Here is a 57,671-nt window from a genome sequence, read left to right on the forward strand (position 1 = left end):
AGTAATAATGCAGAATAGAGGACTCGTTAAATTTTTTGCAATTTTATTTGCATTGGTAAGTATTTACCAACTATCATTCACATTTGTCGCCAATCGCGTTAAGAGTGATGCAAAAGCTTTTGCTAACGGAGATGAGAAAAAAGAAGTAAAGTATCTCGATTCAATCGGGAAAGAAGAAGTCTATAATCTTGGCTTCACAAAATTTACTTACAAAGAAGTTTCTGATAAGCAGATTAACAAAGGGCTTGACCTTGAAGGTGGTATCAATGTGATTTTGCAAATTTCTGTAAAAGACGTTTTGAAAACGCTGGCTAACAACACAAAAAATCCAGTTTTCAACAAAGCTTTAGAAAATGCCGATAAGAACCAAGAAGGTAATCAAGATTACATCGATGCATTCTTTATCGCATTTGACCAAGAGTCTAAAGGAGCAGTGAAATTAGCTGATCCTGAAGTTTTTGCACACCGTAATTTAGAAGAAGTTACTTTCAATATGACTGATGCTCAGGTAAAAACGATCATCAAGAGAAAAGTAAAAGAATCTGTAGAAAGTGCTTTTAGAGTATTGACAGAGCGTATCGATAAATTTGGAGTAGTACAGCCAAACATTCAAATGCTTGGTGAGTCAGGTAGAATCTTGGTAGAGCTTCCAGGAGCAAAAGATGTTGATCGTATCAAAAAATTATTGCAAAGTACAGCTCAGTTAGAGTTCTGGGAAACTTACAAAGTAGAGGAGATGAGCAATTTCTTGATGGCTTCAAACGAAGTCCTAAAGAAAACAGAAAAAGCTATCGATACAAAAGAAACGCCAAAGACGGCTAATGATACTATCGGTAACCTATTGACTGATGCTTCAAAAGATTCAACTGCTGTAAAAGGTGGTAATCCTTGGATTGACAAAATGGTTGCTTTCGGAAACGGTCCTATCTTAGGTTATTTCTCTCCAAAAGATACCGCTAAGATCAATGGATATTTGAAAATGCCAGAAGTAAAATCACTTCTTGTAGGAGAGCAGCGTTATGCAAAATTTGTATGGAGCAAGCCTCAATCTATAAATGTTCTTAATCAACAAATTGTTGACCCAACTAAAGCGGCTAACTCTAAAAAGATAGAAGCATTAGAATTATATGCACTAAAAGGAAACAGACAAAACACACCTGCAATGAGCGGTGGCGTTGTGACTGATGCTAGTGACAAATTTGACCAGATGGGTAAACCGTCTGTAGAAATGGTGATGAACAGCAAAGGTGCCAAAGATTGGGAAGCTTTAACTGGAAAAGCCTATACTGAAAAAGGATTCATCGCAATCGTTTTGGATGATGTAGTATATTCTGCGCCAGGTGTAACAAGCGGTGCTATTACAGGTGGTATTTCTCAAATCACAGGAAACTTTGATATCTCTGAAACAAAAGATTTAGCAAACATTCTTAGAGCTGGTAAATTGCCTGCTTCTGCAGATATCGTTCAGTTCGATGCAGTAGGTCCGTCTTTAGGTCAAGAAGCAATCGACAATGGTATTACTTCAGCTTTAGTTGGATTACTATTGGTTTCTCTTTGGATGATTATCTATTATGGAAAATCAGGTTGGTATGCTAACATTGCTTTGGCAGTTAACTTACTTTTCTTATTTGGTATCCTAGCTAGTATTGGTGCTATCTTGACATTGCCAGGTATCGCAGGTATCGTATTGACAATGGGTACAGCGGTCGACGCCAACATCATTATATACGAAAGAGCAAAAGAAGAATTGCGAATGGGCAAGACACTAGAAGAAGCCGTAAAAGTTTCTTTCAGCTGGAGAGGTGCGATGTCGTCTATTACAGATGCAAACGTAACTCACGTATTAACTGGAGCGGTATTGTTCATTTTCGGAACAGGACCGATCAAAGGTTTCGCAACTACTTTGTTGATCGGTATCTTTACTTCTCTATTTACATCAATCTTCATTACAAGAATCTTGTTAGAGTGGAGTATTGCTAGAAAAAATAACCTGACATTCGTAACATCAATGTCTAAAAACTGGTTTACGAACTTCAACTACGACTTCTTGGGTAAAAAGAAATTTACGTATATCTTCTCAAGCTGTGTAGTTATCGTGAGTGTGGCTTCGTTATTCATTAACGGATTGGATGAAGGTGTTGACTTCAAAGGAGGACGTACTTTTCAAGTTAGATTTGAAAAACCAGTTGAAGCTTCTGAAGTAGCTGATGAGCTTACTAAAGTATTCGACGGTGTAGTTCAGGCGAAAGTATTAGGTGATAAAGAACAATTGAAAATTGTTACCAAATACAAAATTGATGTTGCAAGCTCTGAAGCCGATGTTGAAGTAAACAAAATGTTATTTGACAACCTTAAGAAATACTACGGACCAAATTTAACGTATGAAAAATTCGTTAATGCTTATGACGGAAAGACTGTAGGTATTATGTCTTCTTCAAAAGTCGGACCAGCAGTAGCAAAAGATATCAAAACTAACTCTTTTTGGGCTGTTTTAGGAGCAATGGGAATCGTTTTCCTTTACTTGATGATAAGCTTTAGAAAATGGCAATATAGTTTAGGTGCGATTGCAGCTGTTGCTCATGACGTTATCTTCGTTTTAGGAATTTACTCATTATGTTATAAATTCATGCCATTCCACATGGAAATGGACCAGCATTTCATCGCGGCAATCCTGACTGTAATTGGATACTCAATGAATGATACCGTAATCGTATTTGATAGAATTCGTGAGTACCTAGCTGGTAAAACAAAAGGAAGTTTCAACGAAATCGTAAACAGATCTGTTAATACTACAATGTCAAGAACATTAAACACTTCGTTGACAATGATTATGGTATTGTTGATCATGTTTATCTTCGGTGGTGAATCTATCCGCGGATTTATATTCGCGATGCTTGTAGGTATCATCGTAGGAACGTACTCATCATTGTTTATTGCAACACCAGTTCTTTGTGATACCATCTCTGATGCAGAACACAAAAGAATTGAAGACATGCATAACAATGCAGATAATAACAAAATATAAATAAAAGATATTTTCATATAAAAAGGCTCGATTTATCGAGCCTTTTTTTGTAGTTATAATTTAATGAGGCAGTCTAGTTCTTTTTCGGATTGCTACGAGTGCGTATAAGCTCGCTAGCTTGCCCAATTAGTTGTTGGGTTACTCTTTCTAATGATAAAAAGAAGCGCCTTAAAAGCACATTTAGTAATTTAAAGATTGTACTTTTGTTATTATTGATAGTAAGATAGAATTACTATAAACATAAAAGAGGGCATTATAGCCCTCTTTTATGTTTTGTACAATGAATTTTTTATAAAGAATTCACCTTCTTTTCTGCGCTAAAGATGAAATACAAGCCTGCAATTATGAAAGGAATACTCAACCATTGTCCTGTGGAGAAAAGCCCTAAGGATTCTTCTATACCACCTTGGCTCTCTTTTACATACTCGACGACAAAACGTACAGTCCATAAAAGAACTAAGAACACTCCAAAAAGATATCCTAATTTTTCTCTAGCTTGAGTTTTCCAATATGCAAAATATAAGATGATGAAAACGATGATATAACCTACGGCTTCATATAATTGTGCAGGATGTTTTGGCGTTACCTGTTGAAGAATCGCGGCGTATTCTGGATTCGTAGCAATCTGATGGTAAGCGTCGTTCGCATTATTTGTCTTGGTTTCGATCATGGCCACATCCGGCTTGATACTGTCGCGTATGAATTTGATTCCCATAGGAGAGTCCGTCTTATTTCCTACAATTTCAGAATTGAAAAAATTACCTAACCTTACGAAGATTGCGCCGCAAGATACCGGAATTACAATTCTGTCCAAAATCCACAATAGCGGACGTTTGATTATATTTTTACTATAAAAATACATGGTAATGATAATGGCAATAGCAGCTCCGTGACTCGCTAATCCAGAAAAGCCAGTAAACTCAAAATGCGGTTTTGTCTTGAAAGGCAAGAAAACGCTCCAGAAATCTTCGCGGAAAAGCTCCGATTGGTAGAAAATTACATGTCCGAGGCGTGCTCCTAATAATGTTGCGAAAAAAGTATAGATAAAAAGCGTGTCCAATTTTTCAATGGATTCACCTTCGCGCAAATATATTTTTTTCATTAAATACCATCCTAGTACAAAAGCGATTACAAACATTAGGCTGTAATATCTAATTACAAAAAAACCTAAATCGATACCTTCTGATGGATTCCAAACCATGTTTAGAGCTGTAGTCATATTTTTATATTCTTAATTTATCTGTAAAAATAAAGATTTGTTTTAATAGGATTCAAAAAAAGGCGTTAATGTTTGTGCCCGCACGTTTTTTCGGGAACGGGATCGTAGCCTTTTCCGCCCCACGGATTGCAACTTAAAATTCTTTTGATTCCGAGATAGCCGCCCTTAAATAAACCGTGTATTTGCAATGCTTCTAGCGTATATTGCGAACAGGTTGGTTCGTAACGGCATGCCGAAGGCAAAAAAGGGGAGATGCCGGCTTGATAAAACCGAATCAGGAGGACAAAAGGGGCGATAAGTATTTTTTTTAAGCCCAAGATGAATACTGTTTAAAAAAAATGATGAAACTTGTCAGCTTCATCATCGTTTGTTAGTTTATTGAGAACGTTGTTCCTTCTTTACCATCTTTGAGATTGATTCCAAGAGCGGTCAGCTGGTCTCGGATAGTATCGGACAGCGCAAAATCTTTGTTGGCGCGTGCTTCATTTCGCATTCCGATAAGCATGTTCACAACACTGTCTAATTTATCATTATTTTCAAGAGACTTTTCATTGGTCAGGCCTAAAACATCAAACAAGAAACTTTCCATAGCTTTCGTTAGCAGACTCAAGTCTTCTGCAGTAAGTGTCTCTTTGTTTTCTTTTAATAAATTGATATAGCGGACAGCTTCAAAAAGCTGAGCAATTAAAATAGGAGTATTGAAATCGTCATTCATGGCGTCATAACATGCTGCAATCCATGCCTGGATATCGATTGTAGAGCTTTGCGAAGGAATGATTTCGTTTATAGTATCATAAGCCTCCATTAATCTCACGAATCCTTTTTCAGAAGCTGCTATAGCATCATCAGTAAAATCAAGATTGCTTCTATAATGAGCCTGTAACATAAAAAAGCGAGCTACAGAAGGAGAATACTTTTTGCTTAAAAAAGGACTTCCACCAGCATAAATTTCTCGTGGCAATATATTGTTTCCAGTCGATTTTGCCATTTTTTTGCCATTTAGCGTAAGCATGTTGGCGTGCATCCAGTAATTTACAGGGGATTGACCAGTACAAGCTTCATTTTGAGCGATTTCGCATTCATGATGCGGAAACTTCAAGTCCATTCCGCCGCCGTGGATATCAAAATGATTCCCAAGATATTTTGTACTCATTGCAGTACATTCTAAATGCCAGCCAGGAAAACCGTCACTCCAAGGAGAAGGCCAGCGCATGATATGTTCTGGTTCGGCTCTTTTCCACAACGCAAAATCTTGAGGATTTCTTTTGTCGGACTGCCCGTCAAGCTCACGCGTATTGGCAATCATGTCTTCAAGATTTCGACCGCTTAATATTCCGTAATTATGGGTTTCGTTGTATTTTAAGACATCAAAATAAACCGAGCCATTCGATACATAACCGATTCCGTTATCAATAATTTTTTTGATAATTTCAATCTGCTCAATGATGTGTCCGGTAGCGGTTGGTTCGATGCTTGGAGGCAGGAAATTGAATTCCTTTAAGATTTCATGAAAATCGACAGTATAACGCTGTACGATTTCCATCGGCTCTAGCTTTTCGACACGAGCTTTTTTTGCAATCTTATCTTCGCCTTCGTCTTCATCATCAACTACGTGTCCGACGTCGGTAATGTTACGCACATAACGCACTTTGTAACCAAGATGCGACAAGTATCTAAAAACTACGTCAAATGACATGAAAGTCCTCACGTTTCCTAAGTGCACATTGCTATAGACAGTAGGTCCGCAAACATACATTCCGACATTGCCTTCGTGCAAGGGAATAAAAACTTCTTTTTCTCCAGAAAGAGAATTGTATATTTTTAGATTCTGAGTCTTATATAATGGCATACTTATGATTTTTGAAGCACTATGGCAGTTTAAAATTGAGTATCAAATTTAATATAATCTAGGAATTCTCTTCGGGTAGCCTCGTTTTTAAATTTACCACCAAATTCAGAAGTGATAGTGCTGCTTTCGATGTCTTTGATTCCTCTTGAATTCACGCAAAGATGTTTGGCGTCAATTACACAAGCTACGTCTTCGGTATTTAATACTTTTTGTAATTCCTGTACAATCTGCATAGTCAAACGTTCCTGAACTTGAGGGCGCTTTGCAAAATATTCAACAATGCGGTTCATTTTAGAAAGACCCACTACTTTTCCGTTTGAAATATAAGCAACATGAGCCCTGCCAATAATAGGAAGGAGGTGGTGCTCGCAAGTAGAATATAAAGTGATGTTTTTTTCTACCAACATCTCGCCGTATTTGTAGTTGTTTTCGAAAGTAGATGCGCTAGGTTTTTTTGCTGGATTCAATCCTCCAAAAATTTCTTTTACAAACATCTTTGCAACACGGTTTGGAGTGCCTTTTAGGCTATCGTCGGTAAGATCCATTCCTAAGGTGTTAAGAATGCTTTCAACGTCTTTTTTTATAAGCTCAATTTTTTGGTCGTCTGATATATCAAAGGCATCACTTCTTAAAGGATTTTTTGCATTTGTAGCAATATGATTATCTCCAATTTCGTCTAGAAAATCTTCATTATTTGTCATTGAAAATGATATGTTATTTTGGATATGTATTTAAGACTGCAAAGATAAATAATTAATGGCAAACAATTTCCATGGATGTTAAATTTAAAAATTTTCAAAATTTAAGATAATTATTTCTTAAATTTATGTAAATTTCGCTCCTCAAAATAATCTAAAAATGAAAAAGAATTATCTTTTATTATTCTTATTTACTTTATTGTTAACAAATAGTTATGGTCAAGATTTAGGCTGTGTCAGCGTAAATGCTATAACTCCACTGCCAAGTTGTAACCCTGGTGATTGTAGAACTATAGTCGCTTCGCCACCTCTTAACAGTATTCCAAAGCAGACTACAAGTTACGCTTTGGCGCAAACTCCTTTTGTATGGAGAAGCCCTGATAACGTAAATGATATCACGAGTATCACATCGGATGATAGATGGTCGGGTATAATACCACTTAGAGGAAAACAAACAGTGCCTTTTAACTTTTGTTTTTATGGTGAAAAATATAGCGAATGTTTGATAGGTGATAATGGGGCCGTGACCTTTAGTATTTTGGGACATCCGGATTCTCCAGGAGGATTGTATAGACCAAGTTTTTTAGTGCCTGCCGAAAGCGGTAGTGGATGGGCTTTTAATAATCCGATTCCTTCGGGTCCAGGTTATGGTCCTCCTTATAAAAATGCAATTATGATGTTGCAGGATTTGAATATTGCCAATGGGCCTATTGCAAGTACTACAATTAACTACTTTACAGTCGGAACCTATCCATGTAGAGCATTTGTTGCCAACTGGCAAGATGTGCCGCTTTTTGGAAGTTGTGGCGCTTCGGGATTGCAATCGTATCAAATAGTATTGTTTGAGTCTACGAATGTTATAGAGATTCACGTAAGAAGAAGAACTTCTTGTGCCGCTTGGAACGGAGGTAATGGTCTGCTTGGAATTCAAAATGCAGACGGCTCTTCAGCGTATTCTCCATCCAGCCCAAATAGAAATACAGGTACTTGGCAAGTACTGGATACACAATCAGAAGCTTGGAGATTTACTCCAAACGGCCCTGCTGTTCCAGTTACTTACGAATGGACTGAAGCTGGAAGCCCAGGAACTGTTATAGGAACTGGTCCAACTTTGACTGTTTGTCCAACTGTAACTACTTCCTATTGTGTCAAGGCTACTTTTGGTAGCTGTGATGCAGCCATTCCGCCAATTACTGCGACGGATTGCGCAACTGTGAGAGTTAACGAAGATGAAATAGGTTTTACTCCTAAAGATATCAAGCACTGTACTACAGATACGGATCCTCGACACTTTAATATCGGTATCAATACCGATGTTGTCTTAGGTACTTTTGTGCCCGGGCCACCTGATAATTTAAATCCGTATGATTTTGAAATCAATTATTATGACGATTTAACGAATGCCCAAAATGATCTTTCCCCTATAAATACAGACTTCTATGATCCGGCAAATACAGCAGCTCCTATATGGTACGACCTTGTAGCGCCGGCTACCGATAAGACGCTTTATATAAAAATCCTCGATATTATTTCAAATTGCTCTTATATAATTCCTTTTAAAGTTATTCTAAGAGATTGTGATGCACAGGAAATTGCACCGCTTATTATTTGTGATATAAATAATGATTTACAGGAAAATTTTGATTTAAATGATGAATTACCTGCCATCAATGCCGCTATTGCAGCAGAAACAGGTAATCCTCTTCCTTCGGATTATTCCATAACTTTCCATGAAAGTGAAGCTGATGCTGATGATGTTACAACAGCACTTACAGCAGCAGAGGTATTATCTCACCCTGGAGTACCAGGTGATATTATCTATGTTAGAGCAGAAAGTATTGCTGATCCTACAAACTACTTTGTCTATTTCTTTGACTTGGACTTAGTACCAACGCCTACTGCGACCATTTCTGGAACAACTCAGATTTGTGAAAATTCTACTGCAACCATTACGTTTACAGGAACTCCTGGTGCGACTATAGAATATACAGATGAAACAGGTGCCACTAGAACTATTGTATTAGTTGATGATGGTACTGGTACAAATACGGGTACAGCTTCTATTACAACTCCAGTTGCTGTCGCTGGCAACTCATATTCTTATACTTTGGTTAGCGGTTCTTTAACCACAAATGGTGTTACATGTACGCAACCATTGACCGGTACAGCTGTTGTGACTGTTGGAGGTTTACCTACCGCCCAGATCACGACTTCGGACACCCCGATCTGCGAGGGCATGGGCATGACGGTAGACGTCCAGGGTACACCTGGCGCCATCGTCACGTACACCGACCCTTCGGGGACGCAGCAGACGCTCACCCTTGACGCTGCTGGAGCAGGCACGATAGCCATCGCCGCCTCGCTAGCTCCGGGCACCTATACCTACACGCTGGTAAAGGCCTCCACGGCCAGCACGCCTCCGTGCGAGCAGAACGTCTCTGATTCGGTGACGATCACCGTAAGGGAGCTGCCTACGGCATCGATCCAGCAGATCGACGCCCAGGTATGCCTCGGCAGCCCGTCCAGGGTGAGGTTCACCGGACAGCCGAACGCTGAGGTGATCTATCTGCTTGACACCGCTGCGCAGCCTCTGATCACGCTCGATGCTGCCGGCGAATATATCCTTCTCGAGGTGCTTCCTTCGGCAGGGACCCATACCTACGATCTTATCGGGGTAAGATCTGCCGACGCTCCCTTCTGCACGCAGGCCCAGCCGGGCAGCGTAACGGTGGAGGTGACGGCAGCCCCTAGTGCGACTATCTCGACTGCGTCTCCTGTCATCTGCGAAGGCGGCAGCGCTACGGTCGACTTCTCGGGAACCCTTGATGCGGATGTTGCCTATACGGTAAACGGCGGTGCTCCCCAGACGATAAGGCTGTCTACGCCCAGCGCTGCGGACCCGGCCATCGGGGAGGCCTCCATCACCCAGGTGCTTTCGGCCGACACCAGGTATGCCCTTGTGAGCGTCGCCACTACGGGTGCGGTCCCATGCTCGGCAGCCCTCACTGGCTTCATAGACATCACCGTGACCCCGCTTCCTACGGGCACCATCGCGGCTACAGACGCGACGGTATGCGAGGGCACGGGCACGACCATCATATTCACGGGGCCTGCCGGAGGCACTGTAACCTATGCCATAGGCGCGGGGGCCGGCACTACGGCGACCCTTGATGCGGCAGGCACATATTCATTGCCTACAGGAAACCTTTCGGCAGGGCAGACCTACAGGCTGCTCGGGGTAAGCACGGGCGGAGCGGTGCCATGCTCGCGCACGCTGAACCTCCAGGCGACGGTATCGGTGAAGGCGCTGCCTACGGCCGTCATCACCGGCCCTGCGAACGTCTGCTCTAACAGGACGGCAGAGCTCGAGATCACGGGAACCCCTGGCGCTACGGTGAGCTTCACCTGGAACGCCGGAGCCGATACGGACACGGTGCTCCTTGACGGTGCGGGCTATGCCCTGTACACGACCCAGGCAATCACCGCGACGACGACCTTCAGCCTGGCCAGCGCCGTTTCCGGCGGAACCCCGTCCTGCACGGCAGCCCTTGCAGGAAGCGTCACGATCACCCCGATCGCAGCGCCCGTAATATTCAACCCGACGCCGCTCGAGGTGTGCGACGACAATACTGACGGCATCGCGGTGTTCGACCTTACGGACAAGGACCTGGAGATCACGGGCGGCCCTTCCACGCTGATAGTCACCTACCACGAGACGGAGCAGAACGCGATCGACAACGCCTTCCCTAAGCAGGGCTTCCCGTACTCGAACCTTGTGGACGCCTCTCCGGAGCAGGCGCCGTATATCATGTGGGTGAGGGTAGAAGAGCCTGGCGGAAGCCAGTGCCCGTCCTTCACGCAGCTTCGCCTGATCGTGAACCGCACGCCGCAGCCGACAGCCCCTGGCCCTATCGAGATCTGCGACGACGCCACGGCAGACGGCCTTGCGACCTTCCCTGACATAGGGATCAGGGAGCCTGACATGATCCTTGGTCTGAACCCTCTGGACACCTATACCTTTGCATACTATATCAACGAGGCCGACGCGAAGGCAGACATTCCTGCGAACCCGCCTATCGGCAGCGTCTTCAACTTCAACAATACGACGCCCTACTCCCAGATCATCTGGGTAAGGGTATCGACGCCTGAGGGATGCTTCAAGGCAGTCCCGCTGGAACTGAAAGTAAACCCGAACCCGGTAATCCCGGGACCTGGGCTGGTTCCAGAATATTCTGTATGCGACGATCCTAGCCAGGACGGATACGAGACCTTCGACCTTGAGGGCTACAAGCCGCGCATATCGGCCGCTCCGGGACTGGACATCCAGTACTATTTCGACGACGCGGCCCTGGCAGCAGGAACCCCGCTTCCGCTGTCCTACCAGAACCAGGTCATGACCGTTCAGACGATCATCGTCGGGGTGACCAACACGGCTACGGGCTGCTTCTCCAGGACGACCCTCACGTTGAGGGTGCAGCCGCTGCCGCTGATCAACATCCCGGCACAGATCCCTACGGCCTGCGATCCTGACGGGAACGCTACCGAGCAGTTCGACCTCGATGCGCTCATCCCTGAGATCACGGGCGGAGCACCCTACATAGTGACCTTCCACGAGACGGAGCAGAACGCGGAAGACGGCGTATTCCCATATACGAGCCCTTACAGCAACCTTGCTTCCGGAATCATCTGGATCCGCGCCACCGACCCGTCTACGGGATGCTACTCCGTAGCCCCGCTGCAGCTGATCGTGAATCCGGTCCCTGTGGTGCCGGCACAGATCGACGACCTTGTGGTGTGCGACACGAATGCCGACGGCACGACCAGGGTGGACCTTCAGGCCCATGCGGAGCAGGACCTTCTGGACGCGCAGCTTCCGGGGAACTATACCGTACGCTTCTATACCCTTGAGGCAGATGCGGAGGCAGGCCTCGGCGGAGCCATCGCTACCCCGGCAAGCTATCCGGCTACCAACGGCCAGACTATCTGGGTAAGGGTGACCAATACCGACACGGGATGCTACAACGTGGGAAGCTTCACGGTCGTGATCAACCCTGCGCTGTCCTTCGCCCCTGTAGAATACTCGCTCTGCGACGACGCGCTTCCGAATGACGGGTTTACCGTATTCGACCTGACCTCGCAGAACGGCAACCTTACGGGCGGCCTTCCGGGCTACTCCGTTGCCTTCTATACCCTTGCAGGGACGCTGATCGATCCGGCAGACGCCTATACGAACCAGAGCCCAGGGGCGCAGACCCTGAACGTGGTGATCACCAACGACGCCACTACCTGCGTGAGCAGGACGACCCTGACGATCCGCGTGGAGCCGCTTCCTAACCCTAGGACGGATCCTCAGGATATCGAGTCGTGCGACAACGGGACGCCTGGAGACGGGATCTCCGAAGGCATAGACCTGACGGTAAACGAAGGCTACATAAGAAACAATGCGAATCCTGCCAGCGTGGCATTCTACTATTACACGGACGAAGCCACGGCCATAGCAGACGGAAACCAGGGAACCACGTATCCTAACGCCATCCCTGACCCGACCGACTATGACGGCCCTGCAGGAACGATATACGTGCTGATGACCACCAACGCGAACAACCCTTCGGCAAGAAAATGCTACCAGGTAGTAAGGTTCGAGCTGATCGTTAACCCGCTGCCTGCCCTTGGCGACAACGGCGATATCGACGACTTCGTTGCCTGCGTGGGCGGATCGACCAACACCTTCGTGCTGAGCAGCCACAATATAGAGGTGATAGCCGACGGCCTTGACGTTGCCGACTATACCTTCACGTACTACCATACGCAGCCGGAAGCGGAAGCGGCAGTTCCGGGAACGGAGCTTCCTGACAGCTATCCTAACGCGACCAATCCCGAGACCGTATGGGTAAACGTTAGGAACAATACGACAGGCTGCTACAGCGTGGGCACCTTCGACCTTATCGTCGACGAGCCTGCAGTAGCCAACCCTGTTACGGATCCTGCGCTGATCACCAAGTGCGATACGGACGGCACCAACGACGGGCTTGCCGACTTCGACCTGACGGCCTTCGACGCGACGGTGCTGGGCACCCAGCCGGCAGGAGACTTTACGGTACACTATTATGACGACAGGGCAGAGGCGGAAGCCGACGGGGACCTGGGCATCACGTCCACGAACCCTAACGCGCTGACCGGCCTGAACCCGTACCATACGGCCACGGTGACCATCTATGCCCTTGTGATCAACAGGACGTCCACGACGGGCTGCCCTGCGATAGTGGCGATCCCGCTTACGGTGAACAGGCTGCCAGAGGTGACCCTTGAGGGAGGATTCTACTGCGTGGATCCGGTGACGCTGGACCCGCTGAATACCTTCACGCTCACTGCCGTTACGGACAATGGGGCGAATCCTGCGGACTACACCTACGTGTGGACCAGAGACGGCGGCGTGCTGCCCGATACGGGAAGCACCCTTGTGGTGGACGAGCAGGGAAGCTATACGGTGACTGCCACGAACATCGCCACGGGCTGCGTATCGGAGCCGTCTGACGCTGCGATCGTCACGGCGACCTCTGCGGCGATCATCACGGACGTTACGGTGACCAACGCCTTCACGGACAACGCGACCATCACGGTAGTGGTAGACCCGACGAGCCTTGGCGACTACGAGTACAAGCTTGACGAGGGCCCATGGCAGCAGGGGAACGTGTTCGCGCCGGTTTCTGCTGGCGACCACATCGTGTACGTGAGGGACAGGAACGACGGCGGATGCCAGGATTCCCAGCCGGTGCCGGTATCGGTGATCGACTACCCGAACTACTTCACGCCTAATGCGGACGGGTACAACGACACGTGGAACATCATCGGCCTTGCGGGCCAGCCAGAGGCGTCGATCTACATCTTCGACCGCTACGGCAAGCTCGTGAAGCAGATCAGCCCTGCGGGCTCTGGATGGGACGGGACGATGAACGGCCGCCCGCTTCCTTCGACCGACTACTGGTTCAAGGTCCTGTACCAGGAGAACGGGACGGGCAAGGAGTTCAAGGCGCACTTCTCGCTAAAGAGATAATTCATAAATAAAAGATAAATAATAAAAAAGGCTTCCAACACTTGGAAGCCTTTTTTTATTATTCTAAAGAGATACAGAAACCCTTCTTTATAAGAGATTAAATTTGTATAAGCATAAAAAAAGCTCCTCATTGAGGAGCTTTTTTTATTTGTTATATGTTTTGAGAGCGTCTTTGAGAATTTCTACAGATCGAATGAGGTCTTCTTTTTTGAGAACGTAAGCAATTCTTACTTCGTCTAAACCTACATTAGGTGTGGAATAAAAACCGGCAGCCGGAGCCACCATGACAGTCTCTCCATTTAGGTCATAAGATTCTAATAGCCATTGTGCAAAATCATCAGCATTTTTCACAGGAAGCTTTGCAATGCAGTAAAAAGCACCTTTTGGAGTAGCGACTTTTACACCTTCTATTTTTTGCAGTTCTGCAATTAAAGTATCACGTCTGTCTTTGTACTCTGTAATGACATCATCAAAATAGCTTTGAGGAGTATCAAGAGCTGCTTCGCTGGCAATTTGAGCAAAGGTAGGAGGACTTAGTCGGGCTTGTGCAAATTTCATAGCTGTTGCCATTACTTCTTTGTTTTTAGACACGATACATCCGATTCTTGCGCCACACATACTATATCTTTTTGATACAGAATCAATCATTATGGCGTTCTCTTCCAAGCCTGGTACGTTCATAATAGAAAAGTGCTCTTCTCCATCATAAATGAATTCTCTATAAACTTCATCGGCAATCAAAAACAAATCATGTTTTTTTACAATTTCTGCCAATTGGAGTATTTCTTCTTTTGAATATAAATACCCAGTAGGGTTTCCAGGATTGCAGATAAGAATTGCTTTCGTTTTAGGAGTAATTAATTTCTCAAAAGCTGCAATTGGAGGCAGTGCAAATCCTTCATCGATTGTAGAGATTACAGGAACTACTTTAACACCTGAAGCTGTTGAAAATCCATTATAATTAGCATAAAAAGGTTCTGGGATAATAATCTCATCGTCTTGGTCCATTGTGCTTCCCATTGCAAAAAGCAAAGCTTCTGATCCGCCTGTAGTGATTATGATATCAGCAACATTGATTGGAAGTCCATGGGTTTGGTAGTATTGTGAAAGCTTATTTCTGTAGCTTTCAAAACCAGCGGAATGGCTATATTCTAAAACGGTAATGTTTGTGTTTTTTACAGCATTTAGGGCAACTTCTGGTGTTTTAATATCAGGTTGGCCAATGTTTAAGTGATAGACCTTATGGCCTTTCTTTTTTGCTATTTCTGAATAGGGAACCAATTTTCTGATTGGCGATTCGGGCATGTGCTGCCCTTTGGTAGAAATTTTTGGCATGACTTTTTGTTTTGTTTGCAAATTTGCGACTTTTTTTTAAGAAATTCAGAAAAAAATGTACGCAAAGCAATAGAAATGATAGTGTTAATTCTCTAAAAATTACTACATTTATTGTAAATAAAAATGAATATGAGAATAAGGATATTTGTTTTTTTGCTATTGCTATCTCCATGCACTTTTTTTGGACAAAAAGGCTTTCAATGGCATTCAAATAAAAGCAAAATCGAAATTCCTTTTCAACATGTCTATAATTTAATTATCATTCCTGTAGAAATCAATAAAGCGAAACTGAACATGCTTTTAGATACGGGAGCAGATAATTCCATAATCTTCAGTCTTCCTGAAAATGATACACTTCGATTTTACAATTCTAAAAAAGTTAAAGTAAAAGGACTTGGCTCCGAAGAAGTGATTGAAGGATTACTCTCAGAAAACAATAAAATTAAAATTTCTGGATTTGAAGACAATAAGTTTCCGATGCTTATAGTCTTGGATCAGGATGTGAATTTCTCTGCAAGATTAGGCATTCCGGTTAATGGAATCTTAGGATACTCATTTTTTAAGGAATACCCAATTGAGATCAATTACCAAAAAAAGATAATGACGATCCATAGAAACAGAAAGTTTCTTGAGAAGAAAAAATTTAAAAAATACCACAAGTATCCTATTAGTATTATAAACAGCAGGCCTTATATTGATGTCCCAACAAAAATTGAAAAAGACACCATTAATTTAAAGCTTCTTATTGACATCGGCTTGGGTGATGGGTTGTGGCTGTTTGAGGACAAGCATATTAAAGCCGGTGCTGTTTTTTTTGAGGATATTCTGGGACGTGGATTAAATGGTCCGATTATGGGAAAAAGGTCGAGGGTAGAAGCTGTGAAAATAGCAGATTTTACTTTAAACGAAGCCTTAGTGTCTTATCCTCATGAAAGCTTTTTTCCCAGAGTTGGCATTGTCAATGGAAGAAATGGCTCAATTGGTGGCGAAATTCTCCATCGATTTAATATTGTAATTGATTATCAAGATCAGTTTTTATACCTAAAGAAAAATTCAAGATTCCTGAAGCCATTTAATTATAATATGAGCGGCATTGTAATTCAGCACAATGGAATTGAATATGTCAAAGAGCCACTAAAACTAGAAATAAAACCAGAATTTGGCAGTAAAGTAGATAAGGTGATAGATGATAACAGATTTAAATATCAATTCACTTTGAAGCCGGTCTTTGAAGTTTCATCTGTTAGAAAAGGCTCTCCTGCTGATTTGGCTGGAATATTGCCTGGCGATAAGATTTCCAAAATTAATAAGAGAAGCATTCACGAATATACCATCCAAAAAATAAACGACTTATTGCAATCGGAAGAAGGCAAATGGATTTATATAGATATCGAAAGAAAATCAACTCCTATAGCCTTCAAATTTCAGCTCAAAAAGATATTATAAAAAAAATCCCGCCAATTGGCAGGATTTTTTATTTATGAACTAGGGAGCGATTTCTTTTTCTCCATCAAATTTATTTCTTCTTTGACAATTACATTGCCTTTTATTCGCAAAGGAATTATACCGCTATCTTTATTTACAGCATTAGATTGCACTGTAATAGTTTTGCTGATAGGGCCTGGATTCATATTATATTGTACTTCAATCGTGCCTGTTTTTCCTGGCATGATCGGTTCTTTTGGTTTTGTTGGAACAGTACACCCGCATGATGATTTAACATCAGAAATAACTAGAGGTGAGTCTCCAATATTTTTAAATTCAAAAACTCTCAATCCTGAATCTTCACCTTTCGTAACAGTTCCGTAATCAATAGTCTCTTCTTTGAACTCGATTTTTGGTCCAGTTTGTGCCATAGCCGAAACGCCCAACATCATAACTGCAAATAAACTTAGTATTTTTTTCATCATAAAAATTTTAGTTAATCCTCGTAAAATTACTTAGTTTTAATTAAAGTGCAAATTATTAAATCTTAATTTTTTATACTGCACATACTTAATTACTTTTGTGCTTCAAGATATACAAAATCCATACCAAGTTTGTTTTTAGAATTTGAAGCGTATGATCAAGGCTTTTAGTTGTTATAACTTAATGCAAAAATCATTCAGAGAAAGTAAGTTTTGGTAAGATATAAACATAGAAAAAACGAAGACAAAAAATATGACAATTCCAGCACAATTCGATGCCAAATCAGTAGAGCAAAAATGGTACGGCTACTGGATGGAAAATAATTATTTTCATTCAGAACCCGATCACAGAACACCTTATACAATTACAATTCCGCCGCCAAACGTGACAGGTGTCTTGCACATGGGACACATGTTGAATAACACCATACAAGACGTTTTGATTCGCCGTGCGCGTTTAAAAGGATTCAATGCCTGCTGGGTTCCCGGAACAGACCATGCGTCGATTGCGACTGAAGCTAAAGTTGTAGCAAAATTAAAATCAGAAGGAATCAATAAAAACGATTTGTCCCGTGAAGAGTTTTTGGAACATGCTTGGGATTGGACGCATAAATATGGCGGAGTTATCCTTGACCAATTAAAAAAACTAGGAGCTTCATGCGATTGGGAAAGAACAAAATTTACGATGGATCCAGACATGTCGGCTTCTGTAATCAAGTCTTTTGTTGATTTGTACAACAAAGGCATGATTTACCGAGGCTATAGAATGGTCAATTGGGATCCGGAAGCAAAGACGACTTTGTCTGACGAAGAAGTTATTTTTGAAGAAAGACAAGGAAAACTATATTTTCTAAAGTATCAAATTGAAGGAAGCGCTGATTTCTTGACAGTGGCGACAACCCGTCCGGAAACTATTTTTGGAGATACGGCTATTTGTATCAATCCGAATGACGAACGTTTTTCGCATTTAAAAGGTAAAAAAGCCATCGTTCCAATTGCTGGAAGAGTAATTCCTATTATTGAGGATGAATATGTAGATGTTGAGTTTGGAACAGGTTGCTTAAAAGTTACGCCTGCTCATGATATGAATGACAAAACTTTAGGAGATAAACACAATCTTGAAGTAATCGATATTTTCAATGAAGACGCGACGTTAAATTCTTTCGGATTGCATTATGCCGGAAAAGACCGTTTTGTAGTTCGTGAGGAAATTGCCAAAGAGCTAGAAGAAAACGGAAGCTTGGCAAAAACCGAAACCCATCTTAACAAGGTAGGAACATCTGAAAGAACTAAGGCCGTAATCGAGCCTCGCTTGTCAGACCAATGGTTCTTGAAAATGGAGGAATTGGTAAAACCAGCCATCAAAGCCGTTCTTGAAACAGAAGAAATCAAGCTATATCCAAAGCGTTTTGATAATACGTACCGTCATTGGTTGGAAAATATCCGCGATTGGAATATCTCTCGTCAGCTTTGGTGGGGACACCGAATCCCTGCCTTTTTCTATGGCGATGGCAAAGAAGATTTCGTTGTGGCCGAAACCATCGAAGACGCAGTAGTTCTTGCCCAAAAAGCAACTGGAAAAACGGAGATAAAAGCTGAAGACTTGCGTCAAGATGTCGATGCTTTAGATACTTGGTTTTCAGCGTGGCTTTGGCCAATGGCCGTTTTCGGAGGTATTATCGAGCCTGAAAACAAAGATTTTAAATATTATTACCCAACAAATGACTTGGTTACAGGTCCGGACATCTTGTTTTTCTGGGTAGCCAGAATGATTATTGCGGGGTATGAATATACAGGCGAAAAACCATTTTCTAATGTTTATTTGACAGGCTTGGTTCGCGATAAGCAACGACGCAAAATGTCGAAGTCGTTAGGGAATTCTCCTGATCCGTTAGATTTGATTGATAAGTTTAGTGCTGACGGAGTTCGCGTGGGCTTGCTTTTGAGCGCTTCTGCAGGAAACGATATCATGTTCGATGAAGAACTGTGCAGTCAAGGAAAAGCGTTTACAAATAAAATATGGAACGCTTTCCGATTGATAAAAGGCTGGGAGGTAAGCGATACGATTCCACAACCAGAATCTTCAAAAGTAGCTATCGAATGGTTTGAAGCAAAATTGCAACAGACTTTAGCAGAAATTGAAGATCATTTTGAAAAATACAGAATTTCTGATGCCTTGATGGCCATATACAAATTGGTTTGGGACGATTTCTGCTCTTGGTTTCTTGAAATGATCAAGCCGGCTTACAAAGCTCCGATTGACAAAAAAACGTTTGACAAGGCAATCGAAATGCTGGAAAGCAACTTAAAGCTATTGCATCCGTTCATGCCTTTCTTGACCGAAGAAATTTGGCAGCATATAGCAGAAAGAACTCCAGAACAAGCTTTGATCATATCGACTTGGCCTGAACTTAAATCATTCGATGCTAAATTGATTGCTGATTTTGATTTTGCGGCAGAAGTTATTTCGGGTGTAAGAACTATCAGGAAAGAAAAGAACATTCCATTCAAGGATGCTATTGAATTGAAAGCCATCAATAATGATAATACGTCAGCTTATTTTGATGCTGTTATTACAAAACTGGGCAATATCAATTCTTTAGAATATGTTTCTGAAGCTGTAAATGGAGCCTTGACGTTCCGTGCAAAATCAAACGAATATTTTGTACCAATTAGTGGAGCGATCAATGTTGAAGAAGAAATTGCAAAACTTTCTGAAGAATTAAAATACAACCAAGGTTTCTTGAAATCGGTTCAGGCAAGATTGTCTAACGAGAAATTTGTCAACAATGCCCCTGAAAAGGTTCTAGAAATCGAGAGAAAGAAAGAAGCCGATGCCTTGTCAAAGATTGCTACAATCGAGCAAAGTTTGGCTAGCTTAAAATAATTTGCATACTGTACTAATAAAAAAGCCCCGAATGTTCGGGGCTTTTTCTTTTCTTATGATGTTACTTATTTAACAGCAGGAACTGGTGTTTTTGCAGCTTCGTATTTTTTAGCAACCGCATCCCAATTGATCAGGTTGAAAAAAGCCGTAATATAGTCTGGCCTTTTATTTTGGTATTTTAGATAATACGCATGTTCCCAAACATCCAATCCTAAAATAGGAGTTCCAGAAATTGACATATTAGGCATTAAAGGATTGTCTTGATTTGGCGTACTTCCAACTACAAGTTTCCCTGTTTTGTCAACTACTAGCCAAGCCCATCCTGAACCAAATTGTTTTGTTGCAGCTTCAGTCAGTTGTGTTTTGAAAGTCTCAAATGAACCGAAATCTTTATTGATTGCTTCTGCAAGAGCTCCAGTAGGCTCGCCACCTTTTTTAGGTGCCATGATTTCCCAATACAGATTGTGGTTATAATAACCGCCCGCATTATTACGAACTACCTTATTTTCCAAATCTAGTTTTGAAAGTATCTCTTCGATAGTCTGTTTTTCCAATTCTGTTCCAGCGATAGCCTTGTTCAGATTGTTTACATATCCGACATGGTGTTTAGAATAGTGGATTTCAACCGTCTTAGCGTCGATATGAGGCTCTAAAGCATCATAAGCATACGGAAGCTTCATCATTTTAAAAGCTCCTGGCTCAGCGGCTACATCGTCAGGATTGCCCATTGGCGCTTTTTCTTCTATTGTTGGAAGTGGTACTTGAACTTCATCTAGCTTTTTTTCTTTGTTGCAAGATTGCAGTACGAATGCCAACACTAGGCTTGAAATAAATAACTGTGTTTTTTTCATAAATTATTTTTTAATAAGTGAATTAATTGTTTCAATATAAAGTCGTTTAGCCTCATCGCTGGATAGATGGCTGATCTGCATCCAAGCATTTGTTTTAAAAGCATCTCTTAAATCTACGCTTGAAATTCTTTTTGACTTGGCAGTTCCTTGTGTTGCCTGTTTGTAATAGGCGTAAATCCGCAACATGACATCTTGCGGTAGAGCTTCTGTCATGTTTGAAGCTAATTCATAAGCTTCCTCGAATTGAGTATCTAAATCCTTTTCTGACATTAAGATCTTGATGCAATTACTGTTATACCTCCGACTGCTTTTTGATTAAGCTTTACGTTAATTTCTGTTCCTAAAGGCAAATATAAATCTACTCTTGATCCAAATTTTATAAATCCAGCATCTTCGCCTTGTACTACCTGCATTCCTTCGCTAGCATAATTGACAATTCTTCTTGCCAAAGCTCCGGCAATCTGACGGTATAAGATTTCCCCAAAAGTTGGGTTTTCAATGACAACTGTCGTTCTTTCGTTTTCTTCGCTTGCTTTTGGATGCCATGCTACAAGATATTTTCCTGGATGGTATTTGCTGAATTTTATGATTCCGCTCATTGCATAGCGTGTGACGTGCACGTTAATCGGCGACATAAAAATTGAAACCATAAGCCTTTTGTCTTTGAAATACTCGCTTTCATACACTTCTTCAATCACGACCACTTTTCCGTCTACAGGCGCAATTATCTGGCTTTCGTTAAGCTGCGTATATCTTTTAGGGTTTCTAAAGAACTGTAGTACTAATATAAGAAATAATAGCGAGATAATCTGAATCGTTTTTAGAAGCCAGAAATTTGCAATCCATGAATCGGTTAACAATACGATTGCAACGACTACTGCACAAGTAATCAGGATAATTTTCGCTCCTTCTTTATGAAATTTAAGCATAATTTAAAATTTGATAAAACAAAAAAATAAATGGTGATACAAATATAATACTATCTAGCCGATCTAGTATGCCTCCATGGCCAGGCATTATCTTTCCGCTGTCTTTGACGCCAGCAATTCTTTTGAATTTGGATTCAATCAAATCGCCTATGGTGCCAAAAATTCCCGAAATCAAAGCAAGGATAATCCATATATATACGGGCTGTCCTATAAAATAGAGAGCAATAAAAACACTAGAAATCACGGCAAAAATTAATCCTCCCAAAAAGCCTTCAATGGTTTTTTTAGGAGAGATTTTTTCATATAATTTTCTCTTTCCGATGGATTTTCCAACAATATAGGCGAAAGTATCGTTTGACCAGATAAGAATAAAAATTCCAATCAGGATTTTTGGATTGAAAACGGTCGATTCAAAAGGGATTTTCGTCAGGATGATAAAAGGAAGTACAATATAACCGATAAGATAGACATACTTGGATTGCTTGTCTACTTTTTGGCGCTTTTCGCTGAATAGAAATATAATAAGCTTGATAGAAACGAATAATGTCGCTGCAACCAATAGCCAGTCATTAGTAGTATTGAATGTATTGAAATAAGAAAATAAGACATAACCTCCGACGGCGAGAACTATAGGAATAGTTTTTTTTAGATTAACCAAGTCGCAAAATTCTGCAGTACAGACCACTAAGAATAATCCAAAAAGCAGAAGAAAACTGTCAAGGGAATAAAGCGTTGCCCCAATTAATAAAAGAATATAGACTAGGCCAGATAATGATCTCGTTAGGGTTTCACGCATTTTAAAGGTCTTCTAAAAGCAGGAGGTACAGATTCTTGGCAACACTTCCGTATTGCAGGAAATCTTCGTCCTTTGCTTTTTCGAAATATTTTATTGTGGTAATATTGGTAGGGTAGTCCTTTTCGTATTTTTTCTTGATTTCACGAAGCCCATCACTTTTGCTTTCCAAAATCTGACTTGTCGTTGCAAGGATTACGATGTTGGCTGGAAGTTCGTTTGGCTTGTATTGCTTGATCTGATTGGATGAGAATAGGACAGAGCCTTCATCAGCAATAAGATTCTCGCAGCTTGCCAGAAGAAATTTAGGATTGGTAGGTTTTATGTAATCAAGTTTGTTTTCTTCCAAAAGGCTGAAAAGCTTAGGTTCGAAACAAAGAGCTTCTGATTCAAACCAGTCGTTTTCTTCAAGAATATGTTCGAAGTGTTCTTTTGCTTCTTCAAGGTTTTCGCAATACAAGAATTTACCTCCGTTTTTTTTGAAGTTGAGCGTAAATAATTCATCCGCCGGAATAACAGTTTCAGGGTTGAATGGACTTAAGTTGCCATCTTTATCCTCGTCAGAAGATTCGCCAGCGCCAAAAAGTTTTTTAAAGAGACTCATAAATTGGTCAAATTCTTTGTTTGCAATTTCAAAACAATCAAAGATAAAAAAATCTTAATTCAAAACTGCTTTTGAATTAAGATTTTTGTAAAATTTCTTAAAAAATCAGATTTACTCTTCGAAGACTTCTTCAACTGCTTCACCAAAAGCACGTTTCCCGAAAATAGCTTCTAAGTCGTCTTTGAAAATAACTTCTTTTTCGATCAGAATATCGGCCAACTGGTTTAGTTTGTCCTTATTTTCCTCAAGAATCTTGATGGCTCTTTGGTATTGGCCTTCTATTAATTCTGAAATTTCCTTGTCGATTACCTTCGCAGTGTCTTCAGAATAAGGTTTTGAGAAGTTATATTCGCTTTGTCCAGAGGAATCGTAATAGGTGATGTTTCCTAATTTATCGTTCAAGCCATAAATCGTAACCATGGCTCTTGCTTGCTTGGTCACTTTTTCAAGATCGCTTAATGCTCCTGTCGAAATTCGGTTAAACGTTACCTTTTCTGCAGCACGTCCGCCCATAGTAGCACACATTTCATCCAGCATTTGGTCAGTTCTTACGATTTGTCTTTCTTCTGGAAGATACCATGCAGCACCTAAGCTTTGTCCTCTTGGAACAATCGTTACCTTAATAAGCGGAGCAGCGTGTTCTACCATCCAGCTAACAGTTGCGTGTCCGGCTTCGTGGATGGCGATGGCTCTTTTTTCTTCTGGCGTGATGATTTTGTTTTTCTTTTCAAGACCTCCAATGATTCTATCGACAGCGTCTAGGAAATCTTGCTTGTCTACTGCCTTTTTGTCTTTTCTAGCAGCAATCAAGGCCGCTTCGTTACAAACATTCGCAATATCAGCACCAGAAAATCCTGGAGTTTGTTTTGCTAAAAAGTCAGTATCTAATCCTTCTACTTTTTTCAAAGGAGCTAAATGTACTTCAAAAATTTCTTTACGTTCTCTGATGTCTGGCAAATCAACATAGATCTGTCTGTCAAAACGACCAGCTCTCATCAATGCTTTGTCTAAAACATCAGCTCTGTTAGTCGCGGCCAAAACGATTACGTTGGTATTCGTACCAAAGCCGTCCATTTCTGTAAGCAATTGGTTTAATGTGTTTTCGCGCTCGTCGTTTGAACCTGACATGTTGTTTTTTCCTCTTGCACGTCCCACAGCATCAATTTCATCGATGAAAATGATGGCAGGTGATTTCTCTTTGGCTTGCTTGAACAAATCTCTTACACGAGAAGCTCCAACACCTACGAACATTTCAACGAAATCAGAACCTGATAGTGAAAAGAAAGGTACTCTGGCTTCGCCGGCTACGGCTTTTGCCAATAATGTTTTTCCTGTTCCAGGAGGTCCAACCAAAAGGGCGCCTTTTGGAATCTTTCCTCCAAGATTAGTATATTTTTCTGGGTTTTTCAAGAATTCAACGATTTCTTGAACTTCTTCTTTTGCACCTTCAAGTCCAGCCACATCTTTGAATGTAACTTTCACATCGGTTTTTTCATCAAACAGTTTTGCTTTTGATTTTCCGATATTGAAAATCTGTCCGCCGCCGCCGCCGGCTGATCCGCCAGACATTCTTCTCATGATGAAAAGCCAGATTCCAACAATGATCAAGATTGGCAGAAGGGTTATGAATATTTCGCCCCAATTGCTTTTTGGCAAGAAGTTATAGTCTTTTAATTTTCCTTCTAATTGTGCTGTTTCAAGCTTTTTTTGGAATAGCTCGTCGTTACCGATATTGTCAAGAATATAGTGAGGGCCTGGGTTTGGCTTGTCAAAAATATCTTTGGTTACATTTTTATTTACGGGGTCGGCCAATCCAGTTTTGTTCAGGAAAATTTCAGCCTCGTTTTTATTGTAGACTACGACTTTTTCAATTTGCCCTTTTTCGAGCAGCTTGTTAAAATCAGATGCGGATGCTTTGCTTGTTTCTCCCCATTTTGAGCCGCCTGAAGCCCAGTTTAAGATAAGGAAAAACAAAATCAAGCCACCATAAATCCACCATGGACTTAACCTGAATTTTTTCGGATTAGGATTTGCATTGTTATCTTTAGCCATTGCTGTCTTTCTTTAGTATTTGTTTTGGATTGTAGTGATTTTAGCATCACCCCACAAGCTTTCTATGTTGTAGTACTCGCGGATGTGTTTCTGGAAAACGTGAACTACAATGTTTACATAATCCATCAACACCCATTCGCCGTTTTCAGTACCTTCAACGTGCCAAGGCTTGTCTTTTAATTCTTTGGAAACTGTTTTTTGAACCGAGTTAACGATGGAGTTAACTTGAGTATTTGAAGTACCGTTGCAGATTACAAAATAATCACAAACGGTGTTGTCGATTGCTCTTAAATCTAAAATATCAATATCATTACCTTTTACTTCTTCAATTCCTTTGATGATGTTGGCCAACAAATCATCATTGCTTATATTTTTTTTCGCCATTTAAATTTTATATGTTTTCGCAAAGTTATCATTTTTTGTCTTTATTTTTGAACCTTAACATAAGATTAAAAAGATAACTTCAATTATTTTCTATGAACATCATCAAACTCGATGCCATTAACTCAACCAACGATTATCTTAAAGGATTATTGCAACGACAATTTGTAGAGAACTTTACTATTGTTACTGCTGAAAATCAAACAGATGGTAAAGGGCAGATGGGTTCGAAATGGAGTGTTCAGGCTGGTAAAAACTTGACTTTTAGTGTTTTGGTTAAGGATTTGCTGTTAGAAGTCAACCATATTTTTCATCTGAATGTTGCTGTTGCAGTAAGCATAATCGAAGCCTTATCTTTTCTTGAAATTAAAGAACTCGCCATAAAATGGCCTAACGACATTTTGGCAGGAGGAAAAAAAATAGGTGGCATATTGATCGAGAACAGTTTGAAAAGTGACGGAGAGATATTTTCGATTATTGGTATTGGGATAAATGTAAACCAGCAGAACTTTGAAAATCTTCCGAAGGCTTCTTCTTTGTCTATTTTGCTAAAACGAGAGATCAATAAAGAAGCGGTGCTAATTTCGATTGTCGAATGCTTGACGCGCAATGTTTCTTTAATCCTAAATAAAAATACAGATTCGCTTTGGGAAAAATACCATTCCTGCCTTTATAAAAAAGGAATTCCGATGCCTTTTGAAAACTTGAAAGGAAATAAGTTCATGGGCATTATCAGCGGCGTCGACCAATCAGGAAAGTTGCAATTAGTTCTGGAAGACGATTTTGTAGAATCGTATGAAATAAAAGAAATCAAGATGCTGTATTAAAAAAGCCTTCCAGTTTGATTGCTGAAAGGCTCTAATGTATTTTAATCTTTTAGTTATAGCTTGTGCATATTTCCTGCCAAAGTCTCTATAAACTTGCTTATCGGGCCTTTTACCATCATGGCCATCATGGCATTGAATTCACCTTCAAAATGAAGCTGTACATCGCTTGAATCGTCTGATGTCGGAGTAATATTTCCAGTCAGAGTAAAAGGAAGCTTGTCGCTTGCAGCACCTAAAACTACTTTTGTAGGAGCTGTTTTGTCTTTCATCTTTAATTTGATTTCTGGCATTCCTTTTAATCCAAAAATAAAAGCATCTTCGCCCGTAACCTCAAATTTGGCAATATTGTCAGGCATCAATTTTTCGAAATTCTTTACGTCGGTCAATTGGTCAAATAAATATTGAGCCGACTTTTGTACGCTTACTTTTGGACTTTCTAAATTCATTTTTTAAGGATTAGCGGTTATTTTACTGAAGTACTGTCACTTTCTACATTCCAAGTCGAAGGGCTTTTGCTCCAAACTTTTAATGTTTCCTGTTCTTCTTCGGTGATGTATCTTTTAGCAACTGCTAATTCTAGCAGATTTTCGTAATTGCTTAAGGTAAGCAAGTCTATATTAGCTTTCTTGAAGTTTTCTGTAGCCACATCAAAACCATAGGTAAAGATAGCAACCATTCCTTTTACGTTTGCTCCAGCTTCTTTCAATGCTTCGACAGCCATAAGACTGCTGTTTCCAGTGCTGATTAAATCTTCAACCACGACAACATTTTGTCCTTTTTGCAAGAAACCTTCTATTTGGTTTTGTCTTCCATGTTTTTTAGGTTCCGGACGTACATATACGAATGGAAGTCCCATATATTCAGCGACAAGCATGCCGATTCCGATTGCTCCAGTTGCAACTCCTGCAATTACGTCAGGCTTTCCGAACTGCTTTTCTAGATTTTTAGAAAACTCTTCACGGATGTAATTTCTGATTGGTGGAAATGAGAGTGTTATCCTATTATCGCAGTAAATAGGAGATTTCCATCCAGAAGCCCATGTAAAAGGATTTTTTGGATTCAATTTAATTGCATTTATTTGTAAAAGCAATTCGGCTGTTTTTTGAGCGGTGTCTTTATTAAAAATCATACTACAAATGTATAAAGTTTTTGTCAACGATAAACCACTTTTTTTAACTAATCAGATAGTTAAAGAAACCGATTTTCAATTTTTTCTTTTAGAAAGCGTTGATATCCATCAGGTTATTGTGAAAATGTTCCAAAATAAAATTCAGAAGGCTTATTTATATCATCCTGATGAGAAGGAAATTATGAAAAAGCTGAAAGAAAAAATCCCCGTGAACAAAGCTGGCGGCGGATTGGTCTATAATAAAAAAGGCGAAGTGCTTTTTATTTTTAGAAATGGAAAATGGGACTTGCCGAAAGGAGGCATCGAAAAAGGAGAGGAGATCGAAGACACGGCTATTCGAGAAGTAGAAGAAGAAACCGGCGTATCGGGATTGTCAATCACAAAAAAACTACAAAAAACCTATCATGTTTTTATCCGAAATGGAAGATACAAACTGAAAATTACGCATTGGTTTGAAATGAAAACCGATTTTGAAGGAACGCCAATGCCGCAGGAAGACGAAGGAATCGAAAAGGTAGCTTGGCTCAATCCAGAGCAAGTCCAAGAAGCATTGAAAAACTCTTACGAAAATATCAAGCTGTTGTTTGAAACAGAAAAGCTCCTGAAATAGGAGCTTTTTTATTATTTCATAATCCTGAAAACAGGATATTCCATGTGTGACTTTTCGTAATAGTCAGAATGCCTGTAAATCCAATCCAATTGTGCTTCTCCTGAATCGGCAAATTTTGGATCTTCAGCCTTTTTCTTTTCGAACTCTGATTTCAATTTTGGATTTTTTTCCAATAACTGCTTCGCTAAATCTTCAAAAACATAGGCCGAAAAATATTCTTTTTGCTGTAAGATAGAATCGAAGAAATTCCAAACAAAATAAGAGTCATTAGCTTGCGGTTCCAATGTTTCCAGCAGATATTTCACGCCCGGCTGTTGTGTTTTTATTAGAAAATCTCCTTTCCTGAAAAGCACTTTTTTCTTCGTGCTTGTCATATTTACAGAATTATGCGGATAATGTCCTTCGTAAGCAGAACTGCTTGTCTTGAAATCCTTGATGCGATAGCTTTCTACTTCCAATTCAGTGTCTTTTTCCAAAGGCGTCATTTGGATATTGTTGATTTTTAAAAGCTCTATGACGTTCCACCATGATTTCGGAACAATGTACGCTTCAGGAATCAAGACTTCCAACGACGGCTTGTAGTCTCTATAATAAGGAATTGTTTTACTGAAAGGCTTGGTTTCGTCATAAAACAATCGTGGTTTTCCAGAAATATCGCTCGGCTTATAATCGCCTTCATAGCCTAAAAATGGAATGCTAGAAACTTTGTCCGCATCTAATTCCCATAACAAAATATAGTTCTGACCTGGACGATAATTTTGCAGGTTTTCTTTTCGCAAGTCCTTAATCTTTCTATAGTTTTTATCGGCATATTCGATTGATGAAATCATGTATTCGTAGGTTACCTTTACCCTCGAAGCATACTCTTTCAGCATGTGCGTTTCGGGCATAGAGCCTATGGTATTGAACATAGAAGCAAAACCGGTAGAGTATCTCGGATAATCCATAAAAGCCTCAAAACCATTGTCCGGCTTTTCATCGTGTATGTTGACATAAGGTACCGATTCTATTTTTTTCTTTTTCAAATCAGAAAGCAAAGAAGGAAGCATTTCAGATTCCCAAAACTTCCCGAGATTACCGCCAATTTTTTGAGGATGGGTTGCGATATACGTAAAAACATATTGATAATCGGCGCCGTTGCTTACATGATTGTCAATAAAAATATCAGGATTTACTTTGTGGAAAATCTGCGCAAAGCTTCTGGCATTTCTAGTGTCTGACTTCAAAAAATCTCGGTTTAAGTCATAATTTCTAGCATTTCCTCTGAATCCATAGCTTTCCGGTCCGTTTTGGTTCGCTCTTGAAAACGAATTTCGATTCAAGGCACCGCCGATATTATAAATTGGGATATTCACAATCACCACGTTTTTTGGGACTTTAATTTTTCCCAAAGCCAAATCCCTAAAAAGCATCATCGTTGCGTCAATGCCGTCGGGCTCTCCAGGATGTATTCCGTTATTGATTAACAAGACAGCTTTTTCTTTCTGAATCTTTTCAAAATCAAAATCTTTGTCAGGATTAAATGTTACGATATGCAGCGGCTCTCCAGAATCGGTAAGTCCCATTTCTTGCATCGAAACCGTCTCGAAGCTTTTATCCAGAAGCTGGAAATACGCAATTGTTTCTTCATAAGTTGCTGTCTGGTTTCCGTTTCCTTTTTCATAAGGAGTCAGGAAGTCTGTTTTATTTTGAGCATTTGCCATAATAGAAAGTAAGAAAATTGGAAGCAGGGATTTTATCATATTGATTTGAAAAACATCAAAATTACAAATTATGAATTACGAATTGCGAAAAATCAGCTCATCGTAATTCGTAATTTATAATTCACAATTAAAAATTACCTTTGCCGCATGAATAACAATCATCATTCCACCAACCTTCTTCTGAATTTAGGCATAGAAAGCCTTAACGAGATGCAGGTAGCAGCCCAAGAAGCTATTGTAGAAAATAATAATACTTTATTGCTATCGCCGACAGGATCTGGAAAGACCTTGGCTTTTTTATTGCCTGTTTTTGAAATCTTGCAACCGGAAATTCTTTCGGTACAATGCCTGATTATTGTACCGTCGAGAGAATTGGGTCTGCAGATTGAGCAGGTTTGGAAAAAAATGGGTACTGGTTACAAAGCTAATGTTTGCTATGGCGGACATTCTATTGATACTGAAATTAAAAATTTAAGCAATCCTCCCGCAGTTCTAATAGGCACTCCAGGAAGAATTGCGGACCATATCGATAGAGAAACTTTCAGGACGGACAAAATCCAGACATTAGTTTTGGATGAATTCGACAAGTCATTGCAATTGGGCTTTCATGAAGAAATGTCCTTCATTATCAACCGTCTTCCAAAACTGAACAAACGAGTTTTGGTTTCGGCGACATCCGATATTGAAATTCCAAAATATACAAGAGTTATAAATCCAGCCGTTTTAGATTTTATTCCAAGAAATGAGGAGAAGACCAATCTTTCTATGAAGATGGTGGTTTCTAAAGAAAAGGACAAGATCAACAGCCTTTTTCAGTTGATTTGTTCCTTGAAGTCTGAGTCGGCCTTGATTTTTTGTAACCATAGAGATGCTGCTGAGAGAATTAGCGATACCTTAAACGAAAAAGGGATTTATGCGACCTATTATCATGGCGGAATGGATCAAGAGGAAAGAGAACGCGCCCTTATTCAATTCCGAAATGGAAGCGTAAGTTATCTCGTTACGACCGATTTAGCGGCTAGGGGATTGGATATTCCAGAAATGAAACACGTAATTCATTATCATCTGCCTTCGAAAGAAGATGAATTTACGCATCGAAATGGCCGTACTGCTAGAATGTTAGCTTCAGGAACGGCATATATTATCGTTCACGAAAGCGAAAAAAAGCTAGACTATATTGATTATGATATGGAAGTTTTGAATGTAGAAAACTCGAATTCATTGCCAAAACCTCCAGAATTCCAGACGATTTATATTTCTGGCGGAAAGAAAAATAAACTGAATAAAATTGATATCGTCGGATTCTTTTCTCAAAAAGGGAAATTAGAAAAAGGCGATTTGGGATTGATAGAAGTAAAAGACTTTATTTCTTTTGCGGCCGTAAAATCTAAAAAAGTGAAGGATTTCTTGAAAAATATCAAGGATGAAAAGATGAAAGGCAAGAAATTTAAGATTGAAGTGGCGAGGAAGGTTGTGAAGAAAGAGGAGTAGTTTGGATTTCAGATTTCAGATTTCAGATTTCAGATTTCAGATTTCAGATTTCAGATTTCAGATTTCAGATTTCAGATTTCAGATTTCAGATTTCAGATTTCAGATTTCAGATTTCAGATTTCAGATTTCAGATTAAGAATGTTAAGTATCTCGTCTGAAATCTGAAATCTACGATCTAAAATTATATTTTCTTCACATATTGTGTAATGATAACAATCAGCTGGCCATCTACTTTTCCTTCGATGTATTCTGCGTTTTCATGATCCAATCGAATATTTCGGACTGCAGTTCCTTGTTTGGCAACCATGCTAGAACCTTTTACTTTCAGATCTTTGATCAGGACTACAGAATCTCCGGTTTGAAGAATTACTCCGTTACTGTCGCGGTGGACTAGCTTATTTTCGTCATCTTCACCTTCTCCTGTAGCTTTAGCCCAAGCTAAATCATCTTCTTCGAGATACATCTGGTCCAACAATTCTTGATTGCCCATACGGCTCAACATTCTCCAAGATACCACTTGAACAGGAAGATGTTCGCTCCACATGCTCTCGTTAAGGCATCTCCATAAATTCGGATCCATTTTTTCGGGATTTTCAATCTGGTCGATACAGGTTGCGCTGGCTAAAATGCTTTCGTTTAGACCGCCTTTTCGGGTTGGAAGCACTTGATATACTTTCAGGTTTTCAGTAACTCCAGAAAGCTCGCACTTTCCGCCACTGCGTTTTATTAGTTCTCTTTCTATACTCATTTTAAAGGATGTTATTTTTGGCGAAAGTACTGTTTAATAGTATGTCTTACAAATTTGGTAGTCTGTAACTATTTTGTCCTGACCGAATCGGGAACCAATAACTCATATTCCCCTCCATTTCGGATAACATCGCGAACGATACTTGAACTGATATAAGAAGTATTCGCAGCTGTCAGCAAGAAAACAGTCTCGATTTTAGAAAGCTTGCGGTTGGTGTGCGCGATAGCTTTTTCAAATTCAAAATCGGCTGGATTTCTCAGGCCTCTCAGAATAAATTTTGCTTTTACTTTTTTGCAGAAGTCAATTGTCAAGCCTTCGTACGAAACCACAGAAACCGTCGGGTCGTTCTCAAAACATTCTTCGATAAAACGCTTTCTTTCATCCAAAGAGAACATGTATTTTTTTTCGGCATTAACGCCGATGGCAACGATTATCTTGTCAAAAAGGGGAATGCTTCTTTTGATGATGTCATAATGCCCTAACGTTATCGGGTCAAATGATCCTGGGAATACGGCTATTTTCTCCATAATAATTTTCGTTTTAATGCCAATTCGATTTCATTATCCAATAAATCCGAAAAAGCAATTTTGGCATATTCTGCTTGTTGCGGGAAAATGCTTTGTCCTGACAACCCGGGATTGGTATTGATTTCGATAAAGTGCGGTACGTCATCCATTACTATAAAATCGGTTCTTGAAAAACCAGACATTCCTAGGGCTTCATATACCTTTGCGGCAGTTTCACGTACTTTTTGTTCCACTTCTGCAGACAATCTTGCTGGCGTAATTTCTTCTGATTTTCCTAAATATTTAGCTTCGTAGTCAAAAAAGTCGTTGTGGGAAACGATTTCGGTCAGGCCTAAAACCTTTGTTTCTCCTTTGTAATTGAGTACTCCGACAGAAACTTCGGTTCCTTTTAAATAAGATTCAATCAAAATATCGCTGTCTTCTGCAAAGGCAAAATCTAATGCCTTGTCGAAATCAGACAGGTCATTTACTTTGGAAACGCCCAAGCTGCTTCCGGATTGATTCGGTTTTACGAAAAAAGGCAAGCCTAATTCAGCTTTGATTTCTTCAGCCGTGATTTTGTCACCTTTAGAAAGATATATGGATTTTGCCTTTGGGATATTGAATTTTGAAAGGACAGACAAAGTATCTCTTTTGTTAAACGTCAGAGCCGATTGGTAAAAGTTGCACCCGGAATACGGAATTTCTATTAGCTCCCAATACGCCTGCATATGCCCGTCTTCGCCAGGCGTTCCGTGGATGGTATTGACGATAACATCAAATGTTGTTTTTGTCCCGTTTTTGGTGAAGGTAAAGTCGGATTTGTCGATCGGAAATTTCTCTCCATCGATAATTACGTCCCAGCCATCCAATAAAATATGGACTTCAAACGTTTTATATTTGTTTTTGTCGAGATTGTTTAGGATTAGCTGACCACTTCGAAGCGATATCACTGATTCGTCAGAATATCCGCCCATTACAACGGCTATGTTCATAGTAAGATTGCAGATTTTAGATTACAGATTTCAGACTTGTTTGTTGTTAGAAGTTTAGTCTGGAAACTTAAAACTGCTAACTAAAACGGCCGAAACCTCTCACAAAAATATCACTAATTATTGAAACTAAAAACCTTTAGTATTTTTATATCTTTGCACGAAATACATTTTATATGACTTTAGGAAAATATCTTACAAGCAAATCTTTTTTTAAACAACTTTTACTGGCTTTGGGAATTGTCGTCGTACTTGTTTTTATACTATTACAATGGCTCAGTTATACTACAGATCACGGCAATGAAATAACAGTTCCGGATTTGAAAAAGCTTACGGAACAGCAAGTAGAAGAGAAACTTGACGAGCTTAATTTAGAATATGTTTTGCTGGATACGGTAGACTTCAATAAAGATTTTCCAAAATATACTGTTGTGCAGCAAGATCCGCTGCCGGGAGCAAAAGTAAAAGACGGTAGGAAGATTTACATCAAAGTAAATTCAGCCGATTTCGGATTGGTTACTGTTCCTGATTTGATTGAAAAAACATTACGCCAGGCAGAACCATCGCTTTTAGCTTTAGGACTTGAGGTTGGCAAAAAAACATACAAGCCTTATTTAGGCAAGGACATGGTTTTGGAAATGCACTCTAACGGTAAAAAGATAAAACCGGGCGATAAGGTAAAAAAAGCATCCAAAATCGATTTAGTTCTTGGCGATGGAAAAGTAGGATTTGAAGAGTCTGAAGCAGATACGATTAAAAATAATACAGATACAGAACCGGCAGAATGATAGAGAATCCGATTGCAGACGAAACGCTAGATGACGAATTATTTGAACATTTTAGATTTGAAGCCTCAAAAGGGCAGTCGCCTTTGCGCGTTGACAAATTCTTGATGAATCTGGTCGAAAACGCTACCCGAAACAAGATACAGCAAGCAGCAACAGCAGGGAATATTTATGTAAACGATGTTCCTGTAAAATCCAATTATAAAGTAAAGGCTCTGGATGTCGTGCGAGTTTTGCTTTCGCATCCGCCTTTCGAAAACCTGATTCTCCCAGAAAACATTCCGTTGGATATTGTATATGAAGACGATGCGCTTTTGGTTATCAACAAGCCGGCTGGTTTAGTCGTTCATCCGGGACACGGGAATTATACGGGAACGTTGGTGAATGCCTTGGCCTTCCACTTCGAAAACTTGCCTTTAAACAGCAGTGAACGTCCGGGATTGGTTCACCGAATTGACAAGGACACTTCAGGATTGCTTGTCGTTGCCAAAACAGAGCAGGCGATGGCTTTCTTGGCCAAGCAGTTTGAAGAAAAAACATCCGAAAGAGAATATGTCGCTTTAGTTTGGGGCAATGTAGCGGAAGATGAGGGTACGGTTACGGGAGATATTGCTAGACATGCCAAAGATAGAATGCAGATGGCTGTCGTTCCTGATGGCGAAGGAAAACATGCCGTGACCCATTATAAAGTCTTGGAACGTTTTGGCTATGTGACTTTGGTGTCTTGCAAATTAGAAACAGGGAGGACACATCAGATCCGCGTGCATATGAAGCATATCGGACACACGCTTTTCAATGACGAACGCTATGGCGGTAACTTGATATTAAAAGGTACTACCTTCACAAAATACAAACAGTTTATTGACAACTGTTTCAAGGTGTTGCCAAGGCAGGCGCTGCATGCAAAAACGCTAGGCTTTTTACATCCGACAACAAAAGAGTTTATGAGTTTTAATACCGAACTTCCAGAAGATATGAAGGAGTGTATCGCGAAATGGAGAGTGTATTCTAATTCGCATACTGTTGAAGAAGAAGAAAATTAAAAGTTTAAAGAAACTACAATAGCAAAGGCAACGTTTTCGGCGTTGCCTTTTGTTTTTATAAGATGATTCAGTATTGCGGTGTAAATAAAATAAAAACGGTATACTTTTATCTTTCTATACAGATATGCACGCTAGCAGTAGCAAGAAATTAGCGTAAAAACCAAAACTTACGACAGAATCTGACTGATGTAGTATAACATGAGGCTGTTGTTGTTCTACGTGAATTTTTTGTTATACAACACTAACTAGGTGCTATACAGTATAAGTGCTATATAAAACTACACTAAACTAATGTTATACAGCATTTATTCTATGTTGTTTTGTGTTAGATTAATGTTACAAAACATTAAGTATACATAATACAACATAAGTGCTATGTCATGCTACACTTATTCATTGTTACATAACATTTTTAAAATGTAATATAGCATCAGCATTATAGAGCATTCATAAAATATCATGCAGCATTCGTGTAAAAAAAGGAGCGCTTGATTAAAATTTTCTATTTAGGGGCTTAGTGTCTTTTTGACGTAGAGTTATAGTAATCATTTAAAATTAATGCTAATTATTTAATTATATACTTAAATATTAGTAAATTAGATGTGTAATTATAAATTATATCATCATGGAAACGGTAAAAATTAAAAACCTAAACAAGTGGGCCAATTCGCATACTTCTTATCCCATAGATATTCTCAGGATTGCTTTAGGCGTTTTTTTATTCCTGAAAGGAGTGTCATTTATAAAAGACAGCCATAGGCTTATCGATTTGCTCTCTCCTTTGGGTAATTTTGACGGTGGTATGTTTGTCTAACACTATGTAGCTGCTGCACATATTATGGGCGGTGTTATGATTGTCTTTGGACTCTTGACGCGATGGGCAATCTGGGCACAACTGCCGATTTTGATTGGCGCCGTATTAATTAATTTCATCGGAACTTTGGTTGTATCCAACTTGATTGTATCTGTCATAACGCTTATCGTCTGCATTTTCTTTTTAATTTACGGCAGCGGCAAGCATTCGGCAGATTATTATTTTAAGATGGAGAAATAAAGAATATTAAATTTAGATTAAGAAAAGAGCAGCTAATAAGCCTGCTCTTTTTTTATTGGACGGATTATTTAATTATCTCTTAAGTTAAAATTAGCGTTGCTATGTATAAAATGTCGTAACTTGTAGATGTGAAAAGGACATAAGAATAATCTTGAAATTGCTATATCATGGAAACGAAAATTACTTTTGGGACGGAAGAGAAAGACCGATTTCAAAAACCGAGCTTTACGGAAGAATTAATCAGTAAAAAGGAAGAGCTGAAAAAAAGAATGAAAGACAAGAATCTGCAATTAAAGAATCTCTTGAAGACCAATCTCGAACTTTTGAAAAGCAATGATATCAATATGATGCTTTTCTAAGAGAACTTTATAAAGAATAAAAAAATAAGCCTCGCGTTAGCAAGGCTTATTTTTTTAGGCAGTCTCGTAATTTTCTTTTTTCGAATTGCGTTTTAATATCAGTGCGCTGATCAGCGTAACGACTAATCCAATAGGAAGTACTTCCCCATAGGTCATCACGATAATCAGCAATGGGTTTTTATACCATTCTTTATACGTTTCCATTGTAGCAGTCTGCGCTTTTATTTCGGTTGCGGTAGCACCGCTTTCTGCTGCCTGCTTTAGCATATGCGACGTATATTTTTCCATGAAATCTGGAATAAAGAAATAATATTCGACCAGCCATACCACTACATATATTGTAGAAGCAATAAGCGTAATAAGCAATCCGATCTTGAACGCTTTTCCGAAAGAAATCAATCCCGAATTGAATTTGTCGCGGTAATTTTTGATGCCTACAAATACAAAAGAAAAGGCAAGAAGCATTCCAAGATACCCCAAGACCATGCTTCCTTCAAAGTTGGCATTGTCATAACATAATATGGTAGAGACTACCATCATTGCCGTGACGATAAACCCTGCAATAAGACCATTTGTCAAAATTGTTTTTTTCATTTTTAAAAGTTTTTAGTTGATTTTACTACTGCAAAATTGAATGTTTTCAGGCGTATCGAAGTCATACTTAAGGATGATTTTAAATCAAATGGGCCGTTTTGCTACTTTAGTATGAACCTTTTAGGGTATAAGTCTTAGGCGTTTTGCTTTCTCTACGGCTTGCGTCCTACGATTGACATCAAGCTTTTCGAAAAGTTTTGAAGAATGCGTTTTTATGGTCGGCAATGAAACAAAAAGCTGCGAAGCTATTTCTTGGTTGCTGCAGCCTTGCGCGATCAATTCCAAGACCTCCATTTCTCGCTTGCTGAGGTTTAATTTCTCCAGCTGGCTTTTGTCTTGTATGAATTCTGCCGACTCAATATACACTTCTTTTTCAACGATTATGGTTTCTTTTTTGGGCTTCGTGAGTTTTTGCGCAAGCCAGATTCCAAGAACTGTAAAAACCACGGCAATCGATCCTACATATATTTCTAAAGAATGGTCTATGATGATAAAGCGAAGCTCGAGCCATTTTACCAAAAAAAGCAAGACGGCCAAAGAGACTCCGTAGAGGATGGGAGATTTATATTTTAAAAAAAATTGTCGCATGCATTATTTTATGCTTCAAAGATAGAAAATGTATTTTTAAAATGTTTTTAGTCCTGTTTACCCGATGATGCAGAATTTAGGAACTGACACAAAAAAAGTAAAAGCAGTTTTTTGTTTTTAATATGCTATTTTTGTTCAAAACAGCTGATGTATGATTAAAGTAGGAAGCTTATATGCTGGAGTTGGCGGCATCTGTCAAGGATTTATAAATGCCGGGGCAAAAATGGCTTGGGCTAATGAAATCGACAAAAAAGCCTGCGTGACGTATCGCGCCAACTTTGAGCACCCTATTTTTGAAGAAGATATCTGGAAGTTAAATCCTGAAGAATTAGAGAAAGTCGAGGTCTTAGCTGCTGGATTTCCGTGCCAGCCTTTTTCTCTTGCCGGCTATAGAAAGGGATTTGGTGACGAAAGAGGCAATCACTTTTACCGAATATTAGATTTTGTAGAAGCTTTAGGTCGGCCAAAAGTTATTTTTTTGGAAAATGTGAAAAACCTGAAAAGTCACGATAATGGCAAAACATATATCATTATTGAAGAAGCTATGAAAGCTAATGGCTATTCGTTTGCCGCAAAAGTATTGAATTCCAGAGAACATGGAAATCTGCCGCAAAACAGAGAGCGTATCTATATGGTCTGTTTTAGGAATGATGAGGACGGAACCAACAGGTATACCGAACATTTTGAATTTCCAAAAGCCATGAAATTGAAAAGAAAAGTTGTTGATATCGTAGACAACTCTGTTTCAGACTCTAAGTATTTTTATGGCGAAGACAAATATATGTTCGATAAATTACAGCAATCCATCCGCAGAAAAGACACAGTTTATCAATGGAGAAGGCAATACGTTCGGGAAAATAAAAGAGATGTATGCCCGACATTGACAGCCAACATGGGAACTGGCGGACATAACGTTCCACTGGTCTTGACCGACAAAGGCATCCGAAAGTTAACGCCAAAAGAATGTTTTGAATTCCAAGGCTTTCCAAAAGATTTTGTCTTGCCTGGTAAGATAAGTCATTCGCGTTTGTATAAACAAGCAGGTAACTCTGTTAGCGTTCCCGTTATTGAGCGTATAGCCGTTTCGATCTTAAAAGCTTTGAAAAAAGGGGATAAGAATAAAAAAACCGCTCCATTCGAAGCGGTTCAGAATTAATAATTGTATAGCTTATGCTAATTTAGCATTCAGGATAATTTCGGCATTTAAAAGTTGCGAAACCGGACAGTTTTCTTTAGCGTTTTTCGCTGCCTCTTGAAACTGTTCTTCCGTAATTCCGCTTACTGTAGCTGTCAGGTCTAACGTAATAGTGGTAATTTTTCCATCTTCAAAAGTGACTTTCGCAACCGTATCTAGGTTGTCTGGCGTAAAGCCAAGTTCTGATAAGACAAAGCTTAGCTTCATGGTAAAACATCCCGCATGAGCCGCTCCAATCAATTCTTCTGGATTGGTACCGACTCCGTCTGCAAAACGAGTCTTGAACGATAATTGTGCTTTATCTAAGGTAGTGCTTTGTGTAGAAATGGTTCCTTTTCCTTCCATTCCGGTGCCTTGCCAGTTGGCGCTTGCTTGTCTTGTGAATTTCATGTGTATTGTTTTTTAGGTTTGTTATTGAGCATAAAGTTAGAGAAAAATACTTTTTGGAAACCTTAAACCATGTTATGATTTTCTAAAGCCGAAAGGATTTCGTTTTTAAGCAGGCCGCTTCCGCCGCCATAATGCTGCACGATGCTGCAATTTGGGTTCGTTGTTGCAAAAAAGGCCCGCAATTTTTCTTCGCTTTCGGGCTCTATTCCGCAACCCAGCAGTACAATATGAAAATTGATGCTTTGGAATAATTCCATAGCCGTTTCATCTGTTTCGGCCCCAGCCCCAAACCAGTCTTCGTTGTTGTTAATCAGCCTGACGACCGTTTCTAGTATTTCTGGGTGCCGTCCGATGTATAAGATATTTTTCATGATGATAAAAAGCAAAGCCTTTCTCAATTAAAGAAAGGCCTGCTTGTATAATTATTGCTTGATAAATTGCAATTCGATCTGAAGTTTTACTTCTTCACCGACCAAAACACCTCCGGTTTCTAAAGCAGAATTCCAGTTCAATCCCCAGTCTTTACGGTTAATTTTTCCTGATACTGACAATCCTGTTTTGGTATTTCCCCAAGGATCTTTTGCCAATCCACCAAATTCTACATCTAAAGTGACCGATTTTATCTCGCCGTGTAATGTCAAGTCACCTGTCAGTTTGTATTCTCCTTCGTTTAGTTTTTTGAAAGAAGTAGATTTGAAATTGATTTTCGGAAACTGTGCTGCATCGAAAAAGTCGGCGCTTAACAAATGCGTATCTCTGTCTTTGTTTCCTGTTGTGATAGAATCGATATCGCCTGTAAATTCAAACTGTGCTGTTTCAAAATCATCACCTTGCGTTTCGATGGAAGCATCAAATTTTCCAAAGTTTCCTGATACATTTGTAAACATCATGTGTTTTACTTTAAAACCGATTTCTGAGTGTGCTGGGTCGATTGACCATTTTGTTGTTGTCATAATTTTTGTTTTTAATTAGTATGTTATTTTTGTTTTTAAATTCTGAATTATAAAGCCATCGGGACTTCCATCAGCAGGATTTCTGCATTTTCGGATAAAGCTTCGATAGCGATAGCTTTTGTGTCCCAGATTCCCAAGCCGTCTCTTTCGTTTAAGGCAATAGTTCCGATATTGAAATCGCCTTTGATGACAAAAGCATAAATGCCGTTTCCTTGTTTTTTAAGCTTGTATTCTGTTGCAAAACCTTTGTCAAATTTGCCTAAATGAAACCAAGCATCTTGATGAATCCAAACTCCAGCGTCATCGGCATTTGGAGAAAGAATCTGCTGCAGCTTATTATGGCGTTGGTTTTCATCTAAAGAAATCTGATCGTATCTAGGCGTTACGTTTTTCTTGTTTGGATATACCCAAATCTGCAAGAATTTAGTCAATTTATCTTTATTCTTGTTGAATTCGCTATGATAAATTCCAGTTCCGGCACTCATGGCTTGGATATCGCCTTTTTTGATTACGGCCACATTTCCCATGCTGTCTTGGTGTTCTAAATCGCCTTCAAGCGGAATCGAGATGATTTCCATATTATCATGCGGATGTTTTCCAAAGCCCATACCAGCATCAACACGGTCGTCGTTCAATACTCTCAAAACTCCGAAATGCATTCTGTCGGGATTATGGTAATTCGCAAAGCTGAACGTATGATGCGAATCCAGCCAGCCGTGATTTGCATGTCCGCGAGTAGCCGATTTATGCAGTACCGTATTTTCCATAACAAATGATTCTGGATTTGGAAGATGGTTGAATCCAAGCGGTTCCAATTCTTTGATCTCGTCGATATCGTTTTTCATGACATCGCCTATCGCAGCAGACGTGATGAACATTCCAGTGCCCATCAATCCTTTTTTTATAAAATTTTTACGGTCCATTTCTAATGCGTTTTAATTACAGGACAAATTTCCGTCAGAAAATCTCCTTATGCATTGAACTAGGACAAGAAAAACTTTTTTTGTAAATTTTTTTGAGGGAATTTAAAATATTAGTTTTTTGCGATTCGAGCCCTTACTTTGCTGAGAAACTCAGGCGAAATCCCCAAATAGGATGCGATATAATGTTGTGCTACGCGCTGCGGAATGGTAGGATAGAGTTCCAGAAACTCAAGATATTTTTCTGTTGCCGTTTGAGAAATAGTGTGGAAAAGCCTGTTTTGGGTTACTGACAGATTTCTTTGCATCAAAATACGAAATGCTCTTTCAAACCTTGGCGCTTTGGTAAACAGTTCTTCTTTTGATTCTGGCGAAAATATTAAAAACTCGCAGTCTTCAAGAGTTTCGATAAAAACTTGGCTCGGCTTGGTTTCATAAATGCTGAAGGAGATATCGCTAATCCAGGCATCTTCAATCGCGAATTGTAGGATGACTTCAAAACCGTTGGCGTCGATATAATATTTTCTGACGCAGCCTTTGATTACGAATGCTTCAAAATTGCACATTTCGCCTTCATGGAGCATGATAGTTTTTTTTGGTATTTTTTTATATTCTAATAACGAATTGAACGTAGACAATTCTTCTTCCGAAAATGAAACGTAACGACTGATGCTTTTGTTGATTTGTGAATACAAGGCGTGAGTTTTTTGAGATTTCTACAAATATACTAAAAAGAGAGAAACTGAATTTATGGAATTAGCTCTCATATTTTTGATATAAAAAATCAAAATTCATGCGTATGATTTTGTATTTTTGAAATCAAATTCCAGAACATGAAAATCGTTATTTCGCCTGCCAAATCTTTAGATTTTGAAACCGCACTGCCTACAACTACACATACCGAATCTGTTTTTCTAAAAGAATCGAACACCATCCACAGAGTCTTAAAAAAGCTGAAGCCTAAAAAACTTTCTGAGTTGATGGACATTTCAGAAAAGTTAGCGGATTTGAATTGGCATAGAAATCAAGAATGGGCAACACCTTTTACATTGGAAAATTCCCGCCAGGCGATTTATGCTTTTAATGGCGATGTCTATATTGGTTTGGATGCGTATTCTCTGCCTTTGGAAAAATTAGATGATTTGCAAGGCAAACTTAGAATTTTGTCAGGATTGTACGGTTTGCTTAAGCCTTTAGATCTGATACAGCCGTATCGTTTGGAAATGGGAACCAAGCTTCCAGTCGGAAAAAACAAGAACTTGTATGAATTCTGGAAGGCGAAAATTACGAAGTCATTGAATTCAGAATTGAAGAAAGGCGAGCTGTTTGTGAATTTGGCCAGCAATGAATATTTTGATTCTGTGGATGCGAAGGCGCTAAAAGTTCCTGTAATCACTCCAGAATTCAAGGATTATAAAGATGGCAAGCTAAATATGATCAGTTTCTTTGCCAAGAAGGCGAGAGGCATGATGGTTCGTTATATTATTGATACGAATGCGGAAACAATCGATGATTTGAAAGGATTCGATTATGAAGGTTATAAATTTGACGCGAACTTGTCGAAAGGGAACAAATTGGTTTTTACGAGATAATTACGATTCAACAAACTCGCTGAATTCTCTTATGGCTTCGCGGGTTGTTTTTCGCTGGTTTCTTGAAAGTTCGGCTACAGCGCTGACGCTTTTCTTAGCACATTTTTTTATCTGGACAATTTTTTGGGAAAGTTCCTCAAGCTTTTGAGATTCTTCAAGCGAAATTTTTGCTTTTATAGATTCGATAAGGCTAATGAATTCTGGAATCGCAAATCGGTTTTCTGAGTAGCTTTCTTGGAGTTCTTCCAAAAGTTCATCTGTATCTTTGTTAATATCTGTCAGGTATTCGACGCTTTTTTTGCTGAATTCCTTGAATATTTTCTTCTCTTTTTTGCCGAATAGTCCCATGATAATCAGATTAAAAATTAATACAACTACCTTATATTCAATCAAATATATGAAATAAAAGGATTTGTTGTGCATTGCTTGGCTTTTATTTTAAGCACAAGGCTAAAGTAGGCGGAATATCAGGGAAACAAATTAAGCGGATATTAAATAAACGCTAATTTAAAAGCAGAAAGCTTCGGAATTTCCGAAGCTTTCTCAAATAATAACCTTGAAAAAATATTAATGCATGGCATCTGCCGGATTAATTTTGTTTTTACTTTTCTTGATGAGAAGTATGATCGGTATACAGCACAAGAACATAATTCCTAAGTACATAAAGATATCCATATACGATAATACCGTAGCTTGCTTCATGACCGAAACATCCATGACTTGATACGCTTTTCCGAGCGCTTCGCTGGAGCTAAAACCTTTTGCCATAAATCCTTGTTGCAATTGATGTACTCTGTTTTGGACTTCCAATTTATCGGCACTTAAATGAGACACTAAATCCACGCGATGGTTTTGGCTGAATCTTGTGATGAAAGTGGTGATAATCGCAATTCCGAAGGAACCTCCTAATTGTCGCATCATTCCTGTAAAAGCAGCACCTTCTCCAATATGTTTTCCTTTTAATGTTGATAAGGCTAGAGTAGTGATAGGAACGAATAATAGTCCAAGTCCGATTCCTCTTAAAATCAGCGGCCAGAACATGTGTTCCACACCGGTGTCGGGCGTAATCACATTGTGCATCCAGAAGGTGAAGAAAAAGAATACCAAGAATCCAACGCCGACCATATAGCCTTGCGGTACGCCTTTTTGGATTAAATTCCCAACAATAGGCATCATGAATGCGGTAGTAATAGAACCTGGAATTAGTAATAACCCCGCATCTAAAGCTGTCCATCCTAAAACGGATTGGGTATAGATTGGCAAGATCAATGTCGAGCCGTATAATCCAAATCCGAGGATAAAACACATTACGGTTCCGATCCTAAGATTTCCGTCTTTTAGCACGCTGAGGTTAACGATCGGGTATTTATAGGTCAGCTCTCGCCAGATAAATAATATCAATCCGAAAAGGCTGACGATGCTTAATGTAGTAATCAGTCCGTCGTCAAACCAATCGTCTTGCTGTCCGTGTTCTAAGACAAATTGCAAAGAACCGATGAACATGGCTAACAGCAGAATTCCCCACCAGTCGACTTGGCTTGCCCTTAGCTTTTCGCCATATTTAGGACTTTTTACATACGACAAGGTCAAGATGGTTGCTATAATTCCTAAAGGAATATTGATGTAAAAGATATAAGGCCAAGAATAATTTTCTACGATATAACCTCCCAAAGGCGGTCCTAATGTTGGTCCTACAATTACACCTAAGCCGTAAATTGCTTGAGCCATTCCTCGTTTGGCAACCGGATAGCTTTCTGTAATGATTGTCTGTGCCGTTACCAATAATGCTCCTCCGCCAAGTCCTTGGACAAAACGAAAGACGACGAGTTCCCAGATGTTTGTAGCGTTACCGCATAGAAATGATGAAACGGTAAAGATGACGATGGACACGGCAAAATAATTTCTTCTTCCGAATTGCTGCGACAGCCAGCTCGTCATCGGAATCACGATTACGTTGGCAATCGCATAGGCGGTAATTACCCAGGCGACATCAGTCAGGGTAGCACCGAGGCTTCCGCGCATGTCTGTCAGGGCCACGTTTACGATGGTCGTATCGACGATTTCCAATAGGGCACAAAGCACTGCGGTAATCGTAATGATAACCCTTCTGAAGCCGTATTCAACTAAACTGTCTTCTCCTGAAGTTGCTTCCATTTTAATTTAAGATTTTGGATTGATGATTTAGGATTTGTAAATCGCAAGCCCTAAATCATCAACCTGCTGGGATTTATTTTAAGTGTACGTCAACGTCAACGTTCATGCCTGGACGAAGATTTTTTACTTTGTCTGGCGCGTTTTCAGGATCAAGGCTAATTTTTACAGGAAGCCTTTGGATTGTTTTTACGAAGTTTCCAGTAGCATTATCAGGAGGAAGCAATGAAAAACGCGCTCCAGTTGCAGGAGAAAATGACGTGATTGTTCCTTTGAATTCGTAATCAGGATAGGCATCGACATGAATGCCTACTTTTTGCCCGACTACCATTTTGCTCAATTGGGTTTCCTTGAAATTAGCGATAACCCAAGCTTCGCTGTTGTTGATGATATAAAACATCGATTGTCCCGGCTGCACAAATTGTCCTGGCTGTATGTTGATTTTAGAAACTTGTCCGTCGATTGAAGCAGTAACTACAGTATAGTTTAAGTTCAATTTCGCAGCATCAAGAACGGCTTGCGCTTTTTTGATATTTGCAGCGGCCACTTCAGTCTGTTTGTTCGTTACGTTTGAACGAGAGGCTGCTACTGATTTTTGGTACGTACTAGCTCTTTGTTGTTGCTGTAAGATTTTCAATTCGCTTTCAGCTTCTAATTTTGCAGCTTCTGCCTGCTCGAATTGCTGTTTGGTAATCGATTTGTTTTTGTAAAGGTTTTGGTAGCGTACAAAGTCGTTTGCCGCTCTAGTCAGCCTGATTTTTGCTGTTTCGATATTTCCACCCGCAGAAGAAATATTCGCTTCAGAAATAGAGATATTTGCCAAAGCACCGCCAATATCAGCTTTCGAAACTTCTAAGCTGCCCTGTGCTGCAACTAATGCTGCGTTTGCTTCCTCTACTTTTACTAAGTAATCTTTGTCGTCTATGGTAAAAAGCGTATCGCCTTTTTTAACGAAGTCGTTGTCTTTTACATACACTTTTGTCACATAGCCCGAAACTCTCGGGATGATCGGGTTCATGTTTTTCTCAATCTGGGCATCATCGGTTGTTTCGTGAGAAAGCGAGTGAACGTATTTGTATATTCCATAAGTTGCGCCGATTACGACTAACGCAGCGAGTATGAACGTAAACTTTTTATTTGTTTTTTTCTTTTCCATCGTGAAGGGAATTTAGTTTTTAGTGATATTGAATGAGTCGGTTAGTTTGCCGGAAGCACTTAGCAGTTCATAATAGCTTTGCGCAATGTCTGCTTTTGAAAAGGCTTCATTTAATTTTGCTTGAAGTTCTTGTACGTCGGCTTCCAAAAGGTCGTTGGTGTCCGAAAGTCCGTTATCGTATTTGTCTTTTACGATTCTGAAATTTTCAGATGCCTGAACAATCGCTTCTTGGTAGACTTTGTATTGTTTCAACGAAAGTGCATAATTTTCTTGAGCTTCTTGAACTTCCACTTTGATACGGTCTGTCAGGATATCGGCAGATTGTTTTGTTTCTGAAGCTTGGCTTCGTGCTAGCTTTACATCTTTTCCATTTTTGAAAATAGAAGCAAGGTCATACGAAACACCGACTCCAAAATTGATAGCATTGTTTACTTCCAAAACGTTTTTCAGATTAAAAGCAACATAACCGCCGATTAACGACACAGAAGGATAATAATTTCCTTCAGCAATCTTGATATTCGCTTCTGAGGCTTTTTGCATCCATTTTAAGGCTTCTAAATCGCTTCTGCCGGCAAGAGCGTCATTTTGATTGATTGAGGCCTTAGGAAAGCCTGAATTTTCAAAAATAGCATCGTCGGGAGAAATCTGCGTTCCTTCTGGAAGCTTGAGCAGATTTCCCAGCTGGTAGTTTAATGTGGCGACTTTTCTTTTGGCATCTTCTAAAGACAATTCGATGTTGGAAGATTGCAATTGCGATTTCAAAAGGTCGTTTCTGGCAATCAACCCGTTTTCTTCCATAGCGGTAAAATCTTTGACACGCTGTTGGGAGCTTTTCAGGTTTTCTTGAATCAATCGTACGGACTGTTGTGCTTTGTAAAGATTTACATAAAGAATTACCGTGTTCATGGCCAGCTGCTCTTTGGTGTTTTTTGCGTTCAGCAATTCGGCCTGGTATCTGTTCTCGGAAGCTTTTACGCTGTTTTTTAGCTTAAATCCAGAAAAGATCGGCATAGAAAGGCTGGCTTGTCCCAAAATCAACTGGTTTACCTTTGGTGATGAAGTCGTTTCGCCTTCAGCTGGTTCAGAGCCTCCGAAGGAAACTTTTGAATTGATGTTGGCTTCGGTCAATCGCTGGTATTGTCCGGAAATTTTCAGGCTAGGGTAGCGGTTGTTTTTTACGGTTTCTAATTCGTACTTCGAAGTTTCGGTTTTGGTGTCTGCCAATCCGGCCTCGTTGCTTTGAGTTGTGGCCAAGCTGATGGCCTCGTTTAGTGTCAGGGGTCTTTTTTCTTGGGCGGTTGCTTCAGCAAATCCAAGAATCAAGAGCATTCCCAACAACAGTGGGTTAGTTTTCATAAACTAAAAAGGCTTTAATTGTTTGTTTGATGTGACTTATTACTTCTGTTTTTATAAAATGATCGTATGCTTCCTCGGTCTTCAAATTGAAGAGTTCTTCATAAAAAGGACGGTTGGTATGGAAGTGAAAAAAAGTGCCCATGATCGTAGGAGGCAAAAGTGCCGTGTTGATGTTTTTTCGAAAGACTCCTTTTTCTTGTCCTTCAGCAATTATTTTTTGAAGCGATAGGAGGTTCTGTTTTTTTACATCGGTAAAAACCTTGAAATCCATGATTCGCTTTTTAGAAGAAAATTCAAAATGGAGAATTTGGTACAGGCATCTGTTTTTGTTCAGACGGTTTATGTAAAGTTCGATAAGCTTCTCGATTTTTTGGATAGGAGAGAGGTCTTCGCTAAAAAGATTTTCGAGCTGTAATCTCAAATCGGAAGTTCGGAAGATGATCAACGATTCGAGTAATTTTTCTTTGGAGCCAAAATAATAGGAAATCATCGCAATGTTGATATTGGCCTTTTTTGCGATGTCGCGGATGGAAGTTCCGTCGAATCCTTTTTCTGCAAAAAGCTCCTCGGCTACTTGAAGGATTTCTAATTGCTTTTCATTAAATTCAGTCGTCATTTTTGTGCATCATTAAATCAGGTACAAAATTAAACACTTGTTTAAATTAAACGATTGTTTAATTTTTGTTTAACATTTTTTTAACGAAAAACGTTTGAGAAAATGACGATAGATAATTTCTATATTGATTTTTTAAATAATTTTAATTCAGACTATTGAATTTAATTATATAAACTAATAGATTAGTATTGTTAATTGCTAACCCAATTTTCTAGAATTTGTTTTCCCAATGGTGTCAAGATGGATTCAGGATGAAATTGTACTCCTTTTACGTCGAAATTTTTGTGGCGTAGCGACATGATTTCTCCGTTCTCGTCTACCGAAGTAATTTCTAAATCCGAACCTAAATTTGATTTTTCTACGACCCAAGAATGGTATCTTCCGACCATAAATTCGTTCGGAATATTTGCAAAAAGCGATTCGTCTTCGACCAAAATTTTTGCTTTTGAGGCTGTTCCGTGGTATACTTTTTCGAGATTTTTGAGCGTCGAACCGAAGACTTCGCCGATGGCTTGGTGTCCTAAACAGATGCCTAAAATGCTTTTTGAGGGAGCATATTCTTTAATAATATCTTTTAATAAACCGGCTTCGGATGGAATTCCGGCACCTGGAGAAAGCAATATTTTGTCGTAGTTTTTGACTTCTTCGAGCTCGATTTCATCGTTTCGGAGAACCGTAACCTTGCAATTTAGAGCTTCTAAATAGTGAACTAGATTGTAGGTAAAGCTGTCGTAATTGTCTACTACAAGTATGTTTTTCATCGGAATAGTTGTTGTTTTATTTGGCAAAGTTACGGAAGTTTTTTGGAGCGATACGTCCGCGAAAGGGATAGCAGCGGCATCCTTTTGCGGCATGAAATGGAGCAAAAGATAGAGCGGATAGCCCGACCCGAAGGGATTCGCCCTAATAAAAAAATCCCTGCCAGAAGAACATCTGACAGGGACTTGGGAAAAATAATTGTTTGGAATTAGAATTTTAAATCTACAGCTAATTCGAATTCGTCGTAGATTGCTTTGTCGCCTAGGCCTTCGAAGAAGTTTCCAGAACCGTATTTGATACCGTATTTAGTTCTGTCTACTTTTAAAGCTGCTGTAGCGTTATTTTTGTTAACTGTGATATCAAATTTCACAGCGTTTGTAACGTCTTTGATCGTTAAATCTGCAGTTACAGAATAAACGTTATCTGATTTTTTCCCGATTGATTTAAATACCAATTTAGCTGTTGGGTATTTGTCAGTTCCGAAGAAATCGTCAGCTTTCAAGTGTCCGTCTAGTTTTTCTTTTCCTTGACCTGCTTTCAAGTCTGTAGTAGAAATTGTTGTCATGTCAACTGTAAAGTTTCCTCCAGCAAGTTTGTTGCTTTTGAAAACAAGAACGCCGCTTTTTAGGTCGATTGTACCTTCGTGCTGTCCTGTTACTTTTTTACCAACCCAGTTGATTTTGCTAGCTTTTACATCAACTTTTTTCTCTTGTGCCGTTGCTGTAAATGATCCGAATGCTACTAAAAGAGCGATTGCAATAGTCTTGAAATTTTTCATTGTTTTTAATTGAATTAAGGTTATTATTATAAATTGATAAATAATTCTTCGTTAGATTTTCTCACTTTTTTAAAATGCTGTGTGGCATCTTCTTCATGGCGGTAGCCTAAAGTAGCGATTGTAGAAGCGTTTAGGCCTAATTTGTCTAGTCCAAGTACTTCATTTACTTGTTCGGCATCAAAGCCTTCCATTGGAGTAGCGTCGATTTTTAGCTCAGCTGCAGCATTCAAAAGATTAGCTAAAGCTATATAGGTTTGTTTTGATGTCCAGTGGTTTCTTGATTCTAATGGCAGAGTTGAAATTTTTGATTTCATGAAATCAACATATCCTTGGATGCTCTCTGCAGGAATTCCTCTTGTTTCAACAATGTTCTGTGCGTAAGAATCGATTCCGTTATCTCCAAAATTAGTTTGATTTGCAAAGATGATCAAATGCGAAGCATCTACAATTTGAGATTGACCCCAAGCAACTGGCTGTAATTTTGCTCTTAATTCTGGCGTTTCGACGATTAAGATTTTGTATGGCTGAAGGCCGTAAGAGGAAGCACTAAGTCTGATTGCTTCTTTGATTGTTTCTAAATCTTGGTCTGATATTTTTCTTGTTGCATCGAATTTTTTCGTTGCATATCTCCAATTCAGGTTATTTATAATTGCACTCATTTTTAAATTTATTGATTAATTGTTCTTAATTTTTCTAGTAAATAATTCAGCTGTTCAAGTTCTTCAGCGGAAAGTTTTTGTGCCAAAAGGCATTCGTGATGTTCTACTTTTGGATTAAGATCGGCTAAAAGTTCCAATCCTTTTTCTGTAATGGCGATTTCCATTTTCCTTCTATTCCCAGGACAGATTTCTCGAGTCACGAGCTCTTTCAGAAGCAATTTGTCAACCAGCCTGGTGGTATTGCTAGTCTTGGCAATCATCCGTTCTTGGATAACGCACATGTTGGTTGGCTTGCCATTCTGACCTTTTAGAATTCTTAAGACATTGAACTGTTCTGGCGATAAATCGTAGGCTTTCAGTATCTCGTTGAATTTTTCTGCTAAGACGTTTTGCGTGTACATAATGTTCAGCACCGTCTTTTTTCCGATTGCCATAGGAGAGGTCGTTTTGATGATTTCTTCTATTTTCATTATTGTAATTACAAAATTTGTATGTACAAATGTAGTACTATTTTTAATTGTATATACAAATGTGGATTAAATTTTTGTTAAATAAATGATGTCGGTACGTAGAATGCTTATTTTTATTGGGTTTAAAGACAAAATAAATTTTTTATAAATGAAGAAAATTATTGCCATTAGTATCGTTTTTCTGCTTGTTTCTTGCAAATCTGAGGAGAAAAAGGAAGCAATTTCTAATCCAAAACCATTAAAAACCTACTCAAAAGACGGTATTTCTATCGATTCGTATAATTTTTTAGGCCTTGAGCCCTATCTGAAAAAGGATAATGATACTACTTATGTGGTTAATTTTTGGGCGACTTGGTGTGTTCCATGTGTAGAAGAACTTCCCAATTTTGAAAAGCTGAATGCAGAATATAAAGACAAAAAGGTAAAAGTACTTTTAGTAAGCATCGATTTTCCGAAAATGGCAGAGACCAAGTTACTGCCTTTTGTCAAAAAAAATAATCTTAAATCAGAAGTCGTGTTGCTGAATGATCCAGATGCTAATACATGGATTAACAAAGTGGATTCTACATGGAGTGGCGCGATTCCGGCGACAATTATCTATAAAGGCGATAAGCGCCGTTTTTATGAAAAGAGCTTTTCATTTGAAGAACTTGAAAACGAGATGAAGCAATTCCAGAACTAAAATCAAACTATAAACATCATACTATGAAAACAATTAAAATTTTTGCTTTTGTATTGCTTGCAGGGCTTGCAAGCGCTTTTACGTATAAAAATATGGATGCCGCTGCTGGTTATAAAGTAGGCGACATTGCAACAGATTTCAGCTTGAAGAACATCGACAATAAGAAAGTTTCCCTGAAAGATTTCAAAGATGCCAAAGGCTTTATCGTGATTTTTACCTGCAATCACTGTCCGTATGCTCAAGCATATGAAGATCGAATCGTAGCTTTAGATAAAAAATATAAAAAACTAGGCTATCCTGTAATCGCGATTAATCCGAACAATCCTGAAAAACAAAAGGATGACAGTTTTGACCTGATGAAAGTTAAAGCAAAAGAAAAAGGATTTACTTTCCCGTATTTATTAGATGAAGGACAAAAAATCTATCCTCAGTATGGAGCTACAAAAACACCACATGTGTATATCTTGCAGAAAACAGCAAAAGGAAACCAGGTGAAATACATCGGTGCTATTGATGATAATTATGGAGATGAAAAAGCAGTTAAGGAAAAATATGTAGAAAAAGCAGTGGATGCTCTTTTGAAAAATAAAGAAGTAGTAGTTAAAGAGACCAAAGCTATTGGATGTTCCATCAAAGCATAATACTTTTACAGAAAAAAATAATGAATATATCACAAGAACAATGGTGGTCGCAATTACAGGAAGATGAAAATGCTGTAATTATTGACGTAAGAACCGAAGACGAATACAATCGAGGAATGATTCCTGGAGCCAAAAACATTGATATTTATAAAGGCCAAGGGTTTATCTATGAAGTAGAAGAACTAGACAAGACCAAGAACTATTATGTGTATTGCCAGGCAGGAATGCGAAGTGCAAAGGCCTGCGACGTAATGGGGCAGCTTGGTTTTGATACGACTTATAATCTTATAGGCGGAATGTCTGAATGGGACGGACCTGTTGAATTACCAGAATAAAAAAAGGAGCATATCGCTCCTTTTTTTATTACTTTTAGGCCTTAATTTCTAAGATATGAAGACTAGATTATTTTCTTTATTGTTACTCCTGATAGGTTTTTCTTCCTGCCAATCACAGAGCAAATCCCCTGAATTGGTTTCTCCTGAAGTTTTTGCTAAAAAAACCGAAGCCGCTGCTGTACAGTTGGTCGATGTCAGAACTCCGAAAGAATACAAGCAAGGCCATCTGAAAGGAGCTGAAAATATCCATCTTTATGACCAAGATTTCGTTGACCGAATCAATAAGCTTGATAAAACCAAGCCAGTTTATGTCTACTGCAAAGCAGGCGGGAGAAGCGCTGAGGCAGTCGAAATAATGCAGGCTCAAGGTTTTCAAAACATTATAGAGCTTAAAGGCGGCACCGATTCTTGGACAGAAAGTGGCAAGCCTTTAGAACAATAATTATTCTATCGTATAGGTCATGTCGACTCTTTCCGATACTCTAAAATATCCTAAAGCATAATTGCTGCTGTTGGTCTGATTGATAATGTTTCCTCTTACGTTCGCCGGTGTTGTCTGGAATGGACCGCCACCACCGCCTTCGGAAATACCGATCAAGATATACATATAGTTATAGTAGCGCTCTGAAATTCCCAATAGAGAAATGTTGAGTTCGTCGCCAGTTACAAAGTCTTCGTGCGTGAAAACGCCAAACATTTCATTTCCTTGAAAGAATTTGTCGTCTAGGACATCATAATCAGGGTAAGGTAGTCGGCCTGTCACAAATTTGCTCAAGTAGAAATTGTCTTCATTGCCATTATCGTTATAGAAGAACTTAACTTCGGTATCATCGCCTGAAAATCCACCTTCATTATTTTGTTCTGTCCTTGTAATTTCAGGAACAGCCATCATCTTTTCTGTTGCTGTATAGGTCTGTCCATCACGGACTACAGTCAAGACATAGGTTTCTCCTATCACCGGCTGAAAATCGGTGCAGAAATATTCTCCGGTTCCGGGAGTTTCTGTAAAAGTAAAGACCGTATTGCTGCTGTTCGTAACAAAAACAGTAGCATTAGAAACTACAGGAATGATGCTTTGGAAATACCCAGTCGTAGTTGTCAGTTTGATTTTCTGCGAAGCTCCGTCGGTTCCTTTGACCCAGTCGATCGAAGCATCGATGACAAGTCTTGGTGGAGCCGTGTTTAGATCGACATCAACTACTTCTTCACAGCTGAAGAAAAGTATTGATAAGAAAAGAATGGCTATATATTTTATATTTTTCATGATATCGTTTGTCTGATTAGAATTTGAAATTGTAGGTTACGCTTGGTATGACTCCGAAGATCGAAAGTCGTACGGCTTCATTTCTTCCAGTATCTTCATTCTGCCTAAAGGTCATCGAAGCAGAATTCATACGGTTGTATAAGTTGTAGATGCTGAAAACCCATTCGCCTTGCCAGCCTTTTTTCTTATCTGGTTTTGGAACATAAGTTGCCGAAACATCTAAGTGATGGTAGGCTGGAAGACGGTCGTCATTTCGAGCTCCGTAACTCGGAACAATAATACCGCCATATTCATACTGACCGTTCGGATAAGTAACCGGCTGTCCTGATTGCAATGCAAATGTACTTCCGAAAGACCATTTGTCGTTTAAGCTATAAGATGCGGTAACAGCCAAATTGTGCGTTTTATCATAACCAGTGCTGTACCATTTTCCGTTGTTGATTCCTGTTTCTGCAGCCGTTCTTCCCGGTGTCTGCTGTTCAGAACGAGATAAAGTATATGAAATCCAGCCATTTAATTTGCCTGAATTTTTTCGTAATAATACTTCCAAACCATACGATCTAGACTTTCCGTTCAAGACTACTTGTTCGATAGCTTCATTGGCAATAAGATCGGCTCCGTCGATATAATCGATTCTGTTTTTTACTTTTTTGTAATAGATTTCGGTTTCCAAAGTATAATCGTCGTTGTGGAAATTTCTGAAATATCCTAAAGCTACCTGATCCAAAAGCTGCGGCTTGATGAATTTGTCGCTAGGCGCCCAAACGTCCAGAGGAGTGGGAGAAGAGGTATTCGAAATCAAGTGGATGTACTGGCTCATTCGGTTGTAGCTTGCTTTGATGGACTGATTGTCGCTTAGCTGATAAGATACGGCAAGGCGAGGCTCAAGATTGTCGAAAGAAGCGATTGTCTTGCCACTGCCAAAGTGTTCGGTTCCTATTGGTTTTCCTTTTTCGTAAATCTGAAGTTCTTGGTTGAAAGTCACGGCTTCATTGTTGGCATAGATATTCATGTCTTGCTGTCCAAGGCGATAGAACATGCTATAGCGAAGACCATAATTGACACTAAGTTTTTCAGTCACTTCCTGCTCTGCGTCGATATAAAGTGCAGGTTCGAGAGCGTATTTTTTGTCCAATTGGTCGTGGTTGATTCCTGAAGAGGGGCCTGTAGGCGAAATAGTTCCTGGGTTGAAATCATAATAGACCACATTTAGGCCATAGGTCATTTTTAGCTTTTCGCTTATATAATGCTTGAAATCATATTTGAAGTTGTAATTCTTGATTCCAGAATCCCAGTTCAATCCAACGAAATCGAGCTTAAGTCCATAGTAATAATCGCTGTAGATCATAGACATGTTGGAGAATAACTTATCCGAAAAAAGATGGTTCCATCTCAAGTTCAATACCGCATTTCCATACACATTATTGAACTGGTCGTTGATGTCAAAAACGTCTCTTCCGAAATATCCGGATAAAAAGAGGCTGTTGTTGTCATTCAGCTTGTAGCTCAATTTAGTATTTAGGTCATAAAAATAGGCGCTGTTGTTATTATCAGTAAGCTTTAAAAACAAATGTGCATACGAGCTTCTTCCTGCTACAAGAAAGGAACCTTTTCCTTTCTCGATAGGCCCTTCTGCTAAAAGTCGGCTGGAAATCAGTCCGATACCACCATTCATGTGGAATTCATTGCTATTTCCTTCTTTTTGGTAGATATCCAATACTGAAGAAACGCGGCCTCCGAAACGAGAAGGAATGCCTCCTTTGTATAGTTTCAGGTCTTTAATAGCGTCTGAATTAAAAACAGAAAAGAATCCGAATAAGTGAGATGAATTATAAATCAGGGCTTCGTCAAGAAGGATAAGATTCTGGTCGGCTGCTCCGCCTCGTACATTAAATCCTGATGAACCTTCGCCTGCATTCGTAACTCCAGGCAGTTGAAGAATTGATTTTAGGATGTCGGTTTCTCCTAATACTGCGGGCATTTTTTTAATTTCCTGAATGGAGAGCTTGTTCACGCTCATTTCAGGTTTTTTGATATTAGCAATGTTTTTTCTTTCGGTAATTACGATTTCATCAAGATTCTGGGTAGTACTTTCCAAGCTGATGTTTTTCCGAAGATTTTGCTGCAACGATATTTTTTCTTCAGAAGTCTGGAATCCCATGTAGCTGATTTGAAGCGTGTAATCGCCTTTTGGGACAGAGAGGGAGAAGAAGCCGTATTCGTTTGTGGTTGTCCCCGATTGTAGTTCAGGGATGAAGATGTTGACCCCGATCAGGGTTTCATTGCTCTGGGAGTTGACAATCGTACCGCTTATGGTGACTTTGTCTTGGGCTTTTGCCCAGCTTCCGATGAGGAAGAGCAGGATTAATAAAGGAACGTTCGTTTTTTGATTCATGATTGATTTGATTGTTATTGTTCTGTGAGAAAATTCACTTTCTAGAAAACGCCTATGTTTAAGAATTATTTTACAAAAACATAATTTAACGTTTCAGAACGTAGGACGACAAACAAATCGGAATGTTACATTATTTAACTTTAAGAAATCTTTATTTAGGGAGATAGAGGATAAAAACAGAACCAATATCAGGCTTGCCTTCGGCTTTGATAAATCCGTTATGGTTTTCGATAATCTTTTTGCAGATGGCGAGCCCTATCCCGGTTCCGGAATAATCAATGTCTGTTTCGAGTCGCTTGAAGAGCATAAAGATCTTTTCAGAGAATTCTTGCTTGAATCCTATTCCGTTATCGGTTACGGTTATCTTGTAGTATTTTTTATCGGAAAGTTCGATATCATTGATTTTCTCTCCGTTTTTGATTTTTACTGCTTTGATCTTAATGACCGGAGATGTGGTTTCTTTACTGTATTTTAGCGAATTAGAAATAAGATTAACGAATAATTGGTGTATCTGGAACGGAATTGTATTTAGTTTCGGCAAGTTGCCAATTTCGATTACTGCGTTTTTTTCTTCGATGTTTAGAGCAAGTTCATGAACCACATCTTCGAGAAGCTTGTTAAGGTTGGTCTTTACAAAAACTTTGTCGTCTTTTATGGTTTTTGAATAGTCGACCAAATCCATCATCAGGTTCTGCATCCTATTCGCAGCATTTTTGATTTTTGAGAAATAATCCCTTCCTTTTTCTGAAATAGTTTCAAAATCAGAATCTTCAATCCTAGAAATAAACATTTGTATTTTTCGAAGAGGCTCCTGCAAGTCATGACTCACGATCTGGTTGAACGATTCTAATTCAGCATTCATAGCAATCAGCGTCCTGTTTTTTTCTTCCAATGCCAGCTTGTTCGTGTATTCTTCGGTAATATCATTGCTGACGCCAATCTTGACAAGTTCTCCTTTGCTGTTATGCGTAAAATCTCCTGTTGAGTTGATGTATCTTATTTCACCGTCTTGGCGCACAATCCTATAGATCATTGATGTTGGCGTATGATTTCGCATTGACTCTTCATGCTGTCTTACCGCGTCTTCTACGTCATCTGGGTGGATAAAAGGAGTAAAGTTGTCTAGATTTTGTTCAAAAGCATGTGGCTTGAGTCCTAATATCCGAAAGAAATTATCGGAATAAAAAAACTTGCCTGTCTTGACGTTTATTTTCCAATGACTTATTCCTGCTACTTTTTCAGCATTATCAGAAACTTGGTTGACAAATTTCAGCTCTTCGTTCAGCTTCCTTACTTTTACGAAATCAAGGTTTATCTTGTTGAGGGAAAATAACAATACGACCAAA

The 57,671-nt window shown here is 39.5% G+C and carries 54 protein-coding genes and 1 pseudogene (1 of these 55 only partly in view); 17 read left to right on the forward strand and 38 right to left on the reverse strand.

The window, feature by feature from the left end; translation table 11 throughout:
- Window positions 1–7 precede the first annotated feature (7 nt).
- The gene (gene secDF / locus OLM56_RS08675; protein ID WP_182494582.1) at window positions 8–3,025 is read left to right on the forward strand and encodes a protein translocase subunit SecDF; all 3,018 of its coding nucleotides are present in this window, start codon (window positions 8–10) and stop codon (window positions 3,023–3,025) included.
- A 289-nt stretch (window positions 3,026–3,314) separates the two neighbouring features.
- Here the strand turns inward: secDF and lgt are convergent, their stop codons facing one another.
- From lgt to folE, 4 genes are all read right to left on the reverse strand, one after another.
- A complete protein-coding gene (lgt, locus tag OLM56_RS08680; protein ID WP_121377685.1) occupies window positions 3,315–4,244 on the reverse strand; it encodes a prolipoprotein diacylglyceryl transferase in 930 nt (309 codons plus the stop codon).
- Window positions 4,245–4,309: 65 nt separating this feature from the next.
- A complete protein-coding gene (yidD, locus tag OLM56_RS08685) occupies window positions 4,310–4,561 on the reverse strand; it encodes a membrane protein insertion efficiency factor YidD (RefSeq protein WP_121377686.1) in 252 nt (83 codons plus the stop codon).
- A 53-nt stretch (window positions 4,562–4,614) separates the two neighbouring features.
- Window positions 4,615–6,093, reverse strand: a complete 1,479-nt coding sequence (gene cysS / locus OLM56_RS08690; RefSeq protein ID WP_264526672.1) for a cysteine--tRNA ligase — start codon at window positions 6,091–6,093, stop codon at window positions 4,615–4,617.
- Between the two features lie 29 nt (window positions 6,094–6,122).
- Window positions 6,123–6,794, reverse strand: a complete 672-nt coding sequence (gene folE, locus OLM56_RS08695) for a GTP cyclohydrolase I FolE (protein WP_264526673.1) — start codon at window positions 6,792–6,794, stop codon at window positions 6,123–6,125.
- 2,233 nt (window positions 6,795–9,027) lie between these two features.
- Here folE and OLM56_RS08700 point away from each other — a divergent pair.
- On the forward strand, window positions 9,028–13,845 hold the full coding sequence (locus OLM56_RS08700; protein WP_264526674.1) for a T9SS type B sorting domain-containing protein: 4,818 nt from the start codon (window positions 9,028–9,030) through the stop codon (window positions 13,843–13,845).
- A 144-nt stretch (window positions 13,846–13,989) separates the two neighbouring features.
- Here the strand turns inward: OLM56_RS08700 and OLM56_RS08705 are convergent, their stop codons facing one another.
- Window positions 13,990–15,180, reverse strand: coding sequence for a pyridoxal phosphate-dependent aminotransferase (locus OLM56_RS08705; RefSeq protein ID WP_264526675.1), 1,191 nt, complete (start codon window positions 15,178–15,180; stop codon window positions 13,990–13,992).
- A gap of 129 nt (window positions 15,181–15,309) precedes the next feature.
- On the opposite strand from OLM56_RS08705, the gene OLM56_RS08710 reads away from it, so the two are divergent.
- The gene (locus OLM56_RS08710; protein WP_264526676.1) at window positions 15,310–16,626 is read left to right on the forward strand and encodes a PDZ domain-containing protein; all 1,317 of its coding nucleotides are present in this window, start codon (window positions 15,310–15,312) and stop codon (window positions 16,624–16,626) included.
- A 32-nt stretch (window positions 16,627–16,658) separates the two neighbouring features.
- Here OLM56_RS08710 and OLM56_RS08715 read toward each other — a convergent pair whose 3' ends face one another.
- Entirely contained in the window at window positions 16,659–17,087 is a 429-nt protein-coding gene (locus OLM56_RS08715; protein ID WP_182494001.1) for a DUF1573 domain-containing protein, read from the reverse strand.
- Window positions 17,088–17,340: 253 nt separating this feature from the next.
- Between OLM56_RS08715 and OLM56_RS08720 the strand changes: the two genes are divergently transcribed.
- Entirely contained in the window at window positions 17,341–19,974 is a 2,634-nt protein-coding gene (locus OLM56_RS08720) for a valine--tRNA ligase (protein WP_264526677.1), read from the forward strand.
- Between the two features lie 65 nt (window positions 19,975–20,039).
- On the opposite strand, the gene OLM56_RS08725 is transcribed toward OLM56_RS08720, so the two are convergent.
- From OLM56_RS08725 to rsfS, 7 genes are all read right to left on the reverse strand, one after another.
- Window positions 20,040–20,825: a superoxide dismutase gene (locus OLM56_RS08725; RefSeq protein WP_274485824.1), complete on the reverse strand. Its 786-nt coding sequence runs from the start codon at window positions 20,823–20,825 to the stop codon at window positions 20,040–20,042.
- Window positions 20,826–20,828: 3 nt separating this feature from the next.
- Complete coding sequence (locus OLM56_RS08730; RefSeq protein WP_121377474.1) at window positions 20,829–21,095, reverse strand: acyl-CoA-binding protein; 267 nt, start codon at window positions 21,093–21,095, stop codon at window positions 20,829–20,831.
- A complete protein-coding gene (locus OLM56_RS08735) occupies window positions 21,095–21,754 on the reverse strand; it encodes a phosphatidylserine decarboxylase family protein (RefSeq protein ID WP_121377473.1) in 660 nt (219 codons plus the stop codon). The genes OLM56_RS08730 and OLM56_RS08735 overlap by 1 nt, the downstream gene beginning before the upstream one ends.
- Window positions 21,747–22,550: a phosphatidate cytidylyltransferase gene (locus tag OLM56_RS08740; RefSeq protein ID WP_264526678.1), complete on the reverse strand. Its 804-nt coding sequence runs from the start codon at window positions 22,548–22,550 to the stop codon at window positions 21,747–21,749. Before OLM56_RS08740 ends, OLM56_RS08735 begins: the two co-directional genes overlap by 8 nt.
- 1 nt (window position 22,551) lies before the next feature.
- On the reverse strand, window positions 22,552–23,151 hold the full coding sequence (locus OLM56_RS08745) for a lactate utilization protein B/C (protein WP_121377471.1): 600 nt from the start codon (window positions 23,149–23,151) through the stop codon (window positions 22,552–22,554).
- Between the two features lie 111 nt (window positions 23,152–23,262).
- Window positions 23,263–25,203 carry an ATP-dependent zinc metalloprotease FtsH gene (gene ftsH, locus OLM56_RS08750; RefSeq protein WP_264526679.1) on the reverse strand — a complete coding sequence of 647 codons (1,941 nt, stop codon included), beginning with the start codon at window positions 25,201–25,203 and terminating at the stop codon, window positions 23,263–23,265.
- A gap of 12 nt (window positions 25,204–25,215) precedes the next feature.
- Window positions 25,216–25,587, reverse strand: coding sequence for a ribosome silencing factor (rsfS, locus tag OLM56_RS08755; RefSeq protein WP_121377469.1), 372 nt, complete (start codon window positions 25,585–25,587; stop codon window positions 25,216–25,218).
- 92 nt (window positions 25,588–25,679) lie between these two features.
- Between rsfS and OLM56_RS08760 the strand changes: the two genes are divergently transcribed.
- Window positions 25,680–26,411: a biotin--[acetyl-CoA-carboxylase] ligase gene (locus tag OLM56_RS08760; protein WP_264526680.1), complete on the forward strand. Its 732-nt coding sequence runs from the start codon at window positions 25,680–25,682 to the stop codon at window positions 26,409–26,411.
- A 53-nt stretch (window positions 26,412–26,464) separates the two neighbouring features.
- On the opposite strand, the gene OLM56_RS08765 is transcribed toward OLM56_RS08760, so the two are convergent.
- Window positions 26,465–26,857: an SRPBCC family protein gene (locus OLM56_RS08765; RefSeq protein WP_121377467.1), complete on the reverse strand. Its 393-nt coding sequence runs from the start codon at window positions 26,855–26,857 to the stop codon at window positions 26,465–26,467.
- Between the two features lie 17 nt (window positions 26,858–26,874).
- Window positions 26,875–27,540 carry an orotate phosphoribosyltransferase gene (pyrE, locus tag OLM56_RS08770; protein WP_121377466.1) on the reverse strand — a complete coding sequence of 222 codons (666 nt, stop codon included), beginning with the start codon at window positions 27,538–27,540 and terminating at the stop codon, window positions 26,875–26,877.
- A 7-nt stretch (window positions 27,541–27,547) separates the two neighbouring features.
- Here pyrE and OLM56_RS08775 point away from each other — a divergent pair, with 7 nt between their 5' ends.
- A complete protein-coding gene (locus OLM56_RS08775) occupies window positions 27,548–28,150 on the forward strand; it encodes an NUDIX hydrolase (protein WP_121377465.1) in 603 nt (200 codons plus the stop codon).
- Between the two features lie 11 nt (window positions 28,151–28,161).
- Here OLM56_RS08775 and OLM56_RS08780 read toward each other — a convergent pair whose 3' ends face one another.
- Window positions 28,162–29,892 carry a M14 family metallopeptidase gene (locus tag OLM56_RS08780; protein ID WP_264526681.1) on the reverse strand — a complete coding sequence of 577 codons (1,731 nt, stop codon included), beginning with the start codon at window positions 29,890–29,892 and terminating at the stop codon, window positions 28,162–28,164.
- A 108-nt stretch (window positions 29,893–30,000) separates the two neighbouring features.
- Here OLM56_RS08780 and OLM56_RS08785 point away from each other — a divergent pair, with 108 nt between their 5' ends.
- Entirely contained in the window at window positions 30,001–31,344 is a 1,344-nt protein-coding gene (locus OLM56_RS08785; RefSeq protein WP_182493994.1) for a DEAD/DEAH box helicase, read from the forward strand.
- A 181-nt stretch (window positions 31,345–31,525) separates the two neighbouring features.
- Here OLM56_RS08785 and OLM56_RS08790 read toward each other — a convergent pair whose 3' ends face one another.
- The 3 genes from OLM56_RS08790 to OLM56_RS08800 form a co-directional block, all read right to left on the reverse strand.
- Window positions 31,526–32,092 carry a PhnA domain-containing protein gene (locus OLM56_RS08790; RefSeq protein ID WP_264526682.1) on the reverse strand — a complete coding sequence of 189 codons (567 nt, stop codon included), beginning with the start codon at window positions 32,090–32,092 and terminating at the stop codon, window positions 31,526–31,528.
- Window positions 32,093–32,160: 68 nt separating this feature from the next.
- Window positions 32,161–32,619, reverse strand: coding sequence for a pantetheine-phosphate adenylyltransferase (gene coaD, locus OLM56_RS08795; protein ID WP_121377461.1), 459 nt, complete (start codon window positions 32,617–32,619; stop codon window positions 32,161–32,163).
- Window positions 32,607–33,593 carry a D-alanine--D-alanine ligase gene (locus tag OLM56_RS08800; RefSeq protein ID WP_264526683.1) on the reverse strand — a complete coding sequence of 329 codons (987 nt, stop codon included), beginning with the start codon at window positions 33,591–33,593 and terminating at the stop codon, window positions 32,607–32,609. Before OLM56_RS08800 ends, coaD begins: the two co-directional genes overlap by 13 nt.
- A gap of 173 nt (window positions 33,594–33,766) precedes the next feature.
- Between OLM56_RS08800 and OLM56_RS08805 the strand changes: the two genes are divergently transcribed.
- The 4 genes and pseudogenes from OLM56_RS08805 (at window position 33,767) to OLM56_RS08820 (ending at window position 36,831) form a co-directional block, all read left to right on the forward strand.
- Window positions 33,767–34,378, forward strand: a complete 612-nt coding sequence (locus OLM56_RS08805) for a PASTA domain-containing protein (RefSeq protein WP_264526684.1) — start codon at window positions 33,767–33,769, stop codon at window positions 34,376–34,378.
- On the forward strand, window positions 34,375–35,418 hold the full coding sequence (locus OLM56_RS08810) for an RluA family pseudouridine synthase (RefSeq protein WP_121377458.1): 1,044 nt from the start codon (window positions 34,375–34,377) through the stop codon (window positions 35,416–35,418). The genes OLM56_RS08805 and OLM56_RS08810 overlap by 4 nt, the downstream gene beginning before the upstream one ends.
- A 625-nt stretch (window positions 35,419–36,043) precedes the next feature.
- Window positions 36,044–36,472: pseudogene (locus OLM56_RS08815) on the forward strand (DoxX family protein).
- A gap of 167 nt (window positions 36,473–36,639) precedes the next feature.
- Window positions 36,640–36,831, forward strand: coding sequence for a hypothetical protein (locus OLM56_RS08820; protein WP_121377456.1), 192 nt, complete (start codon window positions 36,640–36,642; stop codon window positions 36,829–36,831).
- Window positions 36,832–36,885: 54 nt separating this feature from the next.
- Here OLM56_RS08820 and OLM56_RS08825 read toward each other — a convergent pair whose 3' ends face one another.
- Both OLM56_RS08825 and OLM56_RS08830 read right to left on the reverse strand, forming a co-directional pair.
- A complete protein-coding gene (locus OLM56_RS08825; RefSeq protein WP_121377455.1) occupies window positions 36,886–37,425 on the reverse strand; it encodes a DUF4199 domain-containing protein in 540 nt (179 codons plus the stop codon).
- A gap of 120 nt (window positions 37,426–37,545) precedes the next feature.
- Window positions 37,546–38,013: a helix-turn-helix transcriptional regulator gene (locus OLM56_RS08830; protein ID WP_121377454.1), complete on the reverse strand. Its 468-nt coding sequence runs from the start codon at window positions 38,011–38,013 to the stop codon at window positions 37,546–37,548.
- A gap of 151 nt (window positions 38,014–38,164) precedes the next feature.
- On the opposite strand from OLM56_RS08830, the gene dcm reads away from it, so the two are divergent.
- Window positions 38,165–39,169, forward strand: coding sequence for a DNA (cytosine-5-)-methyltransferase (gene dcm / locus OLM56_RS08835; RefSeq protein WP_264526685.1), 1,005 nt, complete (start codon window positions 38,165–38,167; stop codon window positions 39,167–39,169).
- A gap of 12 nt (window positions 39,170–39,181) precedes the next feature.
- On the opposite strand, the gene OLM56_RS08840 is transcribed toward dcm, so the two are convergent.
- The 5 genes from OLM56_RS08840 to OLM56_RS08860 form a co-directional block, all read right to left on the reverse strand.
- Entirely contained in the window at window positions 39,182–39,598 is a 417-nt protein-coding gene (locus OLM56_RS08840) for an OsmC family protein (RefSeq protein WP_121377452.1), read from the reverse strand.
- Between the two features lie 62 nt (window positions 39,599–39,660).
- Window positions 39,661–39,969 carry a hypothetical protein gene (locus OLM56_RS08845; protein ID WP_182493990.1) on the reverse strand — a complete coding sequence of 103 codons (309 nt, stop codon included), beginning with the start codon at window positions 39,967–39,969 and terminating at the stop codon, window positions 39,661–39,663.
- A gap of 51 nt (window positions 39,970–40,020) precedes the next feature.
- Window positions 40,021–40,551, reverse strand: a complete 531-nt coding sequence (locus OLM56_RS08850) for a YceI family protein (protein WP_264526686.1) — start codon at window positions 40,549–40,551, stop codon at window positions 40,021–40,023.
- 47 nt (window positions 40,552–40,598) lie between these two features.
- Window positions 40,599–41,318: a pirin family protein gene (locus OLM56_RS08855; RefSeq protein ID WP_264529006.1), complete on the reverse strand. Its 720-nt coding sequence runs from the start codon at window positions 41,316–41,318 to the stop codon at window positions 40,599–40,601.
- A gap of 266 nt (window positions 41,319–41,584) precedes the next feature.
- Window positions 41,585–42,166, reverse strand: coding sequence for a Crp/Fnr family transcriptional regulator (locus OLM56_RS08860; protein ID WP_264526687.1), 582 nt, complete (start codon window positions 42,164–42,166; stop codon window positions 41,585–41,587).
- Window positions 42,167–42,304: 138 nt separating this feature from the next.
- Here OLM56_RS08860 and yaaA point away from each other — a divergent pair, with 138 nt between their 5' ends.
- A complete protein-coding gene (gene yaaA / locus OLM56_RS08865) occupies window positions 42,305–43,063 on the forward strand; it encodes a peroxide stress protein YaaA (RefSeq protein ID WP_264526688.1) in 759 nt (252 codons plus the stop codon).
- Here the strand turns inward: yaaA and OLM56_RS08870 are convergent, their stop codons facing one another.
- The 9 genes from OLM56_RS08870 to OLM56_RS08910 all read right to left on the reverse strand — a co-directional run bounded on the left by OLM56_RS08870 (window position 43,064) and on the right by OLM56_RS08910 (window position 51,008).
- Window positions 43,064–43,486 carry a hypothetical protein gene (locus OLM56_RS08870; protein WP_264526689.1) on the reverse strand — a complete coding sequence of 141 codons (423 nt, stop codon included), beginning with the start codon at window positions 43,484–43,486 and terminating at the stop codon, window positions 43,064–43,066. It abuts the gene before it with no gap.
- 144 nt (window positions 43,487–43,630) lie between these two features.
- Complete coding sequence (locus tag OLM56_RS08875; protein ID WP_121377445.1) at window positions 43,631–45,217, reverse strand: MDR family MFS transporter; 1,587 nt, start codon at window positions 45,215–45,217, stop codon at window positions 43,631–43,633.
- 73 nt (window positions 45,218–45,290) lie between these two features.
- The gene (locus OLM56_RS08880; RefSeq protein ID WP_182493986.1) at window positions 45,291–46,370 is read right to left on the reverse strand and encodes an HlyD family secretion protein; all 1,080 of its coding nucleotides are present in this window, start codon (window positions 46,368–46,370) and stop codon (window positions 45,291–45,293) included.
- Between the two features lie 12 nt (window positions 46,371–46,382).
- Window positions 46,383–47,726 carry a TolC family protein gene (locus OLM56_RS08885; protein WP_264526690.1) on the reverse strand — a complete coding sequence of 448 codons (1,344 nt, stop codon included), beginning with the start codon at window positions 47,724–47,726 and terminating at the stop codon, window positions 46,383–46,385.
- The gene (locus OLM56_RS08890; protein WP_121377442.1) at window positions 47,716–48,342 is read right to left on the reverse strand and encodes a TetR family transcriptional regulator; all 627 of its coding nucleotides are present in this window, start codon (window positions 48,340–48,342) and stop codon (window positions 47,716–47,718) included. The genes OLM56_RS08885 and OLM56_RS08890 overlap by 11 nt, the downstream gene beginning before the upstream one ends.
- A gap of 191 nt (window positions 48,343–48,533) precedes the next feature.
- Window positions 48,534–49,103, reverse strand: coding sequence for an anthranilate synthase component II (locus OLM56_RS08895; RefSeq protein ID WP_264526691.1), 570 nt, complete (start codon window positions 49,101–49,103; stop codon window positions 48,534–48,536).
- A gap of 206 nt (window positions 49,104–49,309) precedes the next feature.
- The gene (locus OLM56_RS08900; protein ID WP_264526692.1) at window positions 49,310–49,879 is read right to left on the reverse strand and encodes a YceI family protein; all 570 of its coding nucleotides are present in this window, start codon (window positions 49,877–49,879) and stop codon (window positions 49,310–49,312) included.
- Between the two features lie 26 nt (window positions 49,880–49,905).
- Window positions 49,906–50,538 carry an NAD(P)H-dependent oxidoreductase gene (locus tag OLM56_RS08905; protein ID WP_121377440.1) on the reverse strand — a complete coding sequence of 211 codons (633 nt, stop codon included), beginning with the start codon at window positions 50,536–50,538 and terminating at the stop codon, window positions 49,906–49,908.
- An 8-nt stretch (window positions 50,539–50,546) separates the two neighbouring features.
- Entirely contained in the window at window positions 50,547–51,008 is a 462-nt protein-coding gene (locus OLM56_RS08910) for a MarR family winged helix-turn-helix transcriptional regulator (RefSeq protein ID WP_264526693.1), read from the reverse strand.
- Window positions 51,009–51,156: 148 nt separating this feature from the next.
- On the opposite strand from OLM56_RS08910, the gene OLM56_RS08915 reads away from it, so the two are divergent.
- From OLM56_RS08915 to OLM56_RS08930, 4 genes are read left to right on the forward strand one after another with little or no spacing between them, the layout of a single operon-like run.
- Window positions 51,157–51,690 (forward strand): TlpA disulfide reductase family protein, encoded by a 534-nt coding sequence (locus OLM56_RS08915; protein ID WP_264526694.1) that lies wholly within the window; start codon window positions 51,157–51,159, stop codon window positions 51,688–51,690.
- Between the two features lie 23 nt (window positions 51,691–51,713).
- Window positions 51,714–52,331 carry a thioredoxin family protein gene (locus OLM56_RS08920; RefSeq protein ID WP_121377437.1) on the forward strand — a complete coding sequence of 206 codons (618 nt, stop codon included), beginning with the start codon at window positions 51,714–51,716 and terminating at the stop codon, window positions 52,329–52,331.
- Between the two features lie 20 nt (window positions 52,332–52,351).
- The gene (locus OLM56_RS08925; protein ID WP_264526695.1) at window positions 52,352–52,666 is read left to right on the forward strand and encodes a rhodanese-like domain-containing protein; all 315 of its coding nucleotides are present in this window, start codon (window positions 52,352–52,354) and stop codon (window positions 52,664–52,666) included.
- 55 nt (window positions 52,667–52,721) lie between these two features.
- Window positions 52,722–53,108 (forward strand): rhodanese-like domain-containing protein, encoded by a 387-nt coding sequence (locus tag OLM56_RS08930; protein WP_264526696.1) that lies wholly within the window; start codon window positions 52,722–52,724, stop codon window positions 53,106–53,108.
- Here OLM56_RS08930 and OLM56_RS08935 read toward each other — a convergent pair whose 3' ends face one another.
- The 3 genes from OLM56_RS08935 to OLM56_RS08945 all read right to left on the reverse strand — a co-directional run.
- The gene (locus tag OLM56_RS08935) at window positions 53,109–53,930 is read right to left on the reverse strand and encodes a DUF4249 domain-containing protein (protein ID WP_264526697.1); all 822 of its coding nucleotides are present in this window, start codon (window positions 53,928–53,930) and stop codon (window positions 53,109–53,111) included.
- 16 nt (window positions 53,931–53,946) lie between these two features.
- Window positions 53,947–56,325, reverse strand: coding sequence for a TonB-dependent receptor (locus OLM56_RS08940; RefSeq protein ID WP_264526698.1), 2,379 nt, complete (start codon window positions 56,323–56,325; stop codon window positions 53,947–53,949).
- A 151-nt stretch (window positions 56,326–56,476) separates the two neighbouring features.
- Window positions 56,477–57,671, reverse strand: the 3' portion of a protein-coding gene (locus tag OLM56_RS08945; protein WP_264526699.1) for an ATP-binding protein. Its footprint extends 587 nt past the window's final position; 1,195 of the gene's 1,782 nt are visible here — the last part of the coding sequence; its start codon lies off the right edge, out of view — the gene reads right to left on this strand; it ends in the stop codon at window positions 56,477–56,479.

The sequence above is a fragment of the Flavobacterium sp. N2550 genome (assembly GCF_025947265.1).
Lineage (GTDB): Bacteria > Bacteroidota > Bacteroidia > Flavobacteriales > Flavobacteriaceae > Flavobacterium > Flavobacterium endophyticum.

Bases quoted from the DNA above. Each gene is read 5' to 3' on its own strand.
- pyrE (WP_121377466.1), bottom strand. From the start codon at position 27,540: ATGATTTTTAATAAAGACACCGCTCAAAAAACAGCCGAATTGCTTTTA.
- OLM56_RS08845 (WP_182493990.1), bottom strand. From the start codon at position 39,969: ATGAAAAATATCTTATACATCGGACGGCACCCAGAAATACTAGAAACG.
- OLM56_RS08820 (WP_121377456.1), top strand. From the start codon at position 36,640: ATGGAAACGAAAATTACTTTTGGGACGGAAGAGAAAGACCGATTTCAA.
- OLM56_RS08730 (WP_121377474.1), bottom strand. From the start codon at position 21,095: ATGTCAGAAAAGGATTTAGATACTCAATTCGAGGAAGCTTATGAATTA.
- OLM56_RS08810 (WP_121377458.1), top strand. From the start codon at position 34,375: ATGATAGAGAATCCGATTGCAGACGAAACGCTAGATGACGAATTATTT.
- OLM56_RS08915 (WP_264526694.1), top strand. From the start codon at position 51,157: ATGAAGAAAATTATTGCCATTAGTATCGTTTTTCTGCTTGTTTCTTGC.
- OLM56_RS08805 (WP_264526684.1), top strand. From the start codon at position 33,767: ATGACTTTAGGAAAATATCTTACAAGCAAATCTTTTTTTAAACAACTT.
- OLM56_RS08785 (WP_182493994.1), top strand. From the start codon at position 30,001: ATGAATAACAATCATCATTCCACCAACCTTCTTCTGAATTTAGGCATA.
- OLM56_RS08720 (WP_264526677.1), top strand. From the start codon at position 17,341: ATGACAATTCCAGCACAATTCGATGCCAAATCAGTAGAGCAAAAATGG.
- OLM56_RS08790 (WP_264526682.1), bottom strand. From the start codon at position 32,092: ATGAGTATAGAAAGAGAACTAATAAAACGCAGTGGCGGAAAGTGCGAG.
- yaaA (WP_264526688.1), top strand. From the start codon at position 42,305: ATGAAAATCGTTATTTCGCCTGCCAAATCTTTAGATTTTGAAACCGCA.
- OLM56_RS08780 (WP_264526681.1), bottom strand. From the start codon at position 29,892: ATGATAAAATCCCTGCTTCCAATTTTCTTACTTTCTATTATGGCAAAT.
- OLM56_RS08930 (WP_264526696.1), top strand. From the start codon at position 52,722: ATGAAGACTAGATTATTTTCTTTATTGTTACTCCTGATAGGTTTTTCT.
- lgt (WP_121377685.1), bottom strand. From the start codon at position 4,244: ATGACTACAGCTCTAAACATGGTTTGGAATCCATCAGAAGGTATCGAT.
- OLM56_RS08740 (WP_264526678.1), bottom strand. From the start codon at position 22,550: ATGCGTGAAACCCTAACGAGATCATTATCTGGCCTAGTCTATATTCTT.
- OLM56_RS08900 (WP_264526692.1), bottom strand. From the start codon at position 49,879: ATGAAAAATTTCAAGACTATTGCAATCGCTCTTTTAGTAGCATTCGGA.
- rsfS (WP_121377469.1), bottom strand. From the start codon at position 25,587: ATGGCGAAAAAAAATATAAGCAATGATGATTTGTTGGCCAACATCATC.
- OLM56_RS08940 (WP_264526698.1), bottom strand. From the start codon at position 56,325: ATGAATCAAAAAACGAACGTTCCTTTATTAATCCTGCTCTTCCTCATC.
- OLM56_RS08880 (WP_182493986.1), bottom strand. From the start codon at position 46,370: ATGGAAAAGAAAAAAACAAATAAAAAGTTTACGTTCATACTCGCTGCG.
- OLM56_RS08710 (WP_264526676.1), top strand. From the start codon at position 15,310: ATGAGAATAAGGATATTTGTTTTTTTGCTATTGCTATCTCCATGCACT.
- OLM56_RS08925 (WP_264526695.1), top strand. From the start codon at position 52,352: ATGAATATATCACAAGAACAATGGTGGTCGCAATTACAGGAAGATGAA.
- OLM56_RS08705 (WP_264526675.1), bottom strand. From the start codon at position 15,180: ATGCCAAAAATTTCTACCAAAGGGCAGCACATGCCCGAATCGCCAATC.
- OLM56_RS08775 (WP_121377465.1), top strand. From the start codon at position 27,548: ATGTATAAAGTTTTTGTCAACGATAAACCACTTTTTTTAACTAATCAG.
- OLM56_RS08830 (WP_121377454.1), bottom strand. From the start codon at position 38,013: ATGCGACAATTTTTTTTAAAATATAAATCTCCCATCCTCTACGGAGTC.
- OLM56_RS08910 (WP_264526693.1), bottom strand. From the start codon at position 51,008: ATGAAAATAGAAGAAATCATCAAAACGACCTCTCCTATGGCAATCGGA.
- OLM56_RS08890 (WP_121377442.1), bottom strand. From the start codon at position 48,342: ATGACGACTGAATTTAATGAAAAGCAATTAGAAATCCTTCAAGTAGCC.
- OLM56_RS08840 (WP_121377452.1), bottom strand. From the start codon at position 39,598: ATGAAATTCACAAGACAAGCAAGCGCCAACTGGCAAGGCACCGGAATG.
- OLM56_RS08725 (WP_274485824.1), bottom strand. From the start codon at position 20,825: ATGAAAAAAACACAGTTATTTATTTCAAGCCTAGTGTTGGCATTCGTA.
- folE (WP_264526673.1), bottom strand. From the start codon at position 6,794: ATGACAAATAATGAAGATTTTCTAGACGAAATTGGAGATAATCATATT.
- secDF (WP_182494582.1), top strand. From the start codon at position 8: ATGCAGAATAGAGGACTCGTTAAATTTTTTGCAATTTTATTTGCATTG.
- OLM56_RS08735 (WP_121377473.1), bottom strand. From the start codon at position 21,754: ATGCTTAAATTTCATAAAGAAGGAGCGAAAATTATCCTGATTACTTGT.
- OLM56_RS08885 (WP_264526690.1), bottom strand. From the start codon at position 47,726: ATGAAAACTAACCCACTGTTGTTGGGAATGCTCTTGATTCTTGGATTT.
- coaD (WP_121377461.1), bottom strand. From the start codon at position 32,619: ATGGAGAAAATAGCCGTATTCCCAGGATCATTTGACCCGATAACGTTA.
- OLM56_RS08920 (WP_121377437.1), top strand. From the start codon at position 51,714: ATGAAAACAATTAAAATTTTTGCTTTTGTATTGCTTGCAGGGCTTGCA.
- OLM56_RS08935 (WP_264526697.1), bottom strand. From the start codon at position 53,930: ATGAAAAATATAAAATATATAGCCATTCTTTTCTTATCAATACTTTTC.
- OLM56_RS08870 (WP_264526689.1), bottom strand. From the start codon at position 43,486: ATGCACAACAAATCCTTTTATTTCATATATTTGATTGAATATAAGGTA.
- OLM56_RS08855 (WP_264529006.1), bottom strand. From the start codon at position 41,318: ATGGAAAATACGGTACTGCATAAATCGGCTACTCGCGGACATGCAAAT.
- OLM56_RS08700 (WP_264526674.1), top strand. From the start codon at position 9,028: ATGGGCATGACGGTAGACGTCCAGGGTACACCTGGCGCCATCGTCACG.
- OLM56_RS08715 (WP_182494001.1), bottom strand. From the start codon at position 17,087: ATGAAAAAAATACTAAGTTTATTTGCAGTTATGATGTTGGGCGTTTCG.
- OLM56_RS08745 (WP_121377471.1), bottom strand. From the start codon at position 23,151: ATGAGTCTCTTTAAAAAACTTTTTGGCGCTGGCGAATCTTCTGACGAG.
- OLM56_RS08895 (WP_264526691.1), bottom strand. From the start codon at position 49,103: ATGAAAAACATACTTGTAGTAGACAATTACGACAGCTTTACCTACAAT.
- OLM56_RS08875 (WP_121377445.1), bottom strand. From the start codon at position 45,217: ATGGAAGCAACTTCAGGAGAAGACAGTTTAGTTGAATACGGCTTCAGA.
- dcm (WP_264526685.1), top strand. From the start codon at position 38,165: ATGATTAAAGTAGGAAGCTTATATGCTGGAGTTGGCGGCATCTGTCAA.
- OLM56_RS08905 (WP_121377440.1), bottom strand. From the start codon at position 50,538: ATGAGTGCAATTATAAATAACCTGAATTGGAGATATGCAACGAAAAAA.
- cysS (WP_264526672.1), bottom strand. From the start codon at position 6,093: ATGCCATTATATAAGACTCAGAATCTAAAAATATACAATTCTCTTTCT.
- OLM56_RS08765 (WP_121377467.1), bottom strand. From the start codon at position 26,857: ATGAATTTAGAAAGTCCAAAAGTAAGCGTACAAAAGTCGGCTCAATAT.
- OLM56_RS08850 (WP_264526686.1), bottom strand. From the start codon at position 40,551: ATGACAACAACAAAATGGTCAATCGACCCAGCACACTCAGAAATCGGT.
- OLM56_RS08825 (WP_121377455.1), bottom strand. From the start codon at position 37,425: ATGAAAAAAACAATTTTGACAAATGGTCTTATTGCAGGGTTTATCGTC.
- ftsH (WP_264526679.1), bottom strand. From the start codon at position 25,203: ATGGCTAAAGATAACAATGCAAATCCTAATCCGAAAAAATTCAGGTTA.
- OLM56_RS08800 (WP_264526683.1), bottom strand. From the start codon at position 33,593: ATGAACATAGCCGTTGTAATGGGCGGATATTCTGACGAATCAGTGATA.
- OLM56_RS08760 (WP_264526680.1), top strand. From the start codon at position 25,680: ATGAACATCATCAAACTCGATGCCATTAACTCAACCAACGATTATCTT.